The organism is Flavobacterium arundinis (genome assembly GCF_038289855.1).
GTDB classification, from domain to species: domain Bacteria; phylum Bacteroidota; class Bacteroidia; order Flavobacteriales; family Flavobacteriaceae; genus Flavobacterium; species Flavobacterium arundinis.
On record NZ_JBBYHR010000008.1, the window covers coordinates 1 to 57,671 of the forward strand.

Below are 57,671 nucleotides of genomic sequence, written 5' to 3' on the forward strand. Positions count from 1 at the left end.
GCAAAAGGAAATTAAAATGAGGACTTATAAAACAAAAAACAGAAGTAACCAAGAAGCTACTTCTGTCTAAAAAATTGTACTTTTATTATTATTAATCCTGTATCGTTATTTTAGGACTAGTCATGGTTAGAAACGGTAACCGATACCCAACTGGATACAGTTGTTCTTAACTTTACCGCCTTCGTCATGCCTGCTTATATCCTCCAAGCCCATGTAGTACCTTGCATCGATAAGGAAACCTGACCTTAATTCATAAGAAAGTCCTGCGGCAGCTCCGTAATCCAATGCCTTGCTTCCCTGGCGCACTTCTTTATTTTCAGCGTCAACCCTTGCACCAAGTACCGGGCCCAACTGTATATTTAAGCCTTCTGTAAAATAATATTTTGCCATAGCAGGAATCCTGATGTAAGATATCGACTCCTTGTCTGAGCCTTCTTTAGAATAAAGCATCTCCGCCTGAAAGTGGAAGTGGCCTTTAAGAGCCATATCCAACGAAAGGCCGGCATAAAAACCTGTTGCGCCATCAGTATCGGCATCACTGTCAAAGTTCGACAGGTTAACGCCTGCTTTTACCCCTACTATCGGGAATTCATCCTCTTGTGCCTGTGCTGCAAAGCCAAATGCCATAACGGCCAGTGCGGAAAAGAAAAGTTTTTTCATGTGTTATGATTTAGATGCGATAAAAATAGGAAATAATTCTTAAAAAAAAACCACCGTATAGCAGGTTTTCATTTTAATTAACAGGAAAGTATAGGAAAAGAACAAACTACACACTAAAAGATAACGCAATTACACAAAACGAATCCTTTTTGTGTCAATCTTTTAATTTTCGTGAAGCCAACAAAAAAGCCTCCCGTGTGAGGAGGCTTATTCTATATAGTTCAGACAGATTAGAATTTATAACCTACAGAAACCTGGATAGCGTTGTTGGTAATTTTTGGTGTTGATCCTATCTCAGCTTCGGTATCATTGATATCAGATAGACCAGCCATATACCTTGCCTGGAAGAAAACGCCCATTGGAAGGTCATAAGCAACGCCTCCGGCAAGTCCGAAATCAATACTTTTGTAACCATCTTTTACATCCGTATCCTCAGCTTTAGCGCTCATAAGGAAACCTACATAAGGACCTGCCTCAAGGCTAAGGCCTTCCATAAGATAGTACTTCGCCAGTATTGGCACATTGATGTAGCTCATTTTTAAATCAGTCTCCACACCAAGGTCTTTGTATTTTGCACCCATCATAGAGTAAAGCACTTCAGGCTGCACAGAGAACGTTTCGCTAATTTTTAATTCAGCAACACCTCCAACGTGAAAACCCATCAATGAGCCATCAGTTTCGGCGTCACCACCCTGGTTAGCAATGTTCAAACCGGCTTTTACACCAAATTTAATGTCTTGTGCCTGAGCTGCAACACCAAAAGCCATTACAGCAACTGCAGATAATAGAATTTTTTTCATTTTGTGTTTAAATTTTTATTGTTACTTGTAAAACAAATTTATAAAATAAATTAATAAGAAAAATACCCAGAAGTAGGTATTTTCATTAAGAGGTTGTTAACTTTAGAATTTGTAAATTATTCCGAAAGCAACGTTGCTAAGGTTAAGGTTTAAATTGAACGTGTCAGTAGATTCCGCCCCATTTGCATCCGGCTTGCTGCTGCTGTAGTTCAGGATACCAAACGTAGTTTCGAATGCAATATGGTCTGAAACGAAGTAGCTGATACCAGGTGCAAGGCCTACGGAAAAGCCGTTTACTTTTGATTCGCTTCCCTGCGATTCGTTCTTTGTCGTGTTATAGGAAGCGCTCAATTGCCCAAAGAATGAAAATGCCCTGCCAGGAGTGCCGTAGTACCTTGCAAAAGCACCAGCCTCAAATCCTGTAGATTTCACTTCAACCATAGTGCCATTGGCATTGTAGGTGTTTTTACCACTGTTGAATCCCAACTGGGCGCCTACAGCAATATTATCACTCACAAAGTAGCCTACCCTTGGGGTAACATTGAAATTGTTGATTTTCTCATCTCCTGTCTTTTGGGAACGGAACCCAAGGGAGCCTGATACAAAAACGTCATTTTTAGCAAATCCTGAAGTAGCTGTTTCTTCCTGTGCCTGTGCCAGTCCGAATGCAGCCAAAGCAGCCATAGTAAATAGTAATTTTTTCATGTGTTAAATAAATTATGGTTATTTGCTATTCTTTCTTACAAATTGCATGCCATAATTTTGATAAAATTAACAATCCTTTTAAAGCCTGTCTTTCAAATCTTTAACATTTTACTTTTGTGTATGTATTGAACAAAGTAATCTTTTAAAAGCCAAAATGTGGTTAAATTACTATCATGGGTTTTACTTTTCCTTACATTTGTTTCGAAATCGGCTTACAAATTATGAGGAAATTATTTTTAGCAGCGGCCGTGCTGTTTTTTATACCAATAACGCAGGCACAGACTTACGGTATTAAGGGAGGTGTCAATTTTGCTAACCTGACCGGCAATAATGCCAATCAATTCGACGGCCTGACCAGTTTTCATGTGGGTGCGCTCATGGAATTCAACATACTGGACCGCATTACACTCCAACCCGAATTGCTTTATTCGGTACAGGGTGCGAAGATTGGTGATGATGAATATAAGCTCAACTACGTTACATTGCCGGTAATGCTTGAATTTGACATTGACGGTTCGCTGAGCATCAATGCCGGTCCACAGTTTTCATTGCTCGCCAATGAAACCAAGCGGGTTGCGCCTAAAGAAGCGAACAATTACGATTTTGGGCTGGCAGCCGGACTGGAATATGAAATTACAGGCGGGCTCTTTATACAGGGCCGCTATATATGGGGACAAAGGCAGGTTTTTGAAGATGCCGATGTAAAGAACTCCGTAATACAGCTTTCGTTAGGATTTTATTTTTAAACCCACTAATCTATTATAACATGAAAAAGATCATTTTCTTATTGACAGCCCTGGCAGGCAGTTTCGCAATGCAGGCACAGGGTATTGATTTCGGTATTAAGGCTGGTGCTAACTTTGCCAACTTTACAGGCGGCGATATAAACACCAAAAGTATTACGAGCTTCCACGCCGGTGCGGTTGTGGAATTGAATATTGTACCTGTTTTCTCGGTACAGGCCGAAGCGCTTTTCTCTTCGCAGGGAGCAACCTATAAGGATACTGCTCTCAATATTACCAAAGACATTAACCTGAAGTATGTGTCGGTACCAGTATTGGCAAAATTCTATGTGTTGCCGAAACTGAGCGTTATGGCAGGACCGCAGTTCTCATTCCTTGTGGATGACGCAGACGAAGCTTTCAAATCTAAAAAATTCGACCTTGCCGCGAGCGGTGGCGTAGAACTTAAAATCATTGCAGGCCTTTTTGCACAGGCACGTTACAACATTGGCCTTACCAAAGTAAATGACGACCAGGTATCAGGCGACGTGAAGAATGCTGTATTCCAGTTATCATTAGGATACTTTTTCTAAAAGTTTTAAATAAAATGCAAAAACCGGTTCTGTCTTTAAGACAAAACCGGTTTTTTTACTGGAACAAATGTTAAAATTAGTATTAAACCTCATACTAACATTACCGTAAACCCTTACTTTTACAGTAGAAACCAAAAGTGATGAATATACATATTATCAATGGGCCAAACCTCAACCTGCTTGGCACACGTGAAACCGAAATATACGGTGGCCGCACCTTTGAAGATTACCTCGACGAACTCCGCCAGAAGTTTCCGGGCCTACACCTGACATACTTTCAGAGCAATATCGAGGGAGAATTAATAACAGAAATACAAAAGGCTGGTTTTAACCATGATGGCATTATCCTGAATGCAGGAGCCTACACGCACACTTCTATTGGCATAGCCGATGCCATAAAGGCAGTAACTACACCTGTTATAGAAGTGCATATCTCTAATACCTTTTCGCGCGAAACCTTCAGGCACCAGTCGTTCCTGTCACCTGTTGCTGCCGGTGTTATCATCGGCTTCGGACTGAAAGGATACCAGCTCGCCATAGAATCACTTACACCATAACCTAATGAAAAAACACCTACTGCCCTTCCTACTGCTGCTTTTAAGCATCCCGTCTTTTGCGCAGGTGAAAGGAAGGATAGTATCCGCTTCCGGGGAGCCGGTACCTTTTGCGAGTATTATTGTATCGGGGACTTACAACGGTACCTCCTCAAACGAAGACGGTTTTTATACCCTCGCGCTTTCTGTAAAAGGAAAATACACTATTGTTTTCCGTTCCATCGGCTACAAAACAAAGGAAGTGACCGTTGATATCAATAAGCTTCCCTATGTTCTCGACGTGGCGCTGCAGGATGAAAAATACCTGCTCAACGAACTGGTAATCTCCAATAAAGACGACCGGGCGAAACTGATCATCAGCGAGGCCATAGCCCATCGTAAAGAAAACGCTGCCAAAACTGCAAAATTTGAAGCCGATTTCTATTCGCGCGGCACGTTTAAGGTTAAAGACCTGCCTAAAGAAATTTTAGGGCAGGAAATAGGCAATCTTGGTGGATCGGTCGATACTACGGGCAACGGTATACTGTACTTATCGGAAACCGTTTCGAGGGTAAAATACCAAAAGCCCAATAAGATTAATGAGGTAGTTGTAGCCTCGAAAGTGAGCGGTGAGGATAATGGCTTCAGCTATAACAATGCAGCGGCAGCCGAGTTTGATTTTTACGAAAATTTCATCCCGTTTGAAGTGAGCGTCGTTTCGCCCATTGCCGACAATGCCTTCAACTATTATGACTACAAGCTCGAAAGCGCTTTTTACGATACCGATGAGCACCTCATCAACAAGATAAAAGTTTCGCCAAAAGAAAAGAATGAGGCTGCTGTAAAGGGCTATATCTATATCGTTGATGACACGTGGGAACTGTATGCTACCGACTTCACATTAAAAGGCAGCCAGATAGAGCAGCCACTCCTGGATTCACTTACTATAAGGCAAAACTTTGGCTATAATGCAAAAGAGAAGTTATGGACGAAAAATGTACAGAGACTCGATTTTGATGCCGGGCTGTTCGGTGTAGGGCTTTCGGGCAGGTTCAGCTATGTGTACAGCAACTTTATTTTTAATCCGGATTTTGACAAAAAAACCTTTGGTCCCGAAATGCAGTATGTGGAAACAGATGCCAATAAGAAAGAGAATAAATATTGGAATACCATCCGCCCTATTCCGCTTACACCCGAAGAGCGCAATGATTATATAAAAAAAGACCAAATCCAGGAACTCCGGAAAACCAAAGCGTACCTGGACAGCACCGACCATGAGCGCAACCGCTTTAAGTGGCTGGCTCCTATATTGGGCTATACCTACCGTAATTCTGCGGAGAACTGGGACATCCGCTATACGGGTATCGCAACAAGGCTTGCCTTTAATACCGTACAGGCCTACTGGCTGGCGCCGGGTTTCCACTTTACGAAATACCATCCCGAGAAGAACACCTATACTACTTTTGGCACCGACCTTAATTATGGTTTTGCCGAGCAGCGTTTCAGGGCGACGGGAGTTTTTGCACACAAGTTCAATAACTTCTCGAAGCGAATCGTTACGGTGACGGGTGGAAGCAGCATTGAGCAATTCAATCCTGAAAAGCCTATCAATAAGATCGTGAACAGTGTCAGTACCTTATTCTTCAGGGACAATTATGCGAAGTTCTATGACAATGCCTTTATCAAACTGGCATACGAAGAGGAAGTGCTTAATGGCATTCAACTAAACGGGTCGGTAGAATATGCCCGCAGGCATGCCCTCTACAACAATACGAACTTTTCGACATTAAAAGACGCTTATAAGCCTTATTTATCCAACAACCCTTTACTGCCTCTTGACAACGAAACCCCTGCATTCCTGAAGCATAATATCATGAAAGCATCGTTGCAGGCGCGCTTCAGCTTCGGGCAAAAATACCGCACACGCCCCGACGGCAGGGAAATAATTCCAAACCCGAATTATCCGAGGCTGTATTTAAAATATGAAAAAGGCTTTGCTTCCAGCATAAAGGATTATAATTTCGATCATCTTTCCACCCGCATCACCTATACGATGGATGCCGGGAACAAAGGCGAAACAGGCATGGCAGTACGCGCCGGGAAGTTCTTTAATTCAGATAATATCGCCTTTGTGGATTACAGGCATTTCAACGGCAACGAAACACACATAGGCAAGTCAGAGCGCTACCTAAATGTATTCAACTTCCTGCCCTATTATACCCATAGCACCAATGACCAATATCTCGAAGGGCATTTGGAACACAACTTCAAGGGGTTTATTACCAATAAGCTACCGCTGATAAGCGAGCTGAATTACCATCTGGTTTTAGGTGCGCATGCACTATCCACACCGGAACATAAGCCGTATATGGAATTCACCGCCGGTTTCGATAACCTTGGCTGGGGTAAATTCCGTTTCCTGAGGATCGATTACATCAGGTCGTATGAAAGCGGCTTTTTAAGCGATGGGGTGATTTTTGGACTGACATTTTTGGATATACTGGAGTAATTGGTTGTCGGTTGTCGCTTGACAGTTGTCGGAAGCTACACTCGCAACCTGCTCTCCGACAAATGGGATGCTACACTCGGGTGAAAATGCCTTTCAATAATTGCACTGATCGTTGTGTTGTAGATGAGTAAGCACATCCAAGTGAAGCTGGGCCTTAAATTTTTCGCGTAAAAATCAAGTCGGGATTTTAGCGTTGGGAGAAGGAGAGCGATCCACGAGCGGCGCGCAGCAGGCCGCGGCTTGGGTCGTGATGCAAAAATCCCGACGTAGATTTTAAGTGAAAAATTTGCAGCCTTGAACTTTTGCTTCTTTTGTTTCAAGACAAAAGAAGAAGAGCTTTTAGAGTAAGGATTATTACACCGTAAAAGACCTGACAGTTTTGAACCTGTCAGGTCTGAATAATATAAAATCTGTGACAATCCGCTCGATCAGCGTTATCCGTGTTTCATCTTTAATTAATCCTCCCTGCTACCGTCATCAGCCATTCGCACCAGTTTTGGGGTGAATTTCGCGACCACATCTACAAGGCCGGTTTGTGCTGCCATAACCATATCGATGTCCTTATAGGCCATCGGGGCCTCATCCCTTCCGGCACCGATAAGGTTTACACCATGGTCTTTGAGTACCTGCCGCATCTCGGCTTTGGTAATACTCTTTATGGCCTGCGTCCGGCTCATCTGCCTTCCCGCACCGTGCGATGCCGAGTTGATGGAACACTCCTCACCTCTACCCCTCACGAGGAATCCCGGTGCCGTCATGCTTCCCGGTATGATACCCATCACGCCTTTTCCGGCTGGTGTAGCACCTTTTCTGTGGACGATCACCTCTTCACCGTCAAGCATTTCTTTCCAGGCAAAGTTATGGTGGTTTTCCACCTTCGCCAACACCTGGGCGCCAATGGCCTTCGCCATTTTATCGTGGATCACCTGGTGGCATGCCGAAGCATAATCGCCTGCAAGGTTCATGGCTATCCAATACTCCTGCCCTTCCTGCGTATCGAGGCCAAGGTAAGCAAGGTTGGCGGCTTCCTTTGGCAATTTGCAAAGGTCTTTTGCCAGCCTTGTATAATGCCCGGCTACCGTTGCACCAAATCCCCTCGAACCCGAGTGCGTAAGCAACGCAACATACCGGCCTTTATCGATATTAAGTACTTCATCCCTTTCTTCAAATTCGATGATACCGAACTCCACAAAGTGGTTGCCTCCGCCAGAAGTTCCCAACTGCGACCATGCTTTATCCTGGAGGTTCTTAATAAATTTCGTCATCCCGAATTCTACCCGGTCAATAACATCATGGCTGGCCTTATACTGCCCGTGGTATCCGTGGCCTGCGCCAAATTTGGTATGCGCAATAAGCTCCCTTTTGTACCTGAATTCGTTCAGTATATAATCTTCCGCCGGGATATCATATACCGAAAGCGCCATTCGGCATCCGATATCCACACCAACACCATACGGTATGATGGCGTTTCTCGTAGCAAGCACACCCCCTATCGGGAGGCCATACCCCTGGTGTGCATCGGGCATCAGCGCACCTGCAACCGTTACGGGAAGCCTCATTGCAATATTCATCTGGTCTAAAGCGCCCTGCTCGATATTTTTCTCACCGTAAACGGCATATTCTTTTGCATCTCCGATGAGCGGTATCACATCATCTTTTGGTGCATTGGCTTCTTCGATCATGGCAGTCGCCAAAGGTTCCAGCACCTCATCATCGAGAAAGCTTTCGGGATAGTCCTTCACTTTTTTGAAAAGCGCTACCACATCGTCCTTCGGCTGTTCGGTATATGCCTTGTTAGCAAGCTTGAGGGCAAGGCCTAAAATGGGTGTTTCTGTATATCCTGCCGATAGTAAGTCGGTTCCAGTTATCTGTGTTTCCATAACGAATGGTTTGTATTTTAAAGTTAGTGTGTTTTTATATTTATTTGGTTAATGGTAATTAAAAAAAAGAGGCAATGGGCTGCAGGTGTTTTGATTTCTTTGGACGAAGTAACACGTTGCATAACGGCACTCTTGTATAAGGGCAATGGCATGCCGGCGCTTTTTTACTTTCGGGAATCGAACCCGACGAAACAACCGGACGAAGTAACGCAGGCAAATACGGCACCTTATTAGTTTTAAATTTTATTTTACCACATAGAAACAATAGGTTTCATTGAATAAAAGCCTTCATAGAATACATAGTTGAAGCTTTGCTTCATTTCTATGTGTTCTTTAAAAACTATCAGGCCTTCAAAAGCGGCAAAGAACTATGTGCCTATGTGGTTAAAAAAACAGGAGCAAAATACGGCATGGGTAAACGGGGCATGTCTGGCCGGAGTCGAACCGGATAGCCTTGCCGCAAAAAACGGCTTCGCTATTCCTCCCCTGGGTTGAGACGAAGTAACCCGCACCTACGGCATCCTGTATAATTTTAGCAAGGTAAAAAGCGGATGGGTTTGCATTGCCACACTGTTGCGTGGCACGACGGGATTCGAACCCGCAATATCCAATTCGAAGTAACCCTGTCCTACGACACCTGCTATTCTCAATATTTTAATAAGCTCCCGCAACCGCTCGGCACGGGAGCGCTGTACTACATCCGGGGCGAAAGGCAATGAGGGCGTTATCCTGCTCTACCAGCTGAGCTACATCCCCTTATCTGTTTGTTTAGTGGAGATGGCGGGATTCGAACCCGCGACCCGGGCATTAAAAGTGCGAAGTAACCCTTATCTACGGCACCCGGTGCCTTTTCAATTCTTTTAATAAGCTCCCGCACCGCATGGCAACGGGAGCGCTTCAATATTTTTATAAAAGCAGGGCAAAATGCGAAAAGAGACTGTTCCTTGCTCTAACCAACTGAGCTACAACCCCGGTGCTTTCGCCGACGGAGAAGGCAGGACTCGAACCTGCGTCCAAAGGGCGTGAAATGCGAAGTAACTCTTATCTACGGCACCTGCTGTAATTTTTTCCTTAATGAGCTCCCGCAGGGCGCGTGGACTGCGGGAGAGACCCATTGTTTAAGTCAAGGCAAAAGTCAAAAGGGACTTATGCAACGTGTTCTGCCAGTTGAACTATATTTCCGGAAAGAAATAGCGGGACTTGAACCCACACCACGCTGACCCCGAAGTAACCCTTATTTACGGCACTTGCTTTCTTTTATGATCTCCCGCAGGACGCTTGTGCTGCGGGAGAAACTATCTACATCTCAATATTTTTTATGGCGTCAAGCGCACTGCCTGCATTTTCAAGCGAATAAAGGAGATCGAATATCTTGTCGCTCCAGCCCGCTATCAGGTATACATCGTTCCTGCTGATGTCCAATGGCGCATTGCCGTGGCCTGCAAGGTCGAAAAGGTAAAGCTTGGCATCAGGCGCTATTTCTTTATAACGCTTCCATGAATGTTGTACGCTGTTGCCAAATAATCCGCTGTCATACATTTGCACATCGGTAAACAGCATCACTTTATCCACTTTCTTCCTTCGGGCGATAAGGTCCTCAATAACCAGGTAGCCGTTGGTAGCATAACCTACCTCGCCTTCCCTCCTGTAGTACTCCATCACATTAGAAAGCACATTACGCGAAGGCATGTTAATTGCTTTCCAGGTATTACCAAACATACCCGTGGTCACATTTTTACACTGCGACTGAAGCAGCATACCCAGCATAAGGCCGATGTCGTACAGTTTCACACTGCTTCTTTTCGAAACCGGCACCTGCATGGAGCCCGACACGTCGCAGGCTATCACTACCGAAGTATCGTAACCAAAGCCTTTGATGTTCTTCGCGCTGTGCATCACGGCATCTTCCAACGCGCCAAGCACTGCTGACGTGTAACCGGAACGCACATCCTTAAGTTCCCTGTAGGCCGAAAGGAAACGGAATGGCAGCTGCTTAGAGCCTGCCACGGCTTTCTCATTCGACAGGTATTCGCACACCATTTGTATGCAATAGCCCGGAACATCAGCCTCAAGTATATTTCTAAGGTTACGCATCATGGCCATATAGCCTATTTTTTTGCTTGCAATAAGCTCGGCCCATTTAGCAGCAACCGCTTGCTTCTTTTCGGCTGCTGTGGCAAATTTCTGCCTGCCTAATGCCGAAAGTTCCGTTTCCCATGTATAAGGCGTTGCCAGTGTATCAGCTGCAATCTTATTGAACAGCTCCTGCTGGACTTCGTCTTTAGCTTTCGGGTGCACCAGGAAGAGCGCATCGCGCAGCTTCACATCGGTTTCCCTGTTGTATTTTGCAAACTGGTATTCGTCAAATTTGTTGAACGATGCCACAAGGCCTTTCTGCACCTGCCTGGACAACCTGTTCAGTTTTTTAGTGCCGTTACGTGCATTGGCAGTTTGGTAGTAAGCCAACAGCTCGGTTATTTCATCGGCACGCTGTATAACATTGCTTACCGCCCTGCTTACGACATTCGTACCCGATGCGATTTTGGCAAGTTCTACCGACAGTACCAGCGGCACCGACCTTAAGTTCATCTGCGTCCTTGCATATATCGCAAGCCTCGCCACAAATTCAGGATCGCATTGTGCTATCAGTGCAGTGATGCGTTTCAGCCTCTGGTTGCCTTGTTCGTAAGCCGTATCATTCAGCCCTGTAGTTACTACAGCGGTGTACAATTCCATTTCAGGAGTCAGCTTGTACGCCTTTGCACCTTCGTGGTTTACGGTTACGTTTTTCTGCCTGTTCAAAAAATTGAATTTCATGATTACGGATTTAATGTTATACTTTCGTCTTTCCTTTTTGCCGGATGATGTTGTTGTCTCATCCTGACATTGCAAAGATGCGCGTGCATGTGCGCAGTGAAAATGCGCAGTAGTAAAAAAATTGAATAAATTTTTAATTACAACTGATTTTCAATATTTTAAATTAAAAATAATCACAATTTTAAAGGATAAAATTTTTAGTGCGCAGTTGCATTGCGCAGCAGATTCGTTTTTTACTTATATTTGGCAGGCACATTTGCACTAAAAGTACCAAATCCGACTTATGGCTACCAATAAGCTTGCCCTGTTGCGCTACAAAACAATAGACGAATGCCTGAAAAACCGTTTCAGGAAATGGACACTGGAAGATATTATCGAAAAAGTGTCCGATGCGCTGTATGAATATGAAGGTATTTCCACGGGCGTGAGCCGCCGCACCATACAGGCCGACATTCAGGTAATGCGCAGTGATAAGCTTGGATACAACGCCCCGATACTTATTGCCGACAGGAAATTCTATACTTATGAAGACCCTGCCTACAGCATTACCAACTCCCCGATCAACGATGCCGATATGGCCACGATGAAAGAGATAGTGAGCATACTGAAGCAACTGAACGGGTTCAGCTATTTTGATGAGATGAGCGAACTTATCGCCAAGCTGGAGAACAACGTGAACAAGACCGAGAAGAAGACCCAGGACTACATACAGTTTGAAGATAATAAGCACCTGAAAGGCATAGAGCACATCAGCCCGTTATACCAGGCGATACTGAGTAAAACGGCATTACTGATAGAATACCAATCGTTTAAGGCGCAGCAGTCCAGTAAGGAAATTTATTACCCGTACCTGCTGAAGGAATATCGCAACCGCTGGTTTTTGATAGCGCGCAAAAAAAAACAAGTTCACCTGTATACGCTTGCACTCGACAGGATCGTGGAATTCCATTCCCTAACCAAAGAAGCTTATGTGGAACATGAAGGCGTGGACTGGGCCCGCTATTTCAGCGATACCCTTGGCGTAACCAAATCGGAACGGGAACGTGGCCATAGGGTGATCCTGCAGTTTGACTGTACCAACGCGCCTTATGTACGCACCAAGCCCCTGCACCATTCGCAGCAGGTGCTATCGGATAATGAAGAAGGGCTTATCATCCGTATCGATGTGGTACTGAACTTTGAACTGGAACGAGAGATACTGGGTTTTGGCGAATACGTAAAGGTACTCGCACCGCGCAACCTGAAAGAACGGATACGCAAAAGGCTGACTAATGCTCAGGCACAGTATGTGGAGCCTGTAAAGGAAAGCAAGACTGCAAAAGAAGAAAGTGTATAAATAAAGTCAGTTTGTAAAAAAAGCCGACAACTGACAACCATCAACCGACAACTACTTCTTACGCCTCAGCACACTACCCCTGAAATCTTCAAGCGGTTCTTTCTGACGAAAGCGCTCAATATCTTCCCAGGTGGCACATTTTACATTCATTATTTCGCCGTAAATATCCATGGGCAGGGTAACGGTTTCGACGCCTGAAAGGTCTTCTTTCAGGTAATCCTCCATATCTTCGAGGGAATAAAACCATTCTTTATCAAATTGCACTTTATTAATATTGGAATCTTTCCGGATGATCGCTTCGGTAATCTTTTTCATTGGTAAACTAAAAATGCGTATTATTTATTCTTTACGTACACGTGCTTGATGTTGTTCTTGCCGGTTTCCCTTTCGTCAACAATAAAATTCCCGGTGCTTTTTATAAGCGGGAGCATTTTGGGGAAGCCATAGTTACGTGCATCAAAGTCGGGCTGCTTTTTGAGTATATTATTGCCCAGGTCGCCCAGGAATGCCCAACCGGTCTCATCAGCAAGGTCGTTGACACTGTTGCGGATGAGCTTTATCAGCCTGCTATCTATAGTGCTTAGTGTTTCTTTTGTCTCTATGATTTCGGCTTCAACATGTTCAACAAGCGGCTTTTCGATGGCTGCTCCTTTTGCAGGCCTTCCCGGTTTCTTTATGATCTTTTTGCTTGCCGCAGCACCTGGGAGTATTTCGATATAAATAAACTTTTCGCAGGCTTTGATAAACGGTTCAGGCGTTTTTTTCTCGCCCATGCCTATAACCTTCATCCCTTCTTCTCGCAGGCGGGTGGCCAGCCTTGTAAAATCGCTGTCGGATGACACAATGCAAAAACCATCCACTTTCCCGGAATACAATATATCCATGGCGTCGATAATGAGCGCGCTGTCGCTGGCATTCTTGCCTGAGGTGTAGCTGTATTGCTGTATGGGGCTGATAGCATTTTCCAGCAGCACGTTCTTCCAGCCGTTCATATTGGGGCGGGTCCAGTCGCTGTAAATGCGCTTGAATGTGGGAGTGCCGTATTTGGCTATTTCCTCAAGCATGCCTCTTATATTGGAATAAGGTACGTTATCGGCATCGATAAGTACCGCAAGCCTGAGGTCTTTTATATTGTCCATTGTGTGATGTATTTACTCAAAGGTAAGGGAAAAAGGAACGCGAATGACACGGATTTGGACGGGTGGCTGCGGATTTATCATTGTAATTTATCGAAGTCATAACTGGCTAAGTCATGGTGGGTGATGCCAATTATGAAACTATCCATAACACAATACCAAATATTAAAACCGAAAGCGCGGTATTGACCCAAAAATAACTTTTCCGCACATCTTCAAAGGATGGTGTCATTCCGCGAAGCAGCCAGTGAAGCAATGCACCGGGATATTCGATAAATGCTAAAAAAATTTCTTCCATATATAAATAACTCCTGTTTTGGAAAAAAATTATTCGCATTTGTAAGAAACTCCCTTAACCGCCGTTATCTTTCCTTACCGAAAGATATTTTTAACCTGATGCAACCATTCTTATGTAAAAACCGTCTATCCTTACAAAACCAATACCTACCAATAACCAACAAACCATGCACAAACTTATTACCACCATTTTCCTGCTGTTCGGATTAGCCTCTTTTGGGCAGATAAAAGGAAAAATCACCTCGACAAACGGCGAGTCTATCCCGTTTGTAAGCATTACCATCGAAAACACTTACACCGGCACCACGGCCAATGAAGCCGGCCAGTATGACCTGCCTTTTAAGACCAAAGGGAAATACACTGTCATTTTCCAGTCGATCGGCTACAAAACAAAAAAGATAGCTGTAAACATTGCCTCTTTCCCGCATGTGCTGGATGTCGTAATGGAAGACGAAAGCTATGAGATGAAGGAGCTTACCATCTCCAAAGGGGAAGACCCGGCCTACGCTATCATCAGGCAGGCGATCGCACACAAAAAAGAAAATTCGGAGAAGACAGGCCGATTTGAAGCCGACTTTTACTCTAAAGGTATCTTTCGCGTAAAGAACGTACCAAAGCGTATTATGGGAATGGATGTAAGAGTGGAGGCCAATAATGCCGGAACCATACTTGATTCTACCGGAAGCGGTATCATTTACCTCAGCGAGACGGTATCGCACATCACTTTCGAACAGCCTAAGAACCTGAAAGAAAAAATAATCGCCTCCAAGATAAGCGGCGATAATAACGGCTTTAGCTACAACACTGCACAGGGAACATTCTATAATTTTTATGATGATTATGTCGACATGGAAGATGTGAGCATGATCTCCCCTCTTGCCAAGGGCGCTTTCGCTTACTACCGTTACAAATTCGAAGGTAACTTTTACGATGAGAACAATAATCAGATAAGTAAGATAAAGGTAATACCGCGCCGCGATAAAGAGCCGGTGTTCGAGGGCTATATCTATATCGTAGACGACAGCTGGGCCATCTATGCCATCGACCTTGACATTAAAGGTTACCGCATAAGGCAAAACATTCTGGATGTGCTTACGCTACAGCAGAATTTCAGCTACAATGCCACCAACGGTATTTGGGCCAAGAACTCACAGACCTTCGATATTAAGGCGGGTATGTTCGGTGTAGGCTTTACAGGCAAGATGACGCATGTGTATAGCAATTATGTGTTCCATGACAAATTTGAGAAAGGCACTTTTACCAAAGAACTGGTGGCATTCGAGAAAGATTCCAATAAAAAAGATTCGATCTACTGGACAGGTGTTCGCCCTGTGCCGCTTACCGGCGAGGAGCACACCGACTATGTGAAGAAGGACAGTATAGCCGCTTACCACCAGACGGATGCGTATAAAGATTCGATAATGAAGGGCCGTAACAAGTTCCACGTTTTCGATGTTATTTCGGGTTATGATTACCGCAACGAGGCGAATCACACGTATTTTAATTACGACGGTATCCTTCAGGTGCCCATGTACAACACGGTTCAGGGCTGGAATATTGGCACCAAAATAAGCTTTAATAAATCAAACACAGAAAAGAATCGCTATTTCTCCATTTGGTCGGCGTTCAATTATGGCCTTGCGGAAGACCGTTTCCGTGCTGAAGGTGGATTTTCGCAAAAGCTTGGCAAAGTGGGTACGTTTTACGTTTCGGGTGGAAACACGATTAACCAGTTTAACCCCGCCGAGCCGATATCGCCATTGATGAACAGCATCAGTACGCTGTTTTTTAAGGACAACTACATGAAACTGTATGACAAGACTTATGCGAAGATCTCGCAAAGCCGCTGGATATTCAATGGGCTTACCATGACAGGAAGCCTCGAATACCTACGCAGGAGGCCTGTGTTCAACAACACCGATTATGTATTTATAAAGAACGATCACGATTACACCTCCAACAATCCGCTTGATCCAACGAATAATACCTCAGCACCATTCGAAAAGCACGAGCTGTACAAGGTAAACATCAGCGGTAACATTCGCTTCGGGCAGAAATACATTACGCGCCCTGACGGAAAAATTCCGGTTACGGAAGTGAACTATCCCGGCGTATCGTTCATGTATGAAAAGGCTTTCTCTTCTACCGTGAAAGGATATGAATATGACTTTATCGCGGCAAGAGTGTCTTACAGCGAAACGTTTGCCAACAAAGGCACCTTCGGTTTCAATGTAAAAGGTGGTAAATTTTTTAATGCCGACAAGATCGCCTTTATGGACTACAAGCACTTTAACGGCAACCAGACGCATGTTGGAACCTCTGAGGCATACCTCAACGTGTTCAACCTCCTGCCCTACTACAGCCACAGCACTAACGATTCGTACCTGGAAGGGCACATTGAGCACAACGACAAAGGCTACCTGATGAACAAGATACCGTTGCTGGCCGACCTGCAATGGAACCTCGTAGTGGGTTACCACGGCATTGCCACACCAGATAATAAGCCCTACCAGGAGTTTACGGTAGGTTTCGATAACGTAGGTTTCGGAAAGTTCAGGGTACTGCGTATTGACTACGTTCGCGCCTATCAGGGCAGCGGCTTTGCAACGGATGGGATTATTTTCGGATTGAAATTCCTGGATATTTTATAATTTTTACCACAAGGTGCACAAAGTTTTTTCACCAGGATCACAAGGCTTGTGTTCTTTGTGAAATGATTTGTGCTTTTGTAGTGAAATTATCCGCAGAGGTCATAAGTCCTGCACAATAATTAAATTCAAACAAACATGAAGAAATTGTTTCTACTACTGTCAGTACTCCTATTACAAACCGCACTGGCAAATACCCCTGTAACTGAAATCCAAAAACTGGAAGCCACTGCACGCATCTGGGGATTCCTGAAATACTATCATCCGCAGGTGGCTGACGGTAAATTCAACTGGGACCAAAAGCTTATAGAGATTTTGCCAGAAGTGGAAAAAGCACAGACGAAAGAAGCGCTAGGCGAAGTCTATATAAAATGGATAGATGGGCTGGGCGAAGTGCCTGTATGCAAAAAGTGCGGGAAGATGCCTAAATATGAAGTATTTGAAAAGAACTTCAGTATGGCCTGGATGGAGGACGCAGATGTTTTTACAGATGCGCTTACCACAAAACTGAAATACATTGAAGTCAACCGGCATCTCGGCGCAGGTTACTACACGGGTTTTGGCGGTGCAAATAATATCGAGGTCAAAAACGAGCCGGAGTACAAGGACTTCGAATACCCCAATGCCCACTACAGGCTGCTGAGCCTCTTCCGCTACTGGAACATCGTAGAATATTACTTCCCATACAAATACATGACCGACCAAAAATGGGATGACGTGCTAACCGAAATGATACCTAAATTTAAAGATGCACCTGAAGCACAACAATACCACCTCGCCATGCTGGAATTGGTAGCTAAGATAGATGACAGCCACGGCTATTTTGTAACCGACCTTACAAATCAGTATTTTGGATATCACTGGGCGCCGGTAAAATTCCTTATAATTGATGGTAAAGCGGTAGTAACCGGTTACTACGATGAAGAAAAAGCTAAGATGGACGACCTGAAGATAGGCGATGCTATAACCCACGTAAATGGCAAATCCATCACAGCCATTCTGGCAGAGAAAAGCCGCTATGTTCCCGCATCAAACCCAGCGGTAAAGAAAAGAGGAGCCTACTATAGTATTTTCAATGGCGGTACCGATAAAGCAGCAATTACTTTTGAGAGGGACGGCCGGTCGGCCACAAAAGAAATAACCCGCTACACAAGAAAAGACTTTACCACTCCTGTAAAACCAGCACCACCCGAGAAATACAAAATACTTGAAGGCAACATTGGCTACATCAATATGGGTATCCTCGAAACAGGAGATGTAAAAGGCATGTTTGAAAAGCTGTCCGGATGCAAAGCCCTTATATTCGACATCCGTAATTACCCCCAGGGCACAATGTACGAAATAAGCCGTTACCTGATGAAGGAACGCAGGAACTTCGTGCGGTTTACCAAACCTGACCCGGATTATCCCGGGAAATATAAATGGGTGGACAATTACTTTGCAGGCCCTAGGGGTAAAAACAAGTATGCCTACAAAGGAAAGATCATCGTGATGGTAAACGAGACCACGCAAAGCCATGCCGAGTTTACAACCATGTCATTGCAGGCAGGAGATAATGTTACTACCATTGGCAGCCAGACTGCGGGGGCTGATGGCAATGTGAGCCCTTTTGAATTCCCAGGAGGCTATAAGACATGGATAACCGGCCTTGGCGTATTTTACCCTGATGGTACGGAAACGCAACGCCTGGGTGTAAAAATCGATTTGCAGGTGCAACCAACAATTGCAGGCATAACAGCAGGGAAAGACGAAGTGCTGGAAAAGGCAGTTGAACTGGCGAATAAGTAATATCTTACCATTTATAAAACAAAAAGGGCGCTCAACAGGCGCCCTTTTATCATCCAGAGTGGTTCCTAGTCTTGCAATATCTCCATTGTCACGACGTTCCATTCGCTGCCGGGTGCTTTTTCAAGTTCCACATATACATCGAGGCTTTTCTTTTCACCCTCCACTTCTATCGTAAGCACCGCGTTGCCGGACCCATTAGTTGTGCTGATAGTACCGGATGGGAATCCGTAGTCTTTAATGCCTCCCGCTTCGAGGACAACTTCTTTATTATCGCCAATATACTGAACAGCAGTTTTGTAAGCATCAGACGATTTCATTATAGCCCGGATCCCAAAAAACAACCCACAGCCAAAGAGAACGAAAACGCCAATTACAATAAATACGATACGCCTTGTTTTCCGTTTTCTTTTTCTGTCCATCTCTAAAATTTCAGGATGGGCTTCGTACATTTTATTCATTGAAGGAATTTTTTAGGAGATAGGAAAAGATGTAATAGTTGACTTGTCCGTTATTTTATTGCATACTTTACAAAGTATGAAAATTTGATCCTGATCTTTTTAAAATCGGTTTCATTGTTGACATTATTTGCTTCAGAATCTTTAAATGACACATTTGATCTATAATTTTCAATCCGGTATTGGTTATCTGGCTCTTCATTTATAATCAAAGGTTTTCCCGGTTGTTCGCCTATTGCCTGCAATAGGTATGTTGCCTTGTCTTTTGCAGCTTTTATGGCATCAATGCGGACTTCTTTACGCAAGGCATCCATTTGTGTATGGTCAACTTTTGAAATCGAGGCTTCTTTAATATCATTGTCGTGAAGGGCTTCAAATACTTTGCGCACTTCCGCAGCGGTACTAAGCTTTAATGAATATTCCTGGCGCTCCTCAATTCCTTTATCTTTTCTTTTATACCTGATTATGTCTGAGCTTGCATCGGCCAGCGACAGGTTTTTAAGATCGATGCCTAATCCCTGAAGGGACTTTTTTAATTTCTCCTCCTGTGCAGCTATGGTATAATTTGCTTTGTTCACTACTTTTTCCTGCAACGTAATGGAAATGTAAATTATGTCGGGTACAACTTCTTTCTCGGCTGTCCCGGTAACAGTAATATACGGAACGTTATCCTTGTTGTTTTCAATCGTTTGGGCATTTGCCGAAAAACAAATAGCAAATGCCAGTGCGGCAATCAGTTTTTTCATAATATGCTGGTTTGGTTAATTGATTAAGATGAGCACACAAATTAACGCAAAAAAGCCCACAAAAATTGCGGGCCTTTTACATATCTAAAATCTCTTAGTCTATCCTCTCGATCTTCGCTCCGATGGCCCTTAGCCTCTCGTCTATTCTTTCGTAGCCACGGTCGATCTGGTCGCCATTCTGGATAGTGCTGGTGCCTTTTGCAGAGAGCGCCGCGATAAGCATCGATATACCGGCCCTGATATCCGGGGACGACATTACGATACCTTTTAGCTTAAACTTAAAGTCATGGCCTATAACCACTGCCCGGTGCGGGTCGCACAGCATGATCTTAGCACCCATGTCTATCAGCCTGTCTACAAAGAAAAGACGGCTTTCGAACATTTTCTGGTGTATCAGTACGCTGCCCCTTGCCTGGGTGGCTACTACAAGTACGATGCTCAAAAGGTCGGGTGTAAAGCCCGGCCAAGGCGCATCGGCTACGGTTAATATAGATCCGTCGATGTAATTTTGTATCTCATAGCCATCGGTATGTGCAGGGATATAAATATCATCTCCCCTGCGCTCAAGAGTTATGCCCAGTTTCCTGAAGGTTGCCGGTATAACGCCGAGGTTGTCCCAGCTTACGTTCTTAATTGTTATCTCGCTTTGCGTCATGGCGGCAAGGCCAATCCATGAGCCTATCTCGATCATATCGGGCAGTATGCGGTGGTCGCATCCGCCAAGGCTTTCAACACCTTCAATCTCAAGCATGTTTGAACCCACGCCTGTTATTTTAGCGCCCATGCTGTTCAGCATTTTGCAAAGCTGTTGCAGGTACGGTTCGCACGCAGCGTTGTATATCGTTGTTTTGCCTTCAGCAAGCACAGCAGCCATCACGATATTTGCCGTACCGGTTACCGATGCTTCATCAAGCAGCATATACGTGCCTTTCAGCTTATCGGCTTCAACGCCGTAAAATGCTTCTTCCTCATTATAGCGGAATTTTGCACCCAGGTTTATAAACCCTTCAAAGTGGGTATCCAGCCTTCTGCGGCCTATTTTATCACCACCCGGTTTCGGGATATAGCCCTTACCAAAGCGGGCCAATAGCGGGCCAACGATCATGATAGATCCCCTTAGGGTAGCGCCTTCAGCCTTAAATGCTTCTGATTCCAGGTAATTGATATTTACCTCATCGGCCTGGAAAGAGTACGCGCCATGCTCCAGTTTTTCTACCTTAACACCAAGATTGCGCAACAGGCTTATCAGCTTGTTCACGTCGATAATATCGGGAATGTTGGTAATGGTTACTTTTTCGGGTGTGAGCAATACGGTACATAACACCTGTAATGCTTCGTTTTTTGCTCCCTGAGGCGTTATTTCACCTTTAAGTGGTGCGCCTCCTTCAATTTTAAATGTTCCCATGCAGCGATCCGGAATTAGGGTTTTCTGTTTTTATTGTTATTTTGGTCTCTTTTGCCGATCATACCGGGCCTTTGCATAATTTTAGGCTTAGGGTTGCCAAATTGTGTCTTGTTGCTCAGCTTCTTGTTCACCTTCATCAGGTCGGTCACGTTGGATAGCTCATCTTCGCCGGGCTGAAGGTTTATTTTCCCGCCTGAAAGTTCGAACAGGTGCTCAAATATCACCGCATCTACTACGGTGTCTTTGTTCCAGCTGAGGTATGATTTCTTCATGTGGTTGGCGATCACAATGATAAGTGCATCCTTCATATCGCCATCTTCCCATTTGTTGGCCACATCGATCATGTACTTGATATTGTTGCCATAAAAGCGGTATTTCGGGAAATTCTGCGGGTACTCCAGCCTGTCCGGCTTTTGCTGCAGCAGTTCACGCGACGGTATAGGGTACGGCGAATCAACCTCCAGCTTAAAATCGGACATTATGAATATCTGGTCCCACAGCTTGTGCTGGAAATCGGGCACGTCACGCAGGTGCGGGTTAAGGCTCCCCATAACCGATATGATATATTTCGCGGCCTTGTTGCGCTCATCCCTGTCTTCCAGCGCTACTGCCTGCTGTATCAGCTTTTGCAGATGGCGCCCGTATTCGGGAATGATAAGGTGCTCCCTCTCTGAGTTGTACTCAAGGTTATTGGTTGCTTCTATAGAACTATATTGCATGTTTGATCGTGAAATTTCTTTATAATGAAATGATGCCTTCAATTCCTGAAAGCTCTATGTACTTGTCTATTATGTCCTGTGCGCCCGCCATCTTTACATTGATGGAAACACTGGTATATTTTCCGGTTTTGGACTGTGTGGTTTCTATGACTGCGCCCATGTTGTTGAAGGCATCTTCTATTTCCTGTATCTTACCGGCTTCTGAAGGCACAATAAATTTGAACAGGTATTCGGCCGGCCAGTCGGCAGAGCCCGCAAGCTCTTCCTTTAGCCTTGCATAAAATTCTTCGCTTTTCTTATCCATTCGTACTAAAATAAACGCAAATATACATCATCCGCTTTTAACTTCGCCAAAAAACACAGGAAGAGAAAAATTTTCAAAAAAATGTAAGAAAAAAATGTAGTTTCCACGCAACCTTTTTCTTTATCTGACATCTAAGAAGGCGAAAATCATCATTAATCAATCAAAAATCACAATGAAATCACTACTGATCAGCGCACTTTTTGTGCCTTTGTTAATCCATGCACAGAATACGTGTGAAACCGCAATTGCAATTACTCCCGGGATACATACTACCGGAACGATCGACGGAACTAATTATGATGCAGGCTGCTGGAACACTACCGGACTGGAAGGGGCACATGCCGAATGGTATGCATACAGCCCTGAGTCTGACGGGATGGCACGCATTACTACCAATTTCCCCATAAATGACGGGATAACCTTAAGCAATAACATACAGGTATCTGTATATTCCGGATCATGCGATGCGATGCAATGCCATGCTGCGAATGGCGCGATAGGAATGCCGGCTCCATTCTATGCCGATATAGAATTCGAAGTAAGGACCGGGACGGTTTACTATATCGCTTTTGACGACCAGGCTTCCAATAAGGCACTACAGTTTGAGCTCACACTTGCTGTGCCGGATTGTGAAACTGTACTGCCTTTTACAGAAAACTGGGCAACACATCTTGACTTTACCTGCTGGAAGACTTACGGCGGCAACGGCCTTCAAAGATGGCTGTTCTATGACGCCGTCAACCTCAATGAAGACCCTGCACATGATCCTGTTGCCGTAGCCTACCCATCAGTTACCGGCACAGGTGCCAGAAATGAGTGGCTTGTATCACCCCAGCTTAACCTTGACGAAGGCACAACCTACACTATAAGTGTAAAATACAACGCACTATATGCAAGCGGGATCACACCAAACGAAAGTTTCAGGACAGTAGTGCTGGATGGCGATAACCCTGCAAGTGCTGTACAAACAGAGCTGGGTATCGAAACGGGAATAACTCAGCATGGGGCATTTGTAGAGCCGTACAATATGGATCTCGCGACAACGGTAAGCTACAGTTACACACCGGAAACTACGGGAGGGTACTTTTTAGGACTGCATACCGTTTCTCCTGAAGCATCCGGGTTACTGGTAATTTATGAAGTTAAGGCAGAAGTGGCGCCTTTATCTGTTGAAAATTTTTCCAGGCAACCGTTCCGGGCCTATCCTAATCCTGTAAAAGATCGTCTAACCATAGCATCGGATGGTTTAAATATTGAATCAGCAGAATTAATTGACAGTAATGGAAGGTTGCTAAAGCTACCTTTCATCAATAACGAATTTGATATGGGTGGCATTGCAGCCGGGGCATATTTCCTAAAAGTTATATCTGATAAAGGATTTTTTGTGGAGAAGATCATAAAAGAATAAAAAAGTATTTTTGAAGCAACCTTTTTATTTTTCCTACATCTATAGCATATAGGTTTAGGTTATAAATTGGTTATTTTTTGAAAACCGCTGCTCTTCATGTCGGCGGTTTTTTTATGCCTTTACGCCAACGAAGATCATAATGCATATGGCTGCTGCGGACAGGGCTATGAAAGAATAGCGCACCGCCTTACCGATGACCTCCCTTGTCCCAAAAAGCCGTATGACTATAAATAGCGCCGAACCCATTACGAGATTCATCAGTATCCACATAGGAAATAGGCCGGTAAGGGCAGGATTATATTCATTTAGCGTGTTGCTGATAGCTAGTGCTAACAGTACGGCAAACACAAATGCCCATATAAAATACAACGCAACCAATATATGAAAAGCCGTATGCTTCAGGTCAAATCGTTTCATTGAGTATTATTAATTCTAGTTTTAATATTCCTTATTTTTATAACCACATAAAGGGGGAACTTCACTCATGCTGGTTAGTCCTCACCCCGGCCCTCTCCCAAGGAGAGGGTGACGTGACGTAACACTCTTGCCGAAATAAGCACAAACTTCCGGGTGTTTAAAATTCATTTATATTTATACCTGTTATAACGCAGGTGGTTAATTTTTATTGAAATGCCGCCGGTATTAAACATGGCAAGTATCGGGTTGAAAGCAATATTTTACTCCCTTAGATTTGCATTATAATTAAAGCAACACCATTATGGACGTTCAGCATGACATTAATTTCAAACGGATAACCGAGGCTATCGGTTATCTTAAGGAAAATTTTAAAGAGCAGCCCCATCTCGACGAAATAGCCAAAAAAGTGCACCTGAGCCCCTTCCATTTCCAAAAGCTGTTTACCGACTGGGCCGGTGTGAGCCCAAAAAAATTCGTGCAATACCTTACCGTCGAACATGCCAAGAAGGTACTGAGCGGTAAGGCTTCTTTAGTTGATGCGGCACATGAAACCGGCCTTTCGGGGACCGGAAGACTGCATGACCTCTTTGTGAACATTGAAGGCATGACACCCGGTGACTATAAAAATGGCGGCGAAAACCTTGCCATAAATTTCAGCTTTGCCAAAACACCTTTTGGGACGGTATTGGCAGCAGCCACTCCTAAAGGGATCTGCCATATTGCCTTTGCTGATGACAAGCCTAAAGCATTGGAAGATTTGAAAGATAAATTCCCTAATGCGACTTATAAGAATGAAATAGACGAGATCCAACAGCAGGCATTACTGGCCTTGACCGGAGACGCATCAGCAGGAACGATACGACTGCACCTAAAAGGGACACCTTTCCAGTTAAAAGTATGGGAAGCGCTTTTGCGGGTTCCGTCCGGGCAGCTTGTGACCTATGGCAATCTTGCGGGGGCTATAGGGTCGCCCAAAGCATCAAGGGCTGTGGGGTCGGCAGTGGGCGATAATCCGGCAGCGTATATCATACCCTGCCACAGAGTGATACAGTCCAGCGGGATCCTGGGGAATTACCATTGGGGTCCTGCCCGGAAAGAGGCCATGATAGGATGGGAAGCGGCAACAGCAAATTTATAAAACACGATTAAAAAATAACCACTGAATATAGTATCTTTAAGAATGGACTTATTTAGCAACGACGACAATAACAACTTACTTCCCTATGATGGCGAGGTAATTTACTACGGGCCTATATTGCCGGAGGATACCGCGCGAATGTATTGTGCCCGACTACTGGAAACCCTACCCTGGCAGCATGATGAGGCTGTAATTTATGGCAAAAGGATCATTACAAAAAGAAAGGTGGCGTGGTATGGCGACGAGAACTATGCATATACCTACTCCAACACAACCAAAGAGGCACTGCCGTGGACGGAAGCACTTTTGGAACTGAAAAAACAGGTTGAAAAAGTATCAGGGACAATATTCAATTCCTGCCTAATTAACCTTTACCACGACGGAAACGAAGGCATGTCATGGCACAGTGATGACGAAAAAACGCTCGGAAAAAATACCGTTATCGCTTCTTTAAGCCTAGGGGCGGAACGAAAATTTAGCTTCAAAAATAGAAAAACAAGGGAAAAAAGAGACATTTTATTGCAAAACGGAAGCCTTTTGTTAATGAAAGGCACCACGCAGACACATTGGCTGCACAGCCTGCCAAAGTCAGTAAAGATTAGGCATCCACGCATTAACCTCACCTTCCGGACAATTGTTTCTGTATAACCATGTGTCAGATTATAAAAATTTATTGTTAAAACAATGTTAACGATAAATTTTATTATATATATTTATGTCCTTAATTCTTTGCCCCACAAAGTATTGATACCGATCCCCCGGGAATATTTAATAATTAATTACTCTTGCAAAATGAAGCTGAAAGACCTAAAAACCTGGCTCGATAAACTATCTGATGAAGAATTGGAAAAAGAACTATTATACAATTCTATGGACTATGGTATATCCGGCCCGATCACGGAGATAAACAAGACTGACGACAATCTGTATTACGTTGGTGATGAGCCCGTATTGCTGCATACAAAAAAAGAACTGGAACAGCGAGGCTTTACCGATAAGCAAATATCCGGCTTCGACGTTGAGATCCCACAGGGCTGTTATTATATTGAGCTAAGCAACGAATACAGCATCCTGGAAAGGTTTGTGAGTTAAAACTTCCTGTTACCTGTGCTGTACTTCCATTTAACACATCATTAATGTGGGAATGCCTTTATATTTGGTATATTAGCTTATAACAAAAGAAAAGGCATTCTCATGATAAAACACGTGCTCACCATAACCCTCAACCCCACTGTTGACAAAAGCTGTGAGGCCGAAGGAATAAAACCCGAAAAGAAAGTGCGCTGCTCGCAGCCAAAATATGAACCCGGCGGCGGCGGCATCAATGTATCCCGCGGCCTGGCGAGGCTTGGAGTAAGCTCTACGGCATTGTTTACTTCGGGGGGCCGTACAGGTGAGCTGTTGGAAAAACTTTTGCAAAAGGAAAAAATTGCAATACAACCCATAGCAGTTTCGGCAGGAACCCGGGAAAACTTTATCGTGGTCGATACCACAAGCAACGACCAATACCGCTTCGGGATGCCCGGTGAGGAAATAACCCGTGAAGAAGCTGAAAAAATCCATACAGAAATTTTAAATACATCGCCTTTTCCGGAAATAGTGGTTATCAGCGGTAGCCTTCCCCCCGGCATCGAACCTTCATTTTTAAGTAGCCTGATAAAAGAGCTAAAAGCAAAAAACGCCAGGGTTATTGCCGATACCTCCGGCGATGCGCTTACAGAGATAATGAAAGAAGGCGTATTCCTGCTCAAGCCGAACCTGGGGGAACTCAGCAGGCTTACCGGAAAAGAAGAACTAGACAACGAAAGCGCTGATGAAGCCGCAAAGCAACTGATAGACGAAGGGAAGGCCGAAATTGTTGTGGTTTCGATGGGGCCGCAGGGCGCTTATCTGGTAACTAAGGATGAAACGCTGCATGTGCCGGCGCCATCTGTCAAAAAACTGAGTACCGTTGGTGCAGGTGACAGCATGGTAGCGGGTATGGTATCTGTTTTGGCAAAAGATGGCAGTATGATCGAAATGGCACGTATGGGCGTGGCCTGTGGCAGCGCAGCTACCATGAGCAAGGGAACCGGGCTCTTTACTAAAGAAAATGCAGAAAGGCTGTACCAGTGGCTTTCGAGGTAATGATGATTTTTTATTGATTATTTTCTATAGCGTTATAATCATATTAAAAGGTGCTTGGTGTCATTTGTACCAAAGTGCAAGGAAGTGGAGAAATCTCAGTAATTCAGGGCAATAAAAAACAGAAATTAATCAATAAAAATTTAAAGATGAATTACGAAGATGCTAAAGATGCCTTTGAGGAATTAAAGAACTTTGAAGGAAAGGCCGATTTTAAGGGTACCGATACCTTAATTGACTATTTTGTACTGTTGCCGGAAAAAGAAATGGACGATTTTGACATTAAAGTCTTTCTGGACCTGCACCAGGCCAGCGGAAGTTTTGAAATTGAGGGCAGCCATGATGGTGAAAAATATACGATCATAGGGATAAGCCTTAGCCAAATGGCCTATACTAATGATATGGACTATTTCATGAAGCTGCTGGTGTGGTAGCCTGACTAATACCTCTTTATCGCAATAAATAACACTCTATCTTTCTTGTTCGCATAGTATTACGCGTGTTTCAATCGTAATAGATTAAGTATTTTCTTAAAAATTTTAATCTTTTATTAGCAAACCCTTACCAAAACTTTAGAGGTTTAAAAACCATCTTTGTAATACTAAACATTCAAACACAATAATTATGAACAAGAACATCGACTTAGCCACAATTAAGAATTTTATCCTTACGAATGCCTTAAGCGAGAATGTGATGCTGATGCTGCATCCGTCTAATTTCGATAAGCTTGTTACTTCGGGAAAGAAAAAAGTGAAGTCATTATGTGTATCGGGCATTAATATTATTGCCGACGATAATAATGAGATAAGCGAAGATGAGATTGATATCCTTGAAGTAAAATTCAACTAGTCCCACAGCTATGAGATTTCCGATAAGCTATGAGACGGTGCATGAGTTTGTGCTTGATAACAACCTCTCAGAAAACGATACCATCCTGCTTCACCCTGATGATTATAATGTGGTGGCGGCAGAATATCTCAGCGAAAATAACTTTACATTGTACAGGCCGGTAGAAGTACTTGGCGTAAAAGTGCTGGAAGACACAGACGGCGAAGTAAAGCGGAAGCATATCTATGTTATTCCGTTGGCAGCGTCATAAAAATATAGGGTTAATTGATTTTATGCCATCCTTCGGGGTGGCTTTTTTTTTACCACTCGTTAGCTCCGCGAAGTCTCTGACTTAGTGGCGATATGGCATGTTTCAGACATCCATAATTAAAGGTCAGAGACCTTCACACATCCGCGAAGTAAGAGACTTCGCAGAGCATATAGAAAATTCTTTTGAATTCCTCTGCTCCGCAGCGCTTCGAACAAAATGACAAAACGTAATTGCACATATGTTCTTTATATAAATTATGATGCGAAACGTCCGCGTGAGGGACAGGAGTGACATCCTGCGGAGGAACGGAGCAGATACAACGACCCGAGGCCGTAGGCCGAACTGGCGAAGCAATGGCCCGACGGCGGAGGCACGGAGCCGGCACGCTAAAATTCTTATGCGATTGGATTTCTCCACTTGGCGTTGCTACGGTCGAAATGACACACAATGGCGTTTAACCCCTCAATAAAATGGCAATAAAAAACTCCCGAACTTTCGTCCGGGAGCTTTTCAACCAATTTATTTTTATAGCAATTGTATTATTCTTAGTTCGCTGTGATCGCGCCCGAGCTTGTCATTACTGCACCGGAAAATACACCACTCAAAAATTCATCCAGGTATTGCAGGTTGCCCTGTGTAACCGGCGTAGGCCTTATTTTCCTGTTATCCATAAAGTATTTTTCCCAGCTGCTCACCATAGTCCTCATTTGCAATGGCCCGATTTTTTCGAGGAATTTGAGGTTTACAACCCGTACTATATAGTGGTCGCCCTGCAGGGCTATATCAAAGTCGAAGTTGCAGTTGCTCTTCATAAGCGCTGTTCCGCCTTCGCCTTCAATCTTCAGTTCTTTTGCAATACCTTTTATTTCATTGTCTACAGCTATATCTACTTTTATTGCAGATTGTGTCTCTAAAAGAGCCGCAATGTCGGTGCTGCCCGCAGGGAACGATTTTTCCCATATAATAGCTCCGTTTTCAGCCCTGAAGTTATTTTGCGCCAGCACAGGCAGCGAAAGTAACAGTGTGAGGATAAGTGTTTTCATAGCTCATAAATTTTAATTCAACATGCATTTTTTATACTCTGCATCATTTCTATTGTAAAATTACCTACTAAAAAAGTCACAGAAAAACTTATCGGGACATTTACAATTAGTTTGTGATTAACCCTTAATGTAAGGTTAATAAAGTATGCCTGCATATATTTTTTTAATAAGAAAAATACGCGTTTTCTTTATAACAACATTAAGAATACTTTATCATATAATTACAAGACCCATAGCGGTTTAATAGCTAATTTTATTCAAAACCTAATTCAAAAAACTATAGTCATGGAACCTACAAAAAATCCTGTTGCGCCAAACGCGAAACAAAACTTTTCAAAGTACGACCCATCGGGCACCGACCCGAACCGTTATGCATCTGTTTCCAATGTGCAGGAAGCCGACCCTTATCTTAACAAGCATAAAAAAAGCATTATTCCGGGATTGAGAGTTAACGTAAGTAAAACAGAGCGTATCCTTATGGTTGCTGCAGGTTCTTACCTGCTGTATCGTGCGCTGACAAAGAAAAACGACAAAAAAGTTATGGAAGGCGTTGCTGCCGGAACCATGCTTTTCAGGGGTGTAAGCGGTTACTGCCCGGCTTATGACCTTATAGAAAGGACGGGAAAACTAAACGGTAACAATATTTCCATCACCACATCGCTAACTGTAAACAAGCCTGTAGCTGAAGTATACAACGCGTGGAGAAAGCTGGAAAACCTTCCTTTATTCATGAGCCACCTTCATAGCGTAATGGTGATTGACAATTATACATCTGAATGGAAAGCCAGAGTACCGGGCGGGCTGGGCACTATAAGCTTTAAAGCAGAGATACTTATGGATGAACCAAACCGTCTGCTGAGCTGGCACTCGATGCCGGGCTCGACTGTAAATAATTCGGGTAAAGTAAAGTTTACCGATAATGGCACTTCTACCGATATTGAGGTTACTATCTCTTATCACGCACCCCTGGGAAAAGCCGGCGAGCTTGCAGCCGGATTACTGAGCCCTGTATTTGAGAAGATGGTGCGCAACGATATTGAGAATTTTAAGAAATACATCGAGGTAGGTACTGCGCCGGTGCGGTAATTATAATAATTTATTGGTTTGAAAGCTGTCTGAAAGGGCAGCTTTTTGTTTAAAATTAATTTTACTAATGGAATATAGGTTTGAGTGAAGTTCGCGTGAAGGATGGAAGCGGCATCCTTCCGAGGCACGAGGGAGATATATCCGCTCCGGCGGACTTACGGCGGAGGCACGGAGCCGGCACGCCCAAAAAGGCCTCACCCCAACCCCTCTCCAAAGGAGAAGGGCAGCTACACTGGTGCACAAAACGGGTTTCGCAATTCTTTATGACTTTAAAAAATGCAAAACTATATGAATAGGGAATGGCTGAATGATGTTAATTCCTGTAATTCATGGCGAAACATTTTTTATAATCAGTATTGTTTGAGTAAATTTGCCGCTTACTTTTTAAAACGTGGGTAAAGAAATTGTTGTAATCATAGGCGGGCCGGGCTCAGGCAAGACCACCCTTATCGAGAAGCTGAGCGAAAGAGGATACACATGCTATCCAGAAATTTCGCGCGAAGTGACCCTTGAAGCCCGTAAACAGGGAATTGAGCAGCTTTTTCTTGAAAAACCCCTGCTCTTTAGTGAACTTTTACTGGAAGGACGTAAAAAACAATTCAACAGCGCTATCGCGGAAGAAGCCGACATCGTATTTATAGACCGCGGACTGCCCGATGTACTGGCCTATATGCATTATATAGGCGACTCCTACCCTGCTTTTTTTGACCACGCGTGCAAGGAACACAAATACACCCGCGTTTTCTTTTTGCCCACATGGGAAGAGATCTATACCGCCGACGATGCCCGTTATGAAAACTACGAACAGGCCAAGCTTATCTCGGGGCATTTGGCTGAAACCTATAAAAGTTATGGCTACGACCTGATTGAAGTACCGAAAGACACCCCTGATAACAGAATTCTTTTTATCTTAGGGCAACTTTCAAAATAATTATGCAGCAGCAGGCATCTGAAATCCTGAAAAAATATTGGCAGCACGACACCTTCAGGGATCCGCAGGATAAAATCATCCGGTCGGTCCTTGACGGAAAAGATACCTTTGCGCTTATGCCTACCGGCGGCGGCAAGTCGGTTTGCTTCCAGGTGCCCGCCATGATGAACGAAGGCCTGTGCCTTGTTATCTCGCCGCTTATCGCCCTGATGAAAGACCAGGTGCAAAACCTTGCTAAACGGGATATTAAAGCAATCGCGCTAACCGGCGGCATTGCTTCGGATGAATTGAGTAACCTTTTAGATAACTGCAAATTCGGTAATTATAAATTTCTGTACCTTTCGCCGGAGCGCCTTGAATCGGACTGGGTGATCGAGCGCATAAAACAATTGCCTATCAACCTCGTTGCGGTTGATGAAGCGCACTGCGTATCGCAGTGGGGGCATGATTTCAGGCCGGCATACCTTAAGATCGTCAACCTGCGGAAACAGCTTCCAAACGTGCCTTTTCTAGCCCTTACGGCTTCGGCAACAAAAAGGGTCGAGGAAGATATTATTGCACAATTAGGGCTCAAAAATCCTGTTGTATTCAGAAAATCATTTGCGCGGGAAAATATTGCCTACATGGTTTTTGAAACGGAAGACAAGCTGCACCGCATCCGGCAGATACTTACTAAAAACCCTGAACCCTCTATTATATACGTCCGCAACCGCAAGGCCTGCCATGATGTTGCACAGCAATTGCAGTCGCTTGGCTTTAAAGCCACCTATTACCATGGTGGCCTGAAGGAAAAAGAGAAAGAAGCGAATATGGAGCAGTGGATGAAGGAAAGGGTACAGGTTATCGTAGCCACCAATGCCTTCGGTATGGGAATCGATAAGCCAAATGTGAGGACTGTTATCCATATACAGCTGCCGGAAAATATAGAAAATTATTACCAGGAAGCAGGGCGCGCAGGAAGAGACGGAAAGAAGTCATTTGCCGTGCTGCTCGTTAGCCCATCAGATATAAAATCGGCGCAAAGCCAATTTATTGCAGTGCTGCCAGACAGGAGTTTCCTGAAAGAAACCTATCAAAGGCTGAACAGCTATTTGCAGATAGCCTATGGCGAAGGCATTGACGAAACGTTTTCCTTTAACTTTAATGAATTTTGTAAACGCTATGACCTTCCGGTTACGAAAGCCTATAATGCATTGCAGTTTTTGGACAGGCAGGGAATACTGACACTGTCCAAACATTTTTCGGAAAAAATAAGCCTGCAATTCCTGATGTCCAGTAAGGAAGTGATGCGCTACATCAGTATGAACCCAGCCGATGAGGAAATGCTGCTTGCCATATTGCGTAATTATCCGGGCATTTTTGATATGGAAACAGCCATTAACAGCAGCCTGATCACGAAAAAGGCAAAGGCAACCGAAGAGGAATTACTGAAGCTGCTGCAAAGGCTGCAACATAAAGAGATCGTTTCATACAAAAGTTCCGGCAGCGACAGCAGCATTACCTTTAACGAAATAAGGGAAGACGAACTCACCATTAACCGTGTGGCGAAATTCCTTGAAAAACAAAATGAGGTTAAGGTGCGGCAATTCGCTTCGGTCATCGAATATATATCCAATACCACAACATGCAAAAGCCGCCTGATACTGGAATACTTCGATGAAAAGGAAACAAAGGATTGCGGCATCTGTTCGTACTGCATCACTAAAGACAGAAAGCCCAAAAGCCCGGTTGACTTGGCGAATGCTATATTAGGCATGCTCAAAGTACAGCCACTTGGCTCACGGGAAATTGAAAAGCAACTGGAGCTTACACCGGACGAAACCGTGTTTGCCCTGAAGCTGCTGCTGGACAACAACCGGATTAAGATGAATACCAATAACCAATATATATTGAAATAATGGAACGCTTACGAATTATTTTTATGGGAACCCCCGAATTTGCCGTGGGCATACTGGATACCATTTACCAGCACAATTATGATATTGCCGGCGTGATTACCGCAGCCGATAAACCTGCGGGCCGTGGCCAGAAGGTAAAATACTCGGCTGTCAAGGAATATGCGCTGGAAAAGAACCTGACACTGCTACAGCCCACCAACCTGAAGGATGAAAATTTCCTTGCTGAACTGAAAGCCCTCAATGCCAACCTGCATGTTGTAGTTGCGTTCAGGATGCTTCCTGAAACAGTATGGAAGATGCCAAAGTTTGGTACGTTTAACCTGCATGCTTCCCTCCTGCCGCAATATCGTGGTGCGGCGCCGATAAACTGGGCTATTATTAACGGTGAAGAACGCACTGGTGTAACTACTTTCTTTATAGATGAAAAGATAGACACCGGTGCCATGATACTCAAACAGGAAATTGAAATCGGGCCCGACGAGAATGCCGGCGAATTGCATGACCGCCTGATGACCCTGGGAAAAGACGCTGTAATAAAAACATTGACGCTCATAGAAAGCGGAAAAGCGGAAACTACCATACAGGCAACCGATAGTGATGTAAAGACTGCTTACAAGCTGAACAGGGAGAATTGCAGGATTGACTGGACGAAGCCGGGGGGCGAGATCCATAACCTCGTGCGGGGATTGAGCCCATATCCGGCAGCCTGGTGTACCTTTCAGGATAATGGGAAGGAATGGGATGTAAAAATATATGAAACAGCTTTTACTAAAGATGAATCCACCAAGGAAGCAGGCACAATCATCGCCAATAAAAAAGAAATTAATGTTGCAGTGAGTGGCGGCTATATCAAAATTAAAAGCCTGCAATTTCCAGGTAAGAAAAAAATGACAGCTCAGGAATTTTTAAATGGCATGGCTTTTTCGGCTGATGCAAGGGCTGTATAGCCAATAAACGCTGATAGTTTAGCGATTTTTGATAAAACAAGCCCTACTGTCAACATTTTGAAGAAAGTTATCAACAATTAAATTGAAATATACCCAAAACACTTGCGTAATTTGGATTTCCTACTAAATTTGTAGAACAGGAGTAAAAACAAATTAATTTTAACCAAACAATTAATAACATTATTATGAACAAATCAGAATTAATCGACGCAATGGCTGCCGACGCAGGAATCTCTAAGGGTGCTGCTAAAAAAGCACTTGAATCATTTGTATCTAATGTAAGCGGCGCTCTTAACAAAGGCGGAAGGGTTTCATTGGTAGGTTTCGGATCATGGTCAGTTTCTAACAGGGCTGCAAGGGAAGGAAGAAACCCTCAGACAGGAAAATCAATAAGCATTGCGGCTAAAAACGTGGTTAAATTCAAACCGGGTGCAGAGCTTGACGGTCACGTAAATTCTAAATAATTACTATTACGTAAAAAGCATGAAAGCCTTCCAATCGGAAGGCTTTTTATTTAAATTTTTGTGAATTTATTTGCTTGTATCCTTTTTTTCGTTAAATTTATTTCAAATTGCAAAAGATGATTTCACACAAACCAAAAAAAGGACACCTGCTGATAGCAGAACCTTCGACCATTGGAGATCTATCTTTCAACAGGTCAGTGCTTTTGCTAGCAGATCATAATTCGGAAGGCTCCGTAGGCTTCATCCTGAATAAACCTCTGGGTTATACCATCCAGGACCTTATCCCTGAAATAAAGGGAAATTTCAAGATTTATAATGGCGGGCCTGTAGAACAGGATAACCTATATTTTATTCATAACATTCCGGAACTTATACCCGGAAGCATCGAAATTTCGAACGGTATTTATTGGGGCGGCGATTTTGAATCGACCAAAGAACTTATCAATAAGGGTATGATACGAAAAAACAATATCCGTTTTTTTCTTGGCTATACCGGATGGGACGCACAGCAGCTGGAAGACGAACTGGAAGAAAATTCATGGATCGTGACAGAGAACAGCTACCAGAATAAAATAATAGGAAAATCAAGCACCTCTTTCTGGAAAGAGAAAATAATGGAACTTGGCGGCGACTATCTTATATGGTCTAACGCACCCGAAAACCCTTCGCTTAATTAACCCAGCCGCACTTTTGCATTAAGCCTTTTCACCAGGTCTGAAGCCAAGGTATTGCCGAATTCTTTCTTGCGGTATTTTGTCACAGGCCTTATCCCCATTATTACATTTGTAATAAAGAGCTCGTCAGCTTTTTGCAGGTCAAATGGTGAGACAGATGCCTCTGCAACTTCCAGCCCTTCTATTTTTTTTGCAAGTTCCAAAACCTGTTTGCGCATAATCCCATTAAGGCAACCATCACTCACCGGAGGGGTTACTAACTTATTCCCCGTTAGCATAAATAAATTGCCCTGCAGCGCTTCTGCAACGTTTTTCTCATCATTAAGCAGCAGGCAGTTGTCCAGCCCGTTTTCATGCGCAAAAATGCTCCCTGTTATCTGTACCATCTTATTGGTAGTCTTCAGTGTAGAAAGCAATTGCTTTGATACGTAGTAATCCCGGAACAGGTCGACTTCATAAATTCCTTCGCTAAAAGAATAAAGCGATTCCTGAAGCGGTACGGCAGTTATAATGAACTCAACATTATTATCAACAGGAAGGTATGTCCCTCCCGATTTCCTGAAGAAAGATATCCGTGCGCGGTTTGCCGGTGCTGCTTCAAGGGAAGAGATAAGGCGTAGTACCTGCTCTTCCATATATTCCATCGTAAAAAACATTGGTATCTCCATACGCACAATGCGCAGTGATGCCATGAGCCTGAAATAATGGTCTTCCAGGAAAAGCACTTTACCATCGAGCACCCTAAGGGTTTCAAAAACAGCATCACCGTAAAGAAAGCCCCTGTTTTCGTGTATTGGGATATGGGAGTTGGCAACCAGGCTGCCATTGTAATTGATCATAAAAAAAGCCCTGTAAATTCAGGGCAAATATACTTTATATTACGGCGAATTCCTAAACGGAACCTAAAACATGCTTAAGGTCGGACACCTGGTTTTCCCAAAGCTGCTTGGATTCGGCCACATCTTGCTGCTCGGCAAAATCAACCACCATTAGCGAAACGTCTTTTGTGATCTCATCTACAAGAATACGGAGTTCAAAATAGTATTCGCTGTCGTTATTCTCTTCGTCTACCCAGCGGAATTTTACTTTCTCACCTGTTTTTTTCGAAGACATCCTTGCTTTCTCTTCGGAGTCGTCCCAAATGAAAGTAAAGAATTCACCCCTTGAATTTACATTGTCGGCAAACCACTCAGAAAGGCCCGAAGGCGTAGAGATATATTGGTATAAAAGCTGTGGAGATGACGTTATAGGAAACTCCAGCTCATATTTTATTTTTTCGTCCATTTGTTTAGTAAATTTCGGGAAATATATAATATTTAACATTCATAAAAAAGCCTTTTAAGAAATAATTTTTTTTAGCTAAAATATATTTGTAACCTTTAAATAAATTTTTATATTTGCACCCGCATTCAAGGATGCACAACCGAATAAAATGGCGAGGTAGCTCAGTCGGTTAGAGCGCAGGATTCATAACCCTGAGGTCACGGGTTCAACTCCCGTCTTCGCTACAGAAATTGAAACGCTTTGAGTATCAACTCGAAGCGTTTTTTAATTTTATATATATATGGTTTTTTACTTTACAGAATAAGGAATTGCAGTTTTCATTGCCGATGTGAGCTCATTGCGGATTATCTTATGTAGCTTTCCGTCAAAAAGCGAATACCAAAGATCTCCGTCTTTATCAAAAAAAATATTGCTCCAGCGGAATGTATTGTAATGCTCCTGCGAGATATCCTGCTCAGTAAAGTTGAACACATAGCCTTTTTCGAGATTCTCATCCGTAAAGACCAACCGGTCATTGCCTGCAACATACCAAATACCTTTCAGTTCGTTGTCCTTTATCGCGTTGTAGAACAAAACTTCTCCGGTAATCGCCCTCAAATGTTCGGTGATCATTTTGGGCTGCTCGTCGGCACCAAGCTCAAAAACACCATAACTGGTAAACAAAAGGTGCCGGTCAGGTGACAACGAAAGCGCTCTTTTCTTTTGCGCATAGCCGCACATATAGGGTTGTATCTCTTTTTTGAATGTCTTTTCGAAAGCTGTATTCATCACATTGAATGAGCTATCGATAACGGAGAGATTGCTCCCAAAGAAGATAACGGAATGTTTCCAATTAGCGAAGATCGAAAGACTATCAGGATCGTTGGAATACGATGACATTATAAGATCGCTGAATTTGAATCGCTTTTCTTCTCCCGTCTCCTTTTTTGTCATCAGAATCCCTTTTTTGTCGACAATCACTTTCCAAAAGCCGTCCTCGAAAATATTGGCTATTTTCGCAGCACGATCGGAAATTGCATTAAAGTCCTTGTCCGTTTCAAAAATCCGGGCTTCCTGGTAAAAACGGTAGCCATTGTCGGTATTTTCGATAAACCCGTTGTAACATTCTTTGAGAAAATTATGAGCTAAAAGCTTTGTTTGAGGATTCGAAAGGTCATAGTATTCCATTTCGTCCTTTCGGGAGTTGAGAATCATCAAACGGTTTTTTGGACTATCAACATGGACATCGTGATGATCGAAAGCAATACCCGTACCAACCTCCCTGCTAATGAAATTGGGCGAGTACGACCCGATCCTGTTGCGCCAATATTGGCTTTGGTCGCGGTTCTTGCCAAAAGATTCACGATACCATTTATTGTAAGGATCTTTTATTCCGAAATATTCATCTGCATACGATTCGTCGGTCATTCGGGCATCCTTCCAAAAAATGGCAGGCATAAAGAAAATACCACTCGAAGATTGCTTTTGCTTACCTGTGACCTGAACGATCCAGAGCGGACAATCCGGAAAGGTGACGAACGAAGGTGACCTGTCGTACTGATAATCGAATTTCTTTTTGTCGAACCCAATGTAATTCTTAAGTGCAAGTTCAGCTTCTTCGGTAAAAAAATTACCCGCGACGATGTTGAGATATTGTATGGCATCGCTCCCTACTTCGCCGCTCTTATCGACCTTTCCGTAAACATAATCGACAAAAAGCTCCATACATACCCATTCATCGAAGTCAAAACGAGACAGGAATTCATGAAGTTCTTTTGTATCCTGCCCAAAGTGGCGACAATAGTCAATAATTTCAGCTTTTGAAAGGACAGGTTTCCCAGCCGGTGTATCATTCCATTGCACGTCAAAAATTTGTGATCCCATTATTTTTTTATTTAAAGTACCCGGGTTTGATACCTGGATAAAGTTGGTTTTTATGTTTTAAAGTACGCTTCCAAAAGCCACAATGTAAGAATTTTACTGGTTCAACTTACAATCCCGGTTAATTTATTTAAGAATAATTAACCCTTATTTTCTTAAATTATTATATATTTAATACCACAATAATCTCCGTATAGCCGCCACAAAAGAAAGCTGGGAGTAATTAATTAAACCGAATTAAAGATATATGCCTGCCCAAATACATTATAAAGGAGAATTATACTTTTCAAGCTATTCAGAGCTGGAAGAAGTTGCAATGTTAATTGACAGCAAGATCCCTCAAACGGAACAGTATATTGTTGACCGGGACAAACTTAAATTAACTGTGGCTATCGAACAGCCCTATTCCAAAAGGACTGCTTTAGAAAAAATGTGGGATAAAGCAGTAACGTTCGCCATTTCGGGAATGGTGCATACGTTCCATGACGAAAATTTACAGGATGTGATTTGCGCCAACAGGAGTGCTGATTTTAACGCTAAAAGGCCGGCGATACTGATATTTACAGTACATGAATTCGAGCAGACTTTTGGGAAATTAGAAAAGGACATTTCTAAAATTGTTTATGACAGCCCGTTTTATATTTATGACATATCACTTAAAAAGCGCGCGCCAAAGTTTAAAGATGAACTACCCATCAATGATAAGAACACCCGGGTTGGCTTTCAAATTTTGGACAAAGTATGGCTGGAGCATATTTCTAAATCCGAAACTTTCCTTTATTCTACGCTTTTTAAGCAGGATGACGAGGACGAGGACGATTATTCGATACAAGCGACTCACGGCTTTGCTCCCGGTTATACTATGGATACTGCAATAGCCGAAGCAAAGAAATCCAAATTTCTTGTGTTTAGATGGAATGAATATTGGGCCAGGTAATTAACCTGCTTTTAAATTTTAAGCATCGGCCACATTACCGGTCGATCATTACTGGAATGTTAATGTAATTTATAACAAAAGCTTTTGCTTTTATAGCTTTCTATATTCCGACTTGTTAAGCATGTTACCTTTTTCATCCGAAACCGTCACAAGAATATCGCTTGCACTATTTTCCATTGCAAACGACAATGTCTTCTCCTGAATTTTTTCAGCAGTTTGCAAAGAGGCACTTATCGTGTTACCTTCCACTTCTAAATGGAACTTCAGCGGAAAGCTAAAATTATTCCGAACTCTCAAATCCTTATAGCCATATACTACAGTGGCATCGGTTCCCAAAGGAGTGAACCTCGTTTCATCCATATAGATATCCATCGAATGGTTGTGCCGTTCGAGAACCTGCAAGCCCGAGAGCAATGCCGCGTAATAAATAATCCCTGAGACCTGGCACAAACCGCCGCCGCTTTCTTCGCTTAATTGCCCATTGATGATGCTCCTCCCTTTTTTAAATTCCCTTTCAGGATTGCCAATAATGCTCCAGAATGAAAATACCTGATTGGGCAAAAGGACATATTGGCTGATCTTTTCAGAAGCCAGCGTAAGGTTATAGATTTTATTGTCGAATGTTTCCGATGGCTTTACCTCCTGCGTTACGGTAATGGCATAGTCAAATCTGCATGCCTTTTTGGTTTTCTTCGGGAATTTAAAATAGGTGCCGCGAAACAAGTCGTCCGCAAGCCTTAAAAATACTTTTATTTTTACTTTAATTTTTCTCAAGACCTTATTTCTTCACACATTCAACAACCAGGTAAGAACTGTATTCTTTAAGGAACCAATTGGCTATAAAGCTATCGAGTTTTCCAAGTAATTTTCGGATGCCTGCCGGAAACCTGTGGATAGGAAAAACCATAATGCCGTAACTTCTTCTTTGAACATACAAACCGGCATTCATCCTTTCGAGCTCTGCCAATGTAAAGCTAGTAGCGCCGTGCCAGCCTGATGTTTTATACTTCAACATTTGCCTTCGCTTTTTTGAGGGAATGTCGAATATGATCCTGCCGCCGGACTTCAGCACCCTGTGGCATTCCTTTAGTATTGTTTGGATCTTTTCGGTATCAAGGTGCATGAAAAAATGGAAACTGATAATAGTATCAACAGACTGTTCGGGAAAAGGAAGGTTTTCGGCATCGGACAACAGGATTTCTTTTGCGGGAAACTTCTTTTTGGTAACCTGCACCATTTCGTTGCTTGCATCCACACCGCAAGTTGCATAATTCAGTAAGCGCCCACTTCCGCAGGCCATATCCAATATACGTTCTTCATTATCCTTCAAGAGGCGGTTTAGTATTTGCCGTTCCTGCCGGTCGATAAACTGCCCATACGAATTACCGAAACGGTTTTCATCATAGTTTGTTGCCAGGTCATCATAATAGTTTACGATCGGGTTCATCCTCATGAAAATTTTTACCAAATTAAAGAAAATAGTTATTGGTTTTACCGCATTGAAATTCATTATACGATCAGAAAACATTAAATTTATCGGTGTATAAATTATCCAATTGAAAACACTCCCGGAACGCCTCTTATTCCCCAATGCCCGCATCAGCAAAGAAAGACTGGAAAAAGCAATCCACGGGAAGACCATTGTGATAACCGGTGCCAGTTATGGCATCGGCGAAGAGCTGGCTATGCTGTTTTCTGGCTACAATGTTCATTTAATACTGATTGCCCGTACAGAAGAAAAGCTACAGGCACTTGCAAACAGTATAAAAGCGAATAAATCTAAGTGCATAATAATCGCTGCCGACCTTTATCAGGAAAGTGAAGTGGACAGGGTAATTGAAAAACTGAAAAGCCTACCCGGCGGGATTGATATTTTTATCTCGAATGCCGGGAAATCGATAACACGCCCGCTGGCTGATTCATTGAACAGGTACCACGATTTCACAAGGACCAATTCGCTGAATTACCTGGCTCCTGTAAAACTGCTATTGGCAGCGACACCGTTATTAAAAGCCAATAAAGGCCAGATCATTAACATCTCTGCAATGAATGTGCTACTCCTCCCCGCGCCGGAATGGGCCGCCTACCAGGCATCTAAAACGGCTTTCGACCAATGGTTCCGCAGTAACCTTGCCGAATGGAGGGTAATGGGCATACTGGCAAAAACGATCTACCTGCCTTTGGTACGCACACGTATGATCGCGCCCAATGAAAATTACAAAAACTACCCGGCCATGCCGCCTCAACAGGCGGCGATAAGAATTGCCAGATTGCTGTGCTCTTCAAGCACCTGTAGCAAACCCTGGTGGGCAATATTCCCGCAAACGGGGAGTTTCTTTGGAAGGTATATATGGGAAAAATGGTCTTATTATCATCTTAGAAAGCGCAATGGGGATAGTATCTAAAATACAGGTTTTAGGCGTTGGCCAAATTCTCAGGACGATAGCATCGGTATACAGGCATGGATTTACGCTGCTGGCATTGCTGGATTCTGTTAAACATAAAAAGGAAGGCGCGTGCAAAGATGACGATGAGGAAGTTTCATATAATGAGCTATACAGGCAGTCGCTTGCAATGGCATATCATCTTAATAAAAAATACAATATTGGCACCGACAGTAAAGTTGCTATTGTTAGCGTTAACTCCCTGTCATTCGTAAGGTCGCTGTTTGCTGCTTCTGGTTTGGGTGCGGATATCTTCCTGCTGAATCCTAATCAGAAAAAAGACTATTTTGACAACTTCATGGCTTCCCACAAATTCGGCCTCATCATTTGCGATACAGCAATTGCTGGTGAATTTCGATCTTACGGTATAGCAGTTTTCTGCCATGATGAAACGACTGATATATCAGGCAGATCAGGCTTCGGCTGTATTGCAAAAAGAAAAGGCGGAAATATCGTTATTCTCTCGAGTGGTTCAAAGGGTATTCCTAAATTGGAGAGACGGAAGGCCTCGGCAATTAACTACCTTGACCCGCTCATTGATATTATCGAAAAACTGCACCTGAAAGAAACACGGTCGGTCTTAATTTCTGTACCCATTTTTCACGGATATGGACTTGCGGCATTGTTCCTGTCGGTTTTCATGGGCAAGAAAATAAGACTCACCAAAAAATTCGATACAGAAAAAGCCTGTAAAATAATAAAGGAAGAAAAAACAGATTGCTGGATAGCTGTCCCAATAATGATTAAAAAGGTTTATACTTCAGCGGATGCGTCATTACAATCGCTCACAACAATTATCTCCGGCGGCGATGTTCTGCCTTTAAATATCATTGAAGCCTTTCATAATACTACCTCTTCAAAACTGTATAACCTGTATGGTACTTCGGAGACAGGCGTTTGTACCATTGCCACTGATAATGACCTGAAAAAATACCCTGATACCATAGGGAAAGCAATAACAGGCATTAAAATGAAGATTTTGGAGATTGACGGAAGCCCTGTTAAAAATGGAACAGGAAGGCTATCTGTAAAATGTGCCTGGTCATCGGATAACAGGGATAATGGTTATGTCCCTACAGGCGATCTGGTTTATAAAAATGAGGATGGTTATTATTTTTATAAAGGGCGGCATGACGACATGATGGTCATCGGTGGCGAGAATGTGTATCCGATAGAACTTGAGAATATCATTTACAAAAACACTGAAATAAAATGGGCTAAAGCCAAAAGCGCAATCGATGAAAACGGGATTAACAAAATACAGGTTGACCTAGTACTTAATCGCGGGGTTGTTTTTTGCGAAAAACAATTCATTGGATGGATTTCAAACAAAGTGCCCAGTTATATGATCCCGAAGTCGGTTACCCTACTTGATGAGGAGCCAACAGCAAAATTAATGCAATAAAAAAAACCGCTTAACTTTCGTTAAGCGGCTTCTAAATATCTTCGAAAAGATTATTTTTTTACAGTATCTTTCTCTACAGTTGTAGTAGTTTCAACTTTTACTGAATCTGGAGTTTCAGTTACAGTTTCTGTTTCAGTTGCAGGCTCAGCTACCACTTCAGTTTCAACTGTTTTAGACTCTTCTTTTTTTCCACAGCTTGTTAGGCTAAGAGTAGCAGCAAATAAAACTGCGCTCAATACGATTGCTTTTTTCATAATGTTGTTTTTAATTAGATTAGTAATAGATATTTTATCTGATACAAATGTATGTTGTTTATCAGGCCCTTTTTTGCAGAACGGGTGAAATAGGCCTTTCACTTGGTAAAGCAATAGGAAAACCATGTAAAATTGATTTACTTTACAGTACCAATATCGAAATAATGCGTTTTAAAACCATAGTACCCCTGCTTTTTGTACTGTATTTGATCCCTATAGGGTTAAAGGCACAGGATCAGGCCCAAAAGCAAGCCACGCCTCCACCGATAAAAAACGCGGTGACTAACCTGGAAAAATCGCTGATAGAAAATGACGACAGTAAGATTGCTCGCAATTATGAGCTGCTGGCCCGGGAACTTGTAGATAAGGATGATCCGGGAAAGGCAGAGGAATACCTGCTTAAAGCATTGGAAATTTATACTAATGCAAAAGATGTAACGGGCAGGCCAAGGGTAATACGGAATATTGCCATACTACAGGAATCTCAAAATAAATTGCGCGCAGCCACTCAAAACTTTAAAACCGCAAGGGAAGAATCTACGGATAAAATCTCGGCAACGCTGAATTATAACGACTACAACCGGCTTAAAAAACGGGGCAACACAGAAGCGGAAAACAAATACCTGGATGACAATATCTTCCTGCTTAAAAAACAGGGCAAAAAAGGAGAAGTCGCCGACGCTTACATCCAGCAAGCCCAATTGAACCTTAAAAGCAGCGATAGCATTATAGCCCTCGAAAAATACCAGTCGGCACTGCCGTATGCAAAGGACATCCCGGGGAAGACGATAAAAATATATGGCGAAATCGCTAAGATACATGTTGCCGCAAAACGTTTTGATGAGGCTGTTCCCGTTGTGGAGGAATTATTGGCTGTAGCTAAAAAAATCAGGGACACTGACATTGAGATTATCCAGCTTCGTTACCTGGCTACCCTCTATTTTGAAATGGGCGACACCGAAAACGCCGTTACATCATTAAAAGAATCCTATAAAATAGCCATTGCCGGCGGAAAAACATTTGAGGCTAAAGAAAGCCTGATGCAGCTTGCCAGTCACTACAGGTCATTGGGGGAGAATGAGGCAACCATGGCGCTATATGAGGAGTTTCTGGGCAATCTCGACCGTATTATACTCTCCGACAGCTCTTTAACGGATGCCAAGACATTCAGGGTAACCGAAGAAAGGATTCGCGGGCTGGAAAATGAAAAGATGTTTAAAGACGAGCTCATCACCCGTAAAAACACCTTCAATTATTTCCTGCTGGGCTCGATGGTATTGCTGTTGCTACTATTCGGGTTGATCGTAAAGGCTTTGTATTCCATCAAAACAAAGAACAAGGAAATCGCCCTCCAGTCGTTACGCCGCGAAATGAACCCTCACTTTTTGTTCAACAGCCTTAATAGCGTTAACCAGTTCATTGCGCAAAACAATGAGTTGCAGGCTAATAAATACCTTACCTCCTACTCCAACCTGATGCGGAATACCATGGAAAATTCCAACAAGGATTTTGTAACTTTGGGCAACGAGATAGAGAACCTTACGCAATACCTAGACCTGGAGCACCTCCGGTTCAAGGATAAATTTGATTTCAGGATAAAAGTCGATGAAAAGCTGGATCCCGAATCGCTTTGGGTACCCAACATGATCATCCAGCCGCATCTTGAAAATGCCATCTGGCACGGGCTGCGCTATAAAGAAACCAAAGGGCTGCTGAAACTGACCTTTCTGCTCGAAGGAAAAAACATGGTGATCTTAGTTGATGATGATGGCATTGGTCCGACCAAAAGCCAGGAACTGAAAACCCATAACCAAAAAGTGCACACCTCGCGGGGTCTGACCAATACAACCGAGCGCATGACACTGATAAATGAATTGTATAAAACCAAAATAGCCTTTTCTATGACCGAGAAAGAGGCTCCTGAAACCGGTACGGTTATCCGTATCACATTCCCCATAATAAACAGGCCATGATGAGTTTTTCTAAAATAAGAAGCGTAATAGTAGAAGATGAAACTGCCGCCCGCGAGGTGCTGCGAAGCTACCTGACCAAATACTGCCCACAGGTAGAGATCGTTGGCGAGGCGCAAAACAGCCGCGAAGCTATACCGCTACTGCATGAACTTGAGCCACAACTGGTTTTCCTGGATGTCGAGATGCCATTCGGCAATGCTTTCGATGTGCTTGAAGCCTGCGGCGACCTGACTTTCGAAACCATATTTGTTACCGCCTTTTCAGAATATTCGCTAAAAGCCCTGAACCAAAGTGCAGCCTATTACCTGCTGAAGCCCATTAGCATTGAAGAGCTTATTGTTGCCGTGAACAAGGTACAACAGGAGGTGATGAATAAAGAGCTGTTCAACCGGAACAAGGTGATCGTGGAGAACTTCAGGGAGCCGAAACCGGAGAAACAGCAGGTAATCCTCCCAACTATGGAGGGTTTTGAGATCGTAAAGATGGAAGAGATCGTACGCCTGAAAGGCAACGGTAATTTTACTGACCTCTACCTTATCAATGGCACTAAAAAAATGGCATGCCGCTTCCTGAAGCACTTTTCGGATATGCTGCCACTACCTTTTATAAGGGTACACAAATCGCATATCGTGAACCTCAATTTTATAAAACGTTACAATAAAGGCGGCTACATCACCCTTGAAGATGGCGCGGAGGTAGAGATATCGCCTACGTACAAGGAGGATTTTCTGAGGAATTTTAAGTGATTAGAATGCAATTTACATTTTCTTGATTTATATTTTAATTTCTAAAACATACTTTCCATTGTCAATTGTAAGATTCACATCATCTTTGAAAATTTGTTTTTCCACGGGAGTTAAACCGAAAGCATGCTCAAAAGCATTTTGTCTAAATCTATTTAATTGTTCATACTTTATAACTTCATGAAGTAATAAATTTTCAAATTCTGTTTGCAAACGGACGTTATGCATTCCACTATTATCTGTTCCAATTACTATATCTACATTTTCTTTCTCACATGCTGAAAATATTTTTTTAAAATTTTCATCATTATAATCTTCAAAAGTTCCACATTTAAAATAAGTTGTAGGACAAACTTCAAGACAAATATTATTTTGCTTCAAAAATGGAAGATATGAAGGATATTTTAATGGAATCTGTATTCCATGCCCTATTCTATCTAAGTATTGAATCAATTCCAACATTCTATCCGGAGTATCTTCTGTTTCGAAGATATGTGCAGTTGTCCGAAGTTTTTCTTCTTTTGCTCTCTTAAAATTATTCAAAATTTCATCATACCTGTCCGAATAATTTTTTTCACCGCCAGCAATATCTAAGCCATGAACTATATTTAATTTATTCATCTCAATAGCCAAATCTAAAATTGCACTATTAACATTAGGACTATAAGTTGGTTGAGAATGCATACAAAGTATTTGTCGTATGATTATCGGATATTGATTTTTTCCACCTCCAGTATATTTTTTTATGTATTCATCCATCTTAAGAACTATGACCCGCATTTCGGCAATCCTTTCCTTTTCCTCCTTTAATTTATTAGTCCGCCCATAAGGACAATGTCTAATTTCTATATAAGATAAGTTTTCAAATTCATAGGCTCCTCGCATTAGCCGTTGGATAAAATACTCAAGTCTATCTAATTTCTGAAGTGGTTCGACCAATTTATGCATCTTCAAGTAATCATCTAAGTTATTGCGTTTCTGATCAAAGAAATTCTGAAACGAATAAAAATCTTTAAACTCCTTTTTAAGTTCATCGGATTTATCGTCAACCGTCACTTTGTGCCAAATCATTCTTGGACTAATCGATCCGCCAAAATGTAAATGCAATTCAGCATAAGGAGTCTTTGAAAAATGAAAAGTATCTTTTTCTTTCATAATTTAAATATTACTATTGAACTTAATCTCAAATTAACATAATATTTAAATTCATAAGGAGACTTGTCGTTGTATTTATTCAAATATCCATATTTTGTCTATACTTTTTGCCGATACCGTTTAAAAGTAACGCGAAATGAAAACAAAAAAGCCGCAGGCACCGCCCACAGCTTTTCAAAATAAAGTCAAAGATTTTCTAATTCTTCTCAAAAACAAGATAATCCGTCCCGCCATTGCCGCCGCTTACATCCCTTAGCTTTATCCTTACTCCAGAGCGCTCCTGTATCTCCCAGTCGTCTGTCAGGTCGGTAAACATATCAGGGCTGGAAAAAACGATATTAAAATCGATATCATTACTGCTGCCGTTATCGTCATCACTGCTGTCATCATTGGTCACAGTCCATAGCCCGTTAATAGTATTAGTGCCGTCTGTAGCCGTAAGCACGTTGTTTTCATCAAACGTAAAGTTGAAGCTTGTAAAATGGTTCGTCTCGTTGTTGCCATCGTCAGTAAAGCTGGTAATCCTCCAGGTGCCCGACTTCATAGTGTTGATCACAGCAGTAGGGTCGGCATTTACAGATGCTGATGCACTGTCGTCATCAGAGCACGATACCGCAGCAACGGAAAGCATCAGGGCTGCTAAAAGCAAATTTAGTCTTTTCATAAAAATGTATTAAGTATTAATTGTTTGAGTTGAGGCTAAGTTATATCCAATGCCAGCACATGCAATGCGATTTGTATTTTCTTTGGCATTCACGGCAAATATAGAAGCATCCCCGCCATTACAGCTGCCAATTGAGCAGGTATGCCCTATGGTTTACTATCCGACTGCGGGCATTTAGTATCCGTGCAGCAGGTAGCGCTGTAAATTCCACAAATAATTTTTAGGGTAATTACCTTCCCGCTTGTTTAGTTTTTTGTAATTTAACAGCCATTTTAGCAGCCCAAATGAAACAAAATTCGATGACAGGCATTTGTGAAGAGCTCACTTTTTCAAATTTCTTCAAAAGCCATGCAAAGACGTTGCGCAATTATCTTTTCTACAAATTCGGCAATGAAGAACAGGCAGAGGACGTAACCCAGGAGGCTTTTATAAAGCTTTGGGAAAATTGTGGCACCGTACCACCCGAAAAAGCAAAGTCGTTTCTTTATACCGTCGCCAATAATACCTCGCTAAACCATATTGCCCACCAAAAAGTAGTGCTTGACTTTAATAAAAAAAGCACAACACCAGTTACCGACACCCAAAGCCCGGAATTCCTGATGGAAGAGGAGCAGTTTAAAGTTAAGCTGCAAAAAGCCATAGCGGGCCTTTCGGAAGCACAGCGGAGCGCTTTCCTGCTGCACCGCATTGACGGAAAGAAATACCACGAAATAGCAGAGATACTGGACATCAGCGTTAAGGCAGTGGAAAAAAGGATACACGGCGCTTTACAGCAATTACGAAAAGATATTGACAATATAAGGTAGGGAATTTTGATGATTAGCTGTTATAGTAGTAATAAACAGGGAGTACAATGAAAGATGATGTTACATTAGCCAGGTGGCTAAACGATGAGATGGATGAAATGGAATTGAAAGATTTCATGGCATCTCCTGAGTTTGCGACCTATAAAAGGATACGCGAATACTCGGCACAGCTTACTGCGCCTGATGCAGATATGGACGCTTTATATGAATCTATAAGCCGTAATAAAAACAGGCAGGCAGCACCAAAAGTACGCCAGCTGAACCCATGGTTCCCACGGGTAGCCGCAATGCTCGTGCTTGCACTTGGGGCAGCCTTCTTCTTTTACACGACCAAAACCACTACCCAAATAGCTGATCTTGGCAAAAGGACAGAGTTCTTACTGCCTGATAATTCGGAAGTAGTGCTTAATTCAGGTTCGGAAGCAGAATACAAAACATGGAACTGGGATGGCAACCGTAAAATAGAATTAGACGGCGAGGCTTACTTTAAAGTAGCTAAAGGTGAAAAATTCGATGTAGTTACCGAAATGGGTACAGTTACCGTTGTGGGCACGCAATTTAACGTGAAAGCACGTGGCAGCCGTTTTGACGTGACCTGCTTTGAAGGTAAGGTAAAAGTAGCCAGCGGGAAGGAATCGATACTGCTTACCCCCGGGAAAAGCGTAGCATTCGTAAAAGGTAAAATGATGGCGGTAGCGGCAGAAGAAAATGCACCGGGATGGATCAGGTACGAGACTTCGTTTGCCAATGAACAGCCGCAAAACATAATCGATGAAATAGAGCGCCAGTACAACGTGGAAATAGAACTCAAAGCCACGCTTCCTAACGATGGAAAAGGTTTCACCGGTACGATCCCTATGAACGATATGGATACTGCCCTAGATATAGTTAAGACCATATATCACTTAAAGTCTGAAAAGACAGGCAACAAAATCATATTAACGTCTGAATGAGGTTAAACATCCGGCATTTTTTGCTGTTTAGTTGCTTTTTTTTTTTCGCCGCCAATTCATTTGGGCAGGACGAAAAGAAAAGTATTGAACTCAAAAAAATACTGGATGTTATTGCGCTGCAGCACAACGTAAAATTCAGCTATGCCGAAGAAGATATATTTGGGCACAGCATTTTTCCGCCCGCCGCTACACTTCCCCTTAAGGCAAAACTCATCTATATTTCGAACCGGACAAACCTTCTTTACAAAGAAAGCGGCGATTATATAATCATATATACCGGCAGGAAGAACGATTCCAAAAGGCTATGTGCCTATGTCATTGACGAATATGGACAGGGGATTGACAATGCGGTGATACAATATGCCGGCGACAAAAAGATAGTTACCGGGCGCGATGGTTACTTTGAACTTCAAAAGCCACTTAACGGCAACATCATTGTCGGCCAGATGGGTTTTGAATCGCGTATCATAAAACCACAGGACTTTTCCGGTGAAGATTGCAAGGAGATTGTCCTTAGCCTTGAGATGCTTGAGCTCAAAGAAGTTGTTACAGAGCGCTACCTTACAACAGGTATCTCTAAAAAGAAAGACGGCACCTTTAGCATCCGGCCCGATAAGTTCGGTATCCTCCCCGGGCTTATAGAACCCGATGTGCTTTTGGCAATGCAGCAACTACCAGGTATTAACAGCATTGACGAAACAGTATCGAACATCAACGTACGAGGCGGGGCGCACGACCAAAACCTCTTTATGTGGAACGGTATACGGCTTTTCCAGACAGGCCATTTCTTCGGGCTCATATCGGCTCTTAACCCCAACCTTGCCCACGAAATCAAAATATCAAAAAACGGTACTTCTGCTTTTTATGGCGAAAGCGTATCCAGCGCTGTAGACATTTCTTCACGCCCGGCAGATATTGGCAAAGGAACGGCAAGCGTTGGCAGCAATATGATCAGTACCGATTTTTACACCAAGGTAAAAGCAACTGAAAACGCTAATTTTGAAATATCGGCACGCCGCTCCTTTACGGATGTAATCGACCTTCCTACCTACAGCAAATATTCCAAAAGGATATTCCAGAATACCATTGTTACCGAGCTTAACAACAGTACCGATGTAAATTATAAAAGCGACAAAGAATTTTACTTTTATGATTTCACGGGGCAGTACCACCAGAAAATAGCCGACAAGAACGATATTTATGTCGATGTTATAGGCATCAACAACAGGCTCGATTTTACACAGGGTACAATAACAGAAACCAATGTGGTTACCGAAATAAGCAACCTGAGGCAGCTTACCCTGGGCGGTACCGCAGCATGGCGCAGGAAATGGAGCGACAGGCACAGCAGCGAGTTTGGCTTTTACGGCTCCTATTATAATGTTGACGGCACAAACGCATCTATCGAATTCAACCAGGTAACAAAGCAGGAAAATAAAATCCTCGATGCCGGATTCCGGTTAAGTGATTCCTACAGGCTAAACCCATTATTTAACCTGAAAACCGGTTACCAGTACAACGAGATAGGAATTAAGAACAGCGATAGGGTAAATGAGCCCGAGTATAGCCGCAGCGTAAAAGAAGTACTCCGCACGCACGCCCTTATCGGCGAATTGGAGTATGATTCCGAAGACAGGAAACTATATTCGCGTGCGGGCATAAGGGGTAATTATATTGAGCAGTTTGCAATGGCCTATGCCGAGCCAAGGCTACAGGTGACGTATATGCCTGATAATGCCTGGCAGATAGAATTCCTTGCAGAGCAAAAAAGCCAGACAGCATCGCAGATCGTAGAGCTACAGGGTGACTTTTTGGGAATAGAAAAACGCCGCTGGATATTGGCCAACGATAAAGACATACCCGTGCAGCGAAGCCGTCAGGCCTCTGTGGGCGTGACCTTTAAAGATAAAGGATGGCTGGTATCGCTGGAGAATTTTTATAAAAAAGTAAAAGGAATAACCACCTACGGGCAGGCCTTTCAGGATCAGCTGGAACTGGTACAGCAACAGGGCAGCTACACCATAGTTGGCACCGAGTTCCTTGTACAGAAACAGTTCAAAGGGTTCTACGCGTGGCTAAGCTATACCTGGAACGACAATAACTACAGCTTTAACGGCATTACACCGGATAGATTCCCGAGTAATTTTGAGATAAAGCATACCGTTAATAGTGCTGCTATTTACGAATGGCATAATTTTAAAATAGCGTTGGGCTCTAAATGGTATACCGGCAAGCCTGTTACCCTGCCTTTAAACACCGCAGCGGCTGATATAGCACCCAACGCTGCCGGAATAGCTTATGCATCACCGAATTCTGATAATATAGGGAATTTTTTCCAGGTGAATTTTTCTGCTTCCTATACCTGCAAAATACGTGATAAAGTGCGCCTTCAACTGGGTGTTTCGGTTCTCAATATTTTCAACAGGAGGAACATCATCAACCGTTACTACCGCCTGAATAATACCAGTGATGCGATAGAGGTAGTAAATACGTATTCGATAGAAAGGACACCGAATGCGCTTATAAAGTTGATTTTTTAGTAGTTTTTACAACCCGGTCAGTGCTACATGGCTTATTTTGAAATCGCTCCCCACATCCGTCACAATTACATCGGTACAAATGATCTGGTTATCAGAGGGCCAGATGTAGATATTCTTATAAAAAACAAATCCGCCCAAAGAGCGGATTTGCATTATTTGTAAATCTAAATTTATTTCTTTATAATCTTCCTTGTTGCGGTAAGGTTATTACTAAACTGCACTTTTACCATATAAATCCCGCTTTGCATTTGGGAAAGATCAATCTTCTCAGTTGTGCCTTCAAACACCGTCTGCCCGAGCGCATTGATAACCGTAACGGTTTTGATATGCTGGTCGCCGGTTTCTATTGTGGCAATATCGGCTACGGGATTCGGGTGGATATTGAAGGTGTTGTGCTCAAAATCGGGCGTGCCCAGTGTCTCGCTATACCCCTGCATATACACCGACATCGGGAAATAGCCCTGGCCGTCTACAAATTGCGCTTCCGGCACCTCGATCCTGAAGCTGTGCTCCCCTGCGGCAAGGTCGCCGAGATTTATAACGCGCGTAGGGATCTTATTACCCGGGCACCAGTTGTTCCAGCTCCACGAAGAATTGTTATTAGGCCTCCACGCCCAGGTACCATTGCTGTAGCAAATACGGTAAATACAGTTAAACTGCGTATTATATACACGGTAAGGTACACACGAAAGCCCTCCCGGTTTGTAATTGAATACCTCCGCGTCATCAAAATAGATAAAATGGTCGCGCCTCACGTATTCCTCACCACCCGGATTGGAACCATGGTTCGATGTTATAAGATACAGTTTGGCGTTTGGCACCGCTTCATCCAGCGTAAAGTTTATCGTACGCACAGTCTGGCCAATAGCGTCAGTGCCATCAAGCGTATAGTTCTTAAGTTCGTATTTGTACGAAAGCGGCTTAAAATGGTTCTCTCCCTGTACGAGGTTTGGATTATAGGTAGAAACAAGGTCCAAAGACCCCATATACACATCGTTCCTTCCGGTACATTCTGCAGGGTGGTCTGCCACTGCCCCACCCTGTGTAGGAGAGCCCTGGTAGCCGTAGACTTCAAACTCTATCCACAGGTCGTAAACAGAAGTAATGCTTTCATCATGCAGGATCTTCGTAATATTATCCAGTTGGAAAACATAAGGCGTTTCATAAGGATCCTCAACAGTCAGGTCCATAAACGGTGTAATGAACCTTCCCAATTCGATCCTCTGCACCGCATTGTACACATATTCGCCGTCTTTGGGCACAAATGCCAGGTTAATGTTGCCTATCCTGTCAAAATCATCGCAAAGCGGCGACAACGTTACGGTAAGTGTTAGCGTATTGCCAATAGAAGCAATATCCTCGTCGGTGAGCATCCTGCCGTAAGACGAATTGGTATTACGCACAGCATTAGCAGGCAATGGCTGATTTACAGTACCTTCGTACATGCTATAAAAAATAGCCTGATCAAAAAGAGCAAGGTTGTAGTCCTGCGCTGACGCAAAGAACGAAGCGAATAAAGTAAAAATAAGTAAAGTTCTTTTCATGTTGTGTAGTTTTAATGGGCGTAAATTAATGAAAATTTTCATAATCAGTTCATTACATCCACTAATAAGGTTACCCAAATACACGAAAAACACGAATTACCCTTTAAATGTTATATTTAAAACTGGAAGTAGATAAAAGGTTGTGGCCCGGCAGATGCTGCGGCAAATACCAGCCAGTACACAAGGCCTAATAAAACTCCTTTTACTATAAGCGGCGATTGGTCAAAACCTTTCTTCATGGCAATTGATATCCCTTCCGGCATGAAATGCCATACATAGCCTATCAGCATTAGCAGGAATACATTTTTGTATCCCATGATGATGATCTGCCATTGCGCAGGGTCGAAAGTAACATTGCCAATATTGTTGATAAGGTCGAGCGCTATAGAGAAATCTTTGGCACGGAAAAATATCCAGCAAAAAGCCACAAAATGGAATGTGAGCAGTACCGATATAAACGTCCACAGGCTTCCTAAAGCAGAAGGTTTTCCTCCTTTTTTAGAAGGGAAAAACTCGGAGAATAGCTTGTGTACCGCCAATGCAATGCCATGCAGCGCACCCCAGATGATAAAACGGAGGCTCGCACCATGCCAAAGCCCGCCGAGAAGCATCGTGGTGAGCAGGTTCACATTGGTGTACATTGTCTTCTCCTTATCTTTAGAAAAAAGGAAAGTCAGAGTAAATAGTAATAACCCCGAAATACTAATAATCAGTGGGATATTGCTTGTTGGCGCATAGGTAATTCCCCATACTATTAACCCGAAAAAGAACAATGCCGGGAACAAAAATCCTGCGAATGAGCCGTGACGGTTACCCCCTACAGAGATATAAAGGAAATCCTTTAGCCAGGTTGATAATGAGATATGCCATCTTCTCCAGAACTCGGTAATGGAGGCCGATTTATAAGGCGTACGGAAGTTGGTTGGCAGCTTAAAGCCGAGCAATAACGCTACGCCTATCGCCATGTCGCTATAGCCCGAGAAGTCGCAGTATATCTGTATGGTATAGCCATAAGCCGCCATAAGGTTTTCGAAAGCAGTATAGCTATTGGGCGCATCGAACACCCTGTCTACAAAGTTGATAGAGATATAATCGGATATGACCGTTTTTTTGATAAGTCCCCCGATTATAAGAAACAGCGCGTAGTTGATGTCCTGTTTGGTAACGTTCAGCTTGGCGTAGATCTGCGGGATGAAATCCTTTGCCCTTACGATAGGCCCTGCTACAAGCTGCGGGAAGAATGACACGAAAAACAGGTAATCGACGTAATTCTTTGCAGGAGTGATCTCCTTACGATAGATCTCTATAATATAGCTGATGGACTGGAACGTATAGAACGAGATACCTACCGGCAGCAGCACTTTATGAAAGGTGTAATTCCACCCGAAAAGGGTATTGGTGCCTTCTAATATGAAAGTAGTGTATTTAAAATAACCAAGGAATGTAAGGTTGACAATGACGCTGAACCACAGGTAAACCCTTCGCTGTATCGTCCGGTTTTCCCTGTACAGGAAGTAGCTGAGGGTATAATCGACTACCGAAGACAGCAGCAACAGCATGAAATAAGCGCCACTGGATTTATAGTAAAAGAACAGCGAGAAGCATATTACATAGACGATCCTTAGATGAAATGTCTTTCTCGTAAGGATATAGATGGCGTAAAAAACGGTGAACAGCCCGAGAAAAAGCGGCGTATTGAACAGCAACGGCGCTTCCGGATCGTATGTAAACCATCCTTCTACATCACTCCACGTTATATTGGGCAAATATTTTGAAAGCTCTGTCACTCCCTGTTGGTTTTAAAATTATCGTATGCTTTTAGCAATGCCTCTGTAAAAAGCATGCCCTGTTTCTCATATCCCGGTTTCGAATAATGCACCTTATCCCCTGCCATAAGCCCCTGCGCCGCATTCCTGTTTACACTGAAAAGCCCGCCCATTTCGGAGAACAGGTCCCATGAGGCATAGTCTTTGGCCGTTTCCTGCATCAGTATGCTTTTTGCATAACCAGCGGCAAAGGTATTTGGGTATTTCCTTTTGAACATTGATGGTGGCGGTGTCATTACCAGTATGCATACATCCGGATTTTTGGCTTTAGCCTTATTGATGAAAAGGTTGAGCTGCACAATAAAATCATCCGGAACCATTTTGTCGAAAGACTCATTAGTACCCAGCGATATGATAATAAGGTCGGGCTGCAACGCCGGAAGCTGCTCAAAGAACAACGGGTATTTGTTATAGTCAGATGCTTTGGCACCATTCACGCCTATGCTGTGATACAGCAGCCCCGGATCGTCCTTTTCAAGCACCAGGCCGCTCAGGGTGTATTCTTTCCTGTCGTTGTTGGGCAGCAGGTATATTTTAGAAAGTGCATCATCACTATGGTAGTAATTGCTCAGCGAATCGGCAGTAATGGGCAATAGTATAAATTCCGATCGCTTCACTTCCCTCTTCTGCAATTCATTCGTAGGTATCTTCAGCGATCTCCCTGCCCGTATGTTATCCGATTTCATGCCATTTGCCTTCTTCAGCTGCGAAACGGTCACGTTGTATTTATCGGCAATGCTGCCCAGCACTTCCCCGCTTTTAATCTTATGCGTGATCTTTTTCGGTACGGTCGATTCGAGCACAATGGTCTTGGAACTTGTGGCTACATCAAACCCAGGCGCATTGCCCGGCGTGATCATTTTCAGGGTATTGAATTGGTAAGCGGTGTCCCTGACATTGAGCTCTACTACAAAATTCTCCCTCGTTTCGAGTGCAATACCGCTAAGGCCAACTTCCATTCCGGCTTCAGGCGCATAAATAATACGGCGGCTGTTCCATGAGGCATTTGAGTTAAAGCGCACATTGTAACTGCCGTTGGTTTTTGCAAGCTGGTACGGAAAAGTAAACCCGCAGCCAGCGTTGCCAAAACGCGCCTGCAATGACTTGCGGATGATACCCGTCATCAGGTCGGCCTGGATGTGGGAATCGCCAATGTGTACGATGTTCACCTTACCGCCTTTCTGGCTCTCCAGAAAATATAACTTTTCGAAGAACAGCTTTAATGAAGAGCTATTGGTAATAATGTTATCGCCAACCACAATTTCGGTAGTATCGGCAACGATGCTGTCCATCACCACGGCAATAGAGTCTACCTGTGCGGTAGCTTTCGCGCCCAACAGCAGGCAAAATAGCAACAATACTATTTTACTGCGCATGGGTAGTATCTTTTTTACGGGTTATGGTGTCTTTCTTTATAACCGGTTTTTTCGCAGCAGGCGGTACCGTTTGAATTTTAGGTTGCTCTGTTTTCGGCTGTTCCGTTTTTGGCTGTTCTGTTGCCGGAGTTTCCGTTTGGGGAGCCGGTGTTGGCGCAACCGGTGTCTTGAAGCCCCTTAGCCTTTTGTATTGCTCGTAACCGCCATTGATCTGGTTCCAGATAAGGTCGGATACTTTTTTAGCCCCACGGAAATTGAAGTGGGTATAGTCTTTATTGGCCAATGCAGGGGCTTCATTATCTACCCATTTTACCATCGAGCCATCGCCCCCCATAAGGGTATAAAGGTTTACGTAAGCCGACTCCGTTTGTACAGCATATTTTTTCTGGGCACGGGTAAGCGGCACCACTGCCGAATCGGTTTTCATTTCGAGGCCGTACTTGGTCGATTTATCTGCGGTAGAGATAATGAGTATGTCCACACCCGGGAAACACCCCCTTAAATGCTCCACTACCCTCGCCATACGCTTTTCGTACCAGGTATAATTGAGTGAGCCATAATTCAAAACGTTGGTTCCGTAATGCAGCACGATAAGGTCATAGCCCAATTTGTCATTGAATGCCTT

Annotated in this window: 57 protein-coding genes and 1 tRNA gene (1 of these 58 running past the window's edge); 30 read left to right on the top strand and 28 right to left on the bottom strand. The window is 43.3% G+C overall.

Annotation, left to right across the window (positions count from 1 at the left end; all coding sequences use genetic code 11):
* Positions 1–126: 126 nt before the first annotated feature.
* The 3 genes from AAEO56_RS13625 to AAEO56_RS13635 all read right to left on the bottom strand — a co-directional run bounded on the left by AAEO56_RS13625 (position 127) and on the right by AAEO56_RS13635 (position 2,165).
* A complete protein-coding gene (locus tag AAEO56_RS13625) occupies positions 127–660 on the bottom strand; it encodes a porin family protein (protein WP_341697625.1) in 534 nt (177 codons plus the stop codon).
* Positions 661–890: 230 nt separating this feature from the next.
* Positions 891–1,460, bottom strand: coding sequence for a porin family protein (locus AAEO56_RS13630; RefSeq protein ID WP_341697626.1), 570 nt, complete (start codon positions 1,458–1,460; stop codon positions 891–893).
* Between the two features lie 102 nt (positions 1,461–1,562).
* The gene (locus tag AAEO56_RS13635) at positions 1,563–2,165 is read right to left on the bottom strand and encodes an outer membrane beta-barrel protein (protein WP_341697627.1); all 603 of its coding nucleotides are present in this window, start codon (positions 2,163–2,165) and stop codon (positions 1,563–1,565) included.
* A gap of 221 nt (positions 2,166–2,386) precedes the next feature.
* Between AAEO56_RS13635 and AAEO56_RS13640 the strand changes: the two genes are divergently transcribed.
* The 4 genes from AAEO56_RS13640 to AAEO56_RS13655 all read left to right on the top strand — a co-directional run bounded on the left by AAEO56_RS13640 (position 2,387) and on the right by AAEO56_RS13655 (position 6,522).
* Positions 2,387–2,911: a porin family protein gene (locus AAEO56_RS13640; RefSeq protein ID WP_341697628.1), complete on the top strand. Its 525-nt coding sequence runs from the start codon at positions 2,387–2,389 to the stop codon at positions 2,909–2,911.
* 20 nt (positions 2,912–2,931) lie between these two features.
* The gene (locus AAEO56_RS13645; protein WP_341697629.1) at positions 2,932–3,480 is read left to right on the top strand and encodes a porin family protein; all 549 of its coding nucleotides are present in this window, start codon (positions 2,932–2,934) and stop codon (positions 3,478–3,480) included.
* Between the two features lie 140 nt (positions 3,481–3,620).
* Positions 3,621–4,037, top strand: a complete 417-nt coding sequence (aroQ, locus tag AAEO56_RS13650; RefSeq protein ID WP_341697630.1) for a type II 3-dehydroquinate dehydratase — start codon at positions 3,621–3,623, stop codon at positions 4,035–4,037.
* A gap of 4 nt (positions 4,038–4,041) precedes the next feature.
* A complete protein-coding gene (locus tag AAEO56_RS13655; RefSeq protein ID WP_341697631.1) occupies positions 4,042–6,522 on the top strand; it encodes a DUF5686 and carboxypeptidase regulatory-like domain-containing protein in 2,481 nt (826 codons plus the stop codon).
* A 455-nt stretch (positions 6,523–6,977) separates the two neighbouring features.
* On the opposite strand, the gene AAEO56_RS13660 is transcribed toward AAEO56_RS13655, so the two are convergent.
* Positions 6,978–8,402, bottom strand: coding sequence for an RtcB family protein (locus tag AAEO56_RS13660; RefSeq protein ID WP_341697632.1), 1,425 nt, complete (start codon positions 8,400–8,402; stop codon positions 6,978–6,980).
* 1,299 nt (positions 8,403–9,701) lie between these two features.
* Positions 9,702–11,219, bottom strand: coding sequence for a TROVE domain-containing protein (locus AAEO56_RS13665; protein WP_341697633.1), 1,518 nt, complete (start codon positions 11,217–11,219; stop codon positions 9,702–9,704).
* 283 nt (positions 11,220–11,502) lie between these two features.
* Here AAEO56_RS13665 and AAEO56_RS13670 point away from each other — a divergent pair, with 283 nt between their 5' ends.
* On the top strand, positions 11,503–12,555 hold the full coding sequence (locus AAEO56_RS13670) for a helix-turn-helix transcriptional regulator (RefSeq protein WP_341697634.1): 1,053 nt from the start codon (positions 11,503–11,505) through the stop codon (positions 12,553–12,555).
* Positions 12,556–12,606: 51 nt separating this feature from the next.
* On the opposite strand, the gene AAEO56_RS13675 is transcribed toward AAEO56_RS13670, so the two are convergent.
* From AAEO56_RS13675 to AAEO56_RS13685, 3 genes are all read right to left on the bottom strand, one after another.
* Positions 12,607–12,870, bottom strand: a complete 264-nt coding sequence (locus tag AAEO56_RS13675; protein ID WP_341697635.1) for a hypothetical protein — start codon at positions 12,868–12,870, stop codon at positions 12,607–12,609.
* Between the two features lie 20 nt (positions 12,871–12,890).
* Positions 12,891–13,694, bottom strand: coding sequence for an NYN domain-containing protein (locus AAEO56_RS13680; RefSeq protein WP_341697636.1), 804 nt, complete (start codon positions 13,692–13,694; stop codon positions 12,891–12,893).
* Positions 13,695–13,824: 130 nt separating this feature from the next.
* Entirely contained in the window at positions 13,825–13,989 is a 165-nt protein-coding gene (locus AAEO56_RS13685) for a hypothetical protein (RefSeq protein WP_341697637.1), read from the bottom strand.
* Between the two features lie 166 nt (positions 13,990–14,155).
* Here AAEO56_RS13685 and AAEO56_RS13690 point away from each other — a divergent pair, with 166 nt between their 5' ends.
* Entirely contained in the window at positions 14,156–16,639 is a 2,484-nt protein-coding gene (locus tag AAEO56_RS13690) for a DUF5686 and carboxypeptidase regulatory-like domain-containing protein (RefSeq protein WP_341697638.1), read from the top strand.
* 135 nt (positions 16,640–16,774) lie between these two features.
* Positions 16,775–18,424 carry a S41 family peptidase gene (locus AAEO56_RS13695; protein ID WP_341697639.1) on the top strand — a complete coding sequence of 550 codons (1,650 nt, stop codon included), beginning with the start codon at positions 16,775–16,777 and terminating at the stop codon, positions 18,422–18,424.
* A 65-nt stretch (positions 18,425–18,489) separates the two neighbouring features.
* Here the strand turns inward: AAEO56_RS13695 and AAEO56_RS13700 are convergent, their stop codons facing one another.
* The 5 genes from AAEO56_RS13700 to AAEO56_RS13720 all read right to left on the bottom strand — a co-directional run bounded on the left by AAEO56_RS13700 (position 18,490) and on the right by AAEO56_RS13720 (position 22,053).
* Positions 18,490–18,882, bottom strand: coding sequence for a cytochrome c oxidase assembly factor Coa1 family protein (locus AAEO56_RS13700; protein WP_341697640.1), 393 nt, complete (start codon positions 18,880–18,882; stop codon positions 18,490–18,492).
* A gap of 50 nt (positions 18,883–18,932) precedes the next feature.
* Positions 18,933–19,625, bottom strand: a complete 693-nt coding sequence (locus AAEO56_RS13705) for an SIMPL domain-containing protein (protein WP_341697641.1) — start codon at positions 19,623–19,625, stop codon at positions 18,933–18,935.
* A gap of 94 nt (positions 19,626–19,719) precedes the next feature.
* Positions 19,720–21,030, bottom strand: coding sequence for a UDP-N-acetylglucosamine 1-carboxyvinyltransferase (murA, locus tag AAEO56_RS13710; protein ID WP_341697642.1), 1,311 nt, complete (start codon positions 21,028–21,030; stop codon positions 19,720–19,722).
* Between the two features lie 14 nt (positions 21,031–21,044).
* A complete protein-coding gene (locus tag AAEO56_RS13715) occupies positions 21,045–21,749 on the bottom strand; it encodes a DUF4290 domain-containing protein (RefSeq protein WP_341697643.1) in 705 nt (234 codons plus the stop codon).
* A 19-nt stretch (positions 21,750–21,768) separates the two neighbouring features.
* The gene (locus AAEO56_RS13720) at positions 21,769–22,053 is read right to left on the bottom strand and encodes a DUF493 family protein (protein WP_341697644.1); all 285 of its coding nucleotides are present in this window, start codon (positions 22,051–22,053) and stop codon (positions 21,769–21,771) included.
* Between the two features lie 172 nt (positions 22,054–22,225).
* Here AAEO56_RS13720 and AAEO56_RS13725 point away from each other — a divergent pair, with 172 nt between their 5' ends.
* Positions 22,226–23,461 carry a T9SS type A sorting domain-containing protein gene (locus tag AAEO56_RS13725; RefSeq protein ID WP_341697645.1) on the top strand — a complete coding sequence of 412 codons (1,236 nt, stop codon included), beginning with the start codon at positions 22,226–22,228 and terminating at the stop codon, positions 23,459–23,461.
* A 111-nt stretch (positions 23,462–23,572) separates the two neighbouring features.
* Here the strand turns inward: AAEO56_RS13725 and AAEO56_RS13730 are convergent, their stop codons facing one another.
* Positions 23,573–23,878, bottom strand: a complete 306-nt coding sequence (locus AAEO56_RS13730; protein WP_341697646.1) for a hypothetical protein — start codon at positions 23,876–23,878, stop codon at positions 23,573–23,575.
* A 301-nt stretch (positions 23,879–24,179) separates the two neighbouring features.
* On the opposite strand from AAEO56_RS13730, the gene AAEO56_RS13735 reads away from it, so the two are divergent.
* The 7 genes from AAEO56_RS13735 (at position 24,180) to AAEO56_RS13765 (ending at position 28,239) form a co-directional block, all read left to right on the top strand.
* Positions 24,180–25,016, top strand: a complete 837-nt coding sequence (locus AAEO56_RS13735; RefSeq protein WP_341697647.1) for a methylated-DNA--[protein]-cysteine S-methyltransferase — start codon at positions 24,180–24,182, stop codon at positions 25,014–25,016.
* Positions 25,017–25,058: 42 nt separating this feature from the next.
* Positions 25,059–25,664 (top strand): alpha-ketoglutarate-dependent dioxygenase AlkB family protein, encoded by a 606-nt coding sequence (locus AAEO56_RS13740; RefSeq protein ID WP_341697648.1) that lies wholly within the window; start codon positions 25,059–25,061, stop codon positions 25,662–25,664.
* A 144-nt stretch (positions 25,665–25,808) separates the two neighbouring features.
* Positions 25,809–26,108, top strand: coding sequence for a hypothetical protein (locus AAEO56_RS13745; RefSeq protein ID WP_341697649.1), 300 nt, complete (start codon positions 25,809–25,811; stop codon positions 26,106–26,108).
* A gap of 102 nt (positions 26,109–26,210) precedes the next feature.
* Positions 26,211–27,143: a 1-phosphofructokinase family hexose kinase gene (locus AAEO56_RS13750; RefSeq protein ID WP_341697650.1), complete on the top strand. Its 933-nt coding sequence runs from the start codon at positions 26,211–26,213 to the stop codon at positions 27,141–27,143.
* Positions 27,144–27,289: 146 nt separating this feature from the next.
* The gene (locus AAEO56_RS13755) at positions 27,290–27,574 is read left to right on the top strand and encodes a hypothetical protein (protein WP_341697651.1); all 285 of its coding nucleotides are present in this window, start codon (positions 27,290–27,292) and stop codon (positions 27,572–27,574) included.
* Positions 27,575–27,764: 190 nt separating this feature from the next.
* Entirely contained in the window at positions 27,765–27,989 is a 225-nt protein-coding gene (locus AAEO56_RS13760; RefSeq protein WP_341697652.1) for a hypothetical protein, read from the top strand.
* Positions 27,990–27,999: 10 nt separating this feature from the next.
* A complete protein-coding gene (locus AAEO56_RS13765; protein ID WP_341697653.1) occupies positions 28,000–28,239 on the top strand; it encodes a hypothetical protein in 240 nt (79 codons plus the stop codon).
* Between the two features lie 545 nt (positions 28,240–28,784).
* Here the strand turns inward: AAEO56_RS13765 and AAEO56_RS13770 are convergent.
* Positions 28,785–29,282, bottom strand: a complete 498-nt coding sequence (locus tag AAEO56_RS13770) for a hypothetical protein (protein ID WP_341697654.1) — start codon at positions 29,280–29,282, stop codon at positions 28,785–28,787.
* Positions 29,283–29,567: 285 nt separating this feature from the next.
* Between AAEO56_RS13770 and AAEO56_RS13775 the strand changes: the two genes are divergently transcribed.
* The 6 genes from AAEO56_RS13775 (at position 29,568) to AAEO56_RS13800 (ending at position 35,285) form a co-directional block, all read left to right on the top strand.
* Positions 29,568–30,368, top strand: a complete 801-nt coding sequence (locus AAEO56_RS13775) for an SRPBCC family protein (RefSeq protein ID WP_341697655.1) — start codon at positions 29,568–29,570, stop codon at positions 30,366–30,368.
* 391 nt (positions 30,369–30,759) lie between these two features.
* Positions 30,760–31,299 (top strand): ATP-binding protein, encoded by a 540-nt coding sequence (locus AAEO56_RS13780; RefSeq protein ID WP_341697656.1) that lies wholly within the window; start codon positions 30,760–30,762, stop codon positions 31,297–31,299.
* 2 nt (positions 31,300–31,301) lie between these two features.
* A complete protein-coding gene (locus tag AAEO56_RS13785) occupies positions 31,302–33,197 on the top strand; it encodes a RecQ family ATP-dependent DNA helicase (protein WP_341697657.1) in 1,896 nt (631 codons plus the stop codon).
* Positions 33,197–34,144: a methionyl-tRNA formyltransferase gene (gene fmt, locus AAEO56_RS13790; protein WP_341697658.1), complete on the top strand. Its 948-nt coding sequence runs from the start codon at positions 33,197–33,199 to the stop codon at positions 34,142–34,144. Before AAEO56_RS13785 ends, fmt begins: the two co-directional genes overlap by 1 nt.
* A gap of 182 nt (positions 34,145–34,326) precedes the next feature.
* A complete protein-coding gene (locus AAEO56_RS13795; RefSeq protein WP_341697847.1) occupies positions 34,327–34,608 on the top strand; it encodes an HU family DNA-binding protein in 282 nt (93 codons plus the stop codon).
* A 116-nt stretch (positions 34,609–34,724) separates the two neighbouring features.
* On the top strand, positions 34,725–35,285 hold the full coding sequence (locus AAEO56_RS13800; protein ID WP_341697659.1) for a YqgE/AlgH family protein: 561 nt from the start codon (positions 34,725–34,727) through the stop codon (positions 35,283–35,285).
* On the opposite strand, the gene AAEO56_RS13805 is transcribed toward AAEO56_RS13800, so the two are convergent.
* Together AAEO56_RS13805 and AAEO56_RS13810 are read right to left on the bottom strand one after the other, a co-directional pair.
* Positions 35,282–36,121, bottom strand: a complete 840-nt coding sequence (locus AAEO56_RS13805; protein ID WP_341697660.1) for an aminotransferase class IV — start codon at positions 36,119–36,121, stop codon at positions 35,282–35,284. The two genes, AAEO56_RS13800 and AAEO56_RS13805, sit on opposite strands and share 4 nt — an antisense overlap.
* A 52-nt stretch (positions 36,122–36,173) precedes the next feature.
* Positions 36,174–36,566, bottom strand: a complete 393-nt coding sequence (locus tag AAEO56_RS13810) for an START-like domain-containing protein (RefSeq protein WP_341697661.1) — start codon at positions 36,564–36,566, stop codon at positions 36,174–36,176.
* A 150-nt stretch (positions 36,567–36,716) separates the two neighbouring features.
* Between AAEO56_RS13810 and AAEO56_RS13815 the strand changes: the two genes are divergently transcribed.
* Positions 36,717–36,790, top strand: a tRNA-Met gene (locus AAEO56_RS13815).
* A 64-nt stretch (positions 36,791–36,854) separates the two neighbouring features.
* Here AAEO56_RS13815 and AAEO56_RS13820 read toward each other — a convergent pair.
* Positions 36,855–38,429 (bottom strand): hypothetical protein, encoded by a 1,575-nt coding sequence (locus AAEO56_RS13820; protein WP_341697662.1) that lies wholly within the window; start codon positions 38,427–38,429, stop codon positions 36,855–36,857.
* Positions 38,430–38,673: 244 nt separating this feature from the next.
* Here AAEO56_RS13820 and AAEO56_RS13825 point away from each other — a divergent pair, with 244 nt between their 5' ends.
* The gene (locus AAEO56_RS13825; RefSeq protein WP_341697663.1) at positions 38,674–39,363 is read left to right on the top strand and encodes a hypothetical protein; all 690 of its coding nucleotides are present in this window, start codon (positions 38,674–38,676) and stop codon (positions 39,361–39,363) included.
* Between the two features lie 90 nt (positions 39,364–39,453).
* Here AAEO56_RS13825 and AAEO56_RS13830 read toward each other — a convergent pair whose 3' ends face one another.
* Both AAEO56_RS13830 and AAEO56_RS13835 read right to left on the bottom strand, forming a co-directional pair.
* Complete coding sequence (locus AAEO56_RS13830) at positions 39,454–40,137, bottom strand: VanW family protein (RefSeq protein WP_341697664.1); 684 nt, start codon at positions 40,135–40,137, stop codon at positions 39,454–39,456.
* 4 nt (positions 40,138–40,141) lie between these two features.
* Entirely contained in the window at positions 40,142–40,810 is a 669-nt protein-coding gene (locus AAEO56_RS13835) for a class I SAM-dependent methyltransferase (RefSeq protein WP_341697665.1), read from the bottom strand.
* 109 nt (positions 40,811–40,919) lie between these two features.
* Here AAEO56_RS13835 and AAEO56_RS13840 point away from each other — a divergent pair, with 109 nt between their 5' ends.
* Together AAEO56_RS13840 and AAEO56_RS13845 are read left to right on the top strand one after the other, a co-directional pair.
* Positions 40,920–41,768: an SDR family NAD(P)-dependent oxidoreductase gene (locus AAEO56_RS13840; RefSeq protein ID WP_341697666.1), complete on the top strand. Its 849-nt coding sequence runs from the start codon at positions 40,920–40,922 to the stop codon at positions 41,766–41,768.
* On the top strand, positions 41,752–43,212 hold the full coding sequence (locus AAEO56_RS13845; protein WP_341697667.1) for an AMP-binding protein: 1,461 nt from the start codon (positions 41,752–41,754) through the stop codon (positions 43,210–43,212). Before AAEO56_RS13840 ends, AAEO56_RS13845 begins: the two co-directional genes overlap by 17 nt.
* Before the next feature lie 50 nt (positions 43,213–43,262).
* Here AAEO56_RS13845 and AAEO56_RS13850 read toward each other — a convergent pair whose 3' ends face one another.
* The gene (locus AAEO56_RS13850; protein WP_341697668.1) at positions 43,263–43,466 is read right to left on the bottom strand and encodes a hypothetical protein; all 204 of its coding nucleotides are present in this window, start codon (positions 43,464–43,466) and stop codon (positions 43,263–43,265) included.
* 164 nt (positions 43,467–43,630) lie between these two features.
* Here AAEO56_RS13850 and AAEO56_RS13855 point away from each other — a divergent pair, with 164 nt between their 5' ends.
* Together AAEO56_RS13855 and AAEO56_RS13860 are read left to right on the top strand one after the other, a co-directional pair.
* Positions 43,631–45,439, top strand: coding sequence for a tetratricopeptide repeat-containing sensor histidine kinase (locus tag AAEO56_RS13855; RefSeq protein ID WP_341697669.1), 1,809 nt, complete (start codon positions 43,631–43,633; stop codon positions 45,437–45,439).
* The gene (locus tag AAEO56_RS13860) at positions 45,436–46,185 is read left to right on the top strand and encodes a LytR/AlgR family response regulator transcription factor (RefSeq protein WP_341697670.1); all 750 of its coding nucleotides are present in this window, start codon (positions 45,436–45,438) and stop codon (positions 46,183–46,185) included. Before AAEO56_RS13855 ends, AAEO56_RS13860 begins: the two co-directional genes overlap by 4 nt.
* A 27-nt stretch (positions 46,186–46,212) precedes the next feature.
* On the opposite strand, the gene AAEO56_RS13865 is transcribed toward AAEO56_RS13860, so the two are convergent.
* A complete protein-coding gene (locus AAEO56_RS13865; protein WP_341697671.1) occupies positions 46,213–47,337 on the bottom strand; it encodes an amidohydrolase family protein in 1,125 nt (374 codons plus the stop codon).
* 196 nt (positions 47,338–47,533) lie between these two features.
* The gene (locus AAEO56_RS13870; RefSeq protein ID WP_341697672.1) at positions 47,534–48,001 is read right to left on the bottom strand and encodes a hypothetical protein; all 468 of its coding nucleotides are present in this window, start codon (positions 47,999–48,001) and stop codon (positions 47,534–47,536) included.
* Positions 48,002–48,285: 284 nt separating this feature from the next.
* On the opposite strand from AAEO56_RS13870, the gene AAEO56_RS13875 reads away from it, so the two are divergent.
* Genes AAEO56_RS13875 through AAEO56_RS13885 form a run of 3 tightly spaced genes read left to right on the top strand, consistent with a single transcriptional unit; the run spans position 48,286 to position 52,300 of the window.
* A complete protein-coding gene (locus tag AAEO56_RS13875; RefSeq protein ID WP_341697673.1) occupies positions 48,286–48,807 on the top strand; it encodes an RNA polymerase sigma factor in 522 nt (173 codons plus the stop codon).
* 47 nt (positions 48,808–48,854) lie between these two features.
* Entirely contained in the window at positions 48,855–49,760 is a 906-nt protein-coding gene (locus tag AAEO56_RS13880) for a FecR family protein (protein WP_341697674.1), read from the top strand.
* Positions 49,757–52,300 (top strand): TonB-dependent receptor plug domain-containing protein, encoded by a 2,544-nt coding sequence (locus AAEO56_RS13885; protein WP_341697675.1) that lies wholly within the window; start codon positions 49,757–49,759, stop codon positions 52,298–52,300. The genes AAEO56_RS13880 and AAEO56_RS13885 overlap by 4 nt, the downstream gene beginning before the upstream one ends.
* Before the next feature lie 6 nt (positions 52,301–52,306).
* On the opposite strand, the gene AAEO56_RS13890 is transcribed toward AAEO56_RS13885, so the two are convergent.
* From AAEO56_RS13890 to AAEO56_RS13910, 5 genes are all read right to left on the bottom strand, one after another.
* Entirely contained in the window at positions 52,307–52,453 is a 147-nt protein-coding gene (locus AAEO56_RS13890) for a hypothetical protein (protein WP_341697676.1), read from the bottom strand.
* Between the two features lie 17 nt (positions 52,454–52,470).
* Positions 52,471–53,844, bottom strand: a complete 1,374-nt coding sequence (locus AAEO56_RS13895) for a peptide-N-glycosidase F-related protein (protein WP_341697677.1) — start codon at positions 53,842–53,844, stop codon at positions 52,471–52,473.
* A gap of 116 nt (positions 53,845–53,960) precedes the next feature.
* The gene (locus AAEO56_RS13900; RefSeq protein ID WP_341697678.1) at positions 53,961–55,631 is read right to left on the bottom strand and encodes an MBOAT family O-acyltransferase; all 1,671 of its coding nucleotides are present in this window, start codon (positions 55,629–55,631) and stop codon (positions 53,961–53,963) included.
* Complete coding sequence (locus tag AAEO56_RS13905; protein ID WP_341697679.1) at positions 55,628–57,046, bottom strand: LysM peptidoglycan-binding domain-containing protein; 1,419 nt, start codon at positions 57,044–57,046, stop codon at positions 55,628–55,630. Before AAEO56_RS13905 ends, AAEO56_RS13900 begins: the two co-directional genes overlap by 4 nt.
* Positions 57,036–57,671, bottom strand: partial view of an SGNH/GDSL hydrolase family protein gene (locus AAEO56_RS13910; RefSeq protein WP_407934966.1) — the 3' portion only. 876 nt of this gene lie beyond the right edge of the window; the window shows 636 of its 1,512 coding nt (coding positions 877–1,512); the start codon falls outside the window, past its right edge; the stop codon is at positions 57,036–57,038. The genes AAEO56_RS13905 and AAEO56_RS13910 overlap by 11 nt, the downstream gene beginning before the upstream one ends.

Bases quoted from the DNA above. Each gene is read 5' to 3' on its own strand.
- AAEO56_RS13730 (WP_341697646.1), bottom strand. From the start codon at position 23,878: ATGAAACGATTTGACCTGAAGCATACGGCTTTTCATATATTGGTTGCG.
- AAEO56_RS13705 (WP_341697641.1), bottom strand. From the start codon at position 19,625: ATGAAAAAACTGATTGCCGCACTGGCATTTGCTATTTGTTTTTCGGCA.
- AAEO56_RS13640 (WP_341697628.1), top strand. From the start codon at position 2,387: ATGAGGAAATTATTTTTAGCAGCGGCCGTGCTGTTTTTTATACCAATA.
- AAEO56_RS13850 (WP_341697668.1), bottom strand. From the start codon at position 43,466: ATGAAAAAAGCAATCGTATTGAGCGCAGTTTTATTTGCTGCTACTCTT.
- AAEO56_RS13715 (WP_341697643.1), bottom strand. From the start codon at position 21,749: ATGCAATATAGTTCTATAGAAGCAACCAATAACCTTGAGTACAACTCA.
- AAEO56_RS13870 (WP_341697672.1), bottom strand. From the start codon at position 48,001: ATGAAAAGACTAAATTTGCTTTTAGCAGCCCTGATGCTTTCCGTTGCT.
- AAEO56_RS13745 (WP_341697649.1), top strand. From the start codon at position 25,809: ATGAAGCTGAAAGACCTAAAAACCTGGCTCGATAAACTATCTGATGAA.
- AAEO56_RS13760 (WP_341697652.1), top strand. From the start codon at position 27,765: ATGAACAAGAACATCGACTTAGCCACAATTAAGAATTTTATCCTTACG.
- AAEO56_RS13775 (WP_341697655.1), top strand. From the start codon at position 29,568: ATGGAACCTACAAAAAATCCTGTTGCGCCAAACGCGAAACAAAACTTT.
- AAEO56_RS13770 (WP_341697654.1), bottom strand. From the start codon at position 29,282: ATGAAAACACTTATCCTCACACTGTTACTTTCGCTGCCTGTGCTGGCG.
- AAEO56_RS13875 (WP_341697673.1), top strand. From the start codon at position 48,286: ATGAAACAAAATTCGATGACAGGCATTTGTGAAGAGCTCACTTTTTCA.
- AAEO56_RS13905 (WP_341697679.1), bottom strand. From the start codon at position 57,046: ATGCGCAGTAAAATAGTATTGTTGCTATTTTGCCTGCTGTTGGGCGCG.
- AAEO56_RS13890 (WP_341697676.1), bottom strand. From the start codon at position 52,453: ATGCAAATCCGCTCTTTGGGCGGATTTGTTTTTTATAAGAATATCTAC.
- AAEO56_RS13665 (WP_341697633.1), bottom strand. From the start codon at position 11,219: ATGAAATTCAATTTTTTGAACAGGCAGAAAAACGTAACCGTAAACCAC.
- AAEO56_RS13675 (WP_341697635.1), bottom strand. From the start codon at position 12,870: ATGAAAAAGATTACCGAAGCGATCATCCGGAAAGATTCCAATATTAAT.
- AAEO56_RS13755 (WP_341697651.1), top strand. From the start codon at position 27,290: ATGAATTACGAAGATGCTAAAGATGCCTTTGAGGAATTAAAGAACTTT.
- AAEO56_RS13740 (WP_341697648.1), top strand. From the start codon at position 25,059: ATGGACTTATTTAGCAACGACGACAATAACAACTTACTTCCCTATGAT.
- AAEO56_RS13835 (WP_341697665.1), bottom strand. From the start codon at position 40,810: ATGAACCCGATCGTAAACTATTATGATGACCTGGCAACAAACTATGAT.
- AAEO56_RS13765 (WP_341697653.1), top strand. From the start codon at position 28,000: ATGAGATTTCCGATAAGCTATGAGACGGTGCATGAGTTTGTGCTTGAT.
- AAEO56_RS13860 (WP_341697670.1), top strand. From the start codon at position 45,436: ATGATGAGTTTTTCTAAAATAAGAAGCGTAATAGTAGAAGATGAAACT.
- AAEO56_RS13680 (WP_341697636.1), bottom strand. From the start codon at position 13,694: ATGGACAATATAAAAGACCTCAGGCTTGCGGTACTTATCGATGCCGAT.
- AAEO56_RS13735 (WP_341697647.1), top strand. From the start codon at position 24,180: ATGGACGTTCAGCATGACATTAATTTCAAACGGATAACCGAGGCTATC.
- AAEO56_RS13865 (WP_341697671.1), bottom strand. From the start codon at position 47,337: ATGAAAGAAAAAGATACTTTTCATTTTTCAAAGACTCCTTATGCTGAA.
- AAEO56_RS13670 (WP_341697634.1), top strand. From the start codon at position 11,503: ATGGCTACCAATAAGCTTGCCCTGTTGCGCTACAAAACAATAGACGAA.
- AAEO56_RS13690 (WP_341697638.1), top strand. From the start codon at position 14,156: ATGCACAAACTTATTACCACCATTTTCCTGCTGTTCGGATTAGCCTCT.
- aroQ (WP_341697630.1), top strand. From the start codon at position 3,621: ATGAATATACATATTATCAATGGGCCAAACCTCAACCTGCTTGGCACA.
- AAEO56_RS13785 (WP_341697657.1), top strand. From the start codon at position 31,302: ATGCAGCAGCAGGCATCTGAAATCCTGAAAAAATATTGGCAGCACGAC.
- AAEO56_RS13880 (WP_341697674.1), top strand. From the start codon at position 48,855: ATGAAAGATGATGTTACATTAGCCAGGTGGCTAAACGATGAGATGGAT.
- AAEO56_RS13885 (WP_341697675.1), top strand. From the start codon at position 49,757: ATGAGGTTAAACATCCGGCATTTTTTGCTGTTTAGTTGCTTTTTTTTT.
- AAEO56_RS13700 (WP_341697640.1), bottom strand. From the start codon at position 18,882: ATGAATAAAATGTACGAAGCCCATCCTGAAATTTTAGAGATGGACAGA.
- AAEO56_RS13695 (WP_341697639.1), top strand. From the start codon at position 16,775: ATGAAGAAATTGTTTCTACTACTGTCAGTACTCCTATTACAAACCGCA.
- AAEO56_RS13625 (WP_341697625.1), bottom strand. From the start codon at position 660: ATGAAAAAACTTTTCTTTTCCGCACTGGCCGTTATGGCATTTGGCTTT.
- AAEO56_RS13805 (WP_341697660.1), bottom strand. From the start codon at position 36,121: ATGATCAATTACAATGGCAGCCTGGTTGCCAACTCCCATATCCCAATA.
- AAEO56_RS13725 (WP_341697645.1), top strand. From the start codon at position 22,226: ATGAAATCACTACTGATCAGCGCACTTTTTGTGCCTTTGTTAATCCAT.
- fmt (WP_341697658.1), top strand. From the start codon at position 33,197: ATGGAACGCTTACGAATTATTTTTATGGGAACCCCCGAATTTGCCGTG.
- AAEO56_RS13800 (WP_341697659.1), top strand. From the start codon at position 34,725: ATGATTTCACACAAACCAAAAAAAGGACACCTGCTGATAGCAGAACCT.
- AAEO56_RS13855 (WP_341697669.1), top strand. From the start codon at position 43,631: ATGCGTTTTAAAACCATAGTACCCCTGCTTTTTGTACTGTATTTGATC.
- AAEO56_RS13660 (WP_341697632.1), bottom strand. From the start codon at position 8,402: ATGGAAACACAGATAACTGGAACCGACTTACTATCGGCAGGATATACA.
- AAEO56_RS13810 (WP_341697661.1), bottom strand. From the start codon at position 36,566: ATGGACGAAAAAATAAAATATGAGCTGGAGTTTCCTATAACGTCATCT.
- AAEO56_RS13645 (WP_341697629.1), top strand. From the start codon at position 2,932: ATGAAAAAGATCATTTTCTTATTGACAGCCCTGGCAGGCAGTTTCGCA.
- AAEO56_RS13895 (WP_341697677.1), bottom strand. From the start codon at position 53,844: ATGAAAAGAACTTTACTTATTTTTACTTTATTCGCTTCGTTCTTTGCG.
- murA (WP_341697642.1), bottom strand. From the start codon at position 21,030: ATGGGAACATTTAAAATTGAAGGAGGCGCACCACTTAAAGGTGAAATA.
- AAEO56_RS13820 (WP_341697662.1), bottom strand. From the start codon at position 38,429: ATGGGATCACAAATTTTTGACGTGCAATGGAATGATACACCGGCTGGG.
- AAEO56_RS13685 (WP_341697637.1), bottom strand. From the start codon at position 13,989: ATGGAAGAAATTTTTTTAGCATTTATCGAATATCCCGGTGCATTGCTT.
- AAEO56_RS13845 (WP_341697667.1), top strand. From the start codon at position 41,752: ATGGGGATAGTATCTAAAATACAGGTTTTAGGCGTTGGCCAAATTCTC.
- AAEO56_RS13750 (WP_341697650.1), top strand. From the start codon at position 26,211: ATGATAAAACACGTGCTCACCATAACCCTCAACCCCACTGTTGACAAA.
- AAEO56_RS13720 (WP_341697644.1), bottom strand. From the start codon at position 22,053: ATGGATAAGAAAAGCGAAGAATTTTATGCAAGGCTAAAGGAAGAGCTT.
- AAEO56_RS13825 (WP_341697663.1), top strand. From the start codon at position 38,674: ATGCCTGCCCAAATACATTATAAAGGAGAATTATACTTTTCAAGCTAT.
- AAEO56_RS13630 (WP_341697626.1), bottom strand. From the start codon at position 1,460: ATGAAAAAAATTCTATTATCTGCAGTTGCTGTAATGGCTTTTGGTGTT.
- AAEO56_RS13635 (WP_341697627.1), bottom strand. From the start codon at position 2,165: ATGAAAAAATTACTATTTACTATGGCTGCTTTGGCTGCATTCGGACTG.
- AAEO56_RS13655 (WP_341697631.1), top strand. From the start codon at position 4,042: ATGAAAAAACACCTACTGCCCTTCCTACTGCTGCTTTTAAGCATCCCG.